This window comes from Candidatus Thermokryptus mobilis, assembly GCF_900070205.1.
Classification (GTDB): Bacteria; Bacteroidota; Ignavibacteria; order Kryptoniales; family Kryptoniaceae; genus Kryptonium; species Kryptonium mobile.
This window is the reverse complement of record NZ_FAOO01000014.1, coordinates 1-51065: the sequence shown is the minus strand read 5'-3', so window position 1 is coordinate 51065 and position 51065 is coordinate 1. Positions and strand designations below refer to the sequence as shown.

General features: G+C 37.7%; 40 protein-coding genes and 4 tRNA genes. 22 read left to right on the top strand and 22 right to left on the bottom strand.

The genetic code is table 11. The annotated features are described in order from the left end of the window. From FKZ43_RS09070 to FKZ43_RS09045, 7 genes are all read left to right on the top strand, one after another. A partial coding sequence (locus FKZ43_RS09070) for a T9SS type A sorting domain-containing protein (RefSeq protein WP_140945568.1) occupies positions 1-730 on the top strand: 730 nt, incomplete at its 5' end. A gap of 89 nt (positions 731-819) precedes the next feature. Beyond that, entirely contained in the window at positions 820-5067 is a 4248-nt protein-coding gene (locus FKZ43_RS09065; protein ID WP_140945567.1) for an alpha-amylase family glycosyl hydrolase, read from the top strand. A 14-nt stretch (positions 5068-5081) separates the two neighbouring features. Next, entirely contained in the window at positions 5082-7280 is a 2199-nt protein-coding gene (locus FKZ43_RS09060) for a hypothetical protein (protein WP_140945566.1), read from the top strand. Further along, positions 7277-8497 (top strand): extracellular solute-binding protein, encoded by a 1221-nt coding sequence (locus FKZ43_RS11615; protein WP_235894731.1) that lies wholly within the window; start codon positions 7277-7279, stop codon positions 8495-8497. The genes FKZ43_RS09060 and FKZ43_RS11615 overlap by 4 nt, the downstream gene beginning before the upstream one ends. Next, positions 8490-9377, top strand: coding sequence for a carbohydrate ABC transporter permease (locus FKZ43_RS11610; protein ID WP_235894730.1), 888 nt, complete (start codon positions 8490-8492; stop codon positions 9375-9377). Before FKZ43_RS11615 ends, FKZ43_RS11610 begins: the two co-directional genes overlap by 8 nt. After that, complete coding sequence (locus FKZ43_RS09050; RefSeq protein ID WP_140945565.1) at positions 9370-10209, top strand: sugar ABC transporter permease; 840 nt, start codon at positions 9370-9372, stop codon at positions 10207-10209. The genes FKZ43_RS11610 and FKZ43_RS09050 overlap by 8 nt, the downstream gene beginning before the upstream one ends. Positions 10210-10228: 19 nt before the next feature. Beyond that, positions 10229-11023, top strand: a complete 795-nt coding sequence (locus tag FKZ43_RS09045; protein WP_140945564.1) for an alpha/beta fold hydrolase — start codon at positions 10229-10231, stop codon at positions 11021-11023. Here FKZ43_RS09045 and metE read toward each other — a convergent pair. From metE to FKZ43_RS09020, 5 genes are all read right to left on the bottom strand, one after another. Further along, positions 11020-13314, bottom strand: coding sequence for a 5-methyltetrahydropteroyltriglutamate--homocysteine S-methyltransferase (gene metE, locus FKZ43_RS09040; protein ID WP_140945563.1), 2295 nt, complete (start codon positions 13312-13314; stop codon positions 11020-11022). The two genes, FKZ43_RS09045 and metE, sit on opposite strands and share 4 nt — an antisense overlap. Before the next feature lie 69 nt (positions 13315-13383). Next, entirely contained in the window at positions 13384-14307 is a 924-nt protein-coding gene (gene pyrB / locus FKZ43_RS09035; RefSeq protein ID WP_140945562.1) for an aspartate carbamoyltransferase, read from the bottom strand. 10 nt (positions 14308-14317) lie between these two features. Further along, the gene (arcC, locus tag FKZ43_RS09030) at positions 14318-15262 is read right to left on the bottom strand and encodes a carbamate kinase (RefSeq protein WP_140945561.1); all 945 of its coding nucleotides are present in this window, start codon (positions 15260-15262) and stop codon (positions 14318-14320) included. Between the two features lie 17 nt (positions 15263-15279). After that, positions 15280-16203 carry an ornithine carbamoyltransferase gene (argF, locus tag FKZ43_RS09025; RefSeq protein ID WP_140945560.1) on the bottom strand — a complete coding sequence of 308 codons (924 nt, stop codon included), beginning with the start codon at positions 16201-16203 and terminating at the stop codon, positions 15280-15282. Between the two features lie 14 nt (positions 16204-16217). Then, positions 16218-17549: a cyclic 2,3-diphosphoglycerate synthase gene (locus FKZ43_RS09020; protein ID WP_140945559.1), complete on the bottom strand. Its 1332-nt coding sequence runs from the start codon at positions 17547-17549 to the stop codon at positions 16218-16220. Between the two features lie 247 nt (positions 17550-17796). On the opposite strand from FKZ43_RS09020, the gene FKZ43_RS09015 reads away from it, so the two are divergent. The 4 genes from FKZ43_RS09015 to FKZ43_RS09000 all read left to right on the top strand — a co-directional run bounded on the left by FKZ43_RS09015 (position 17797) and on the right by FKZ43_RS09000 (position 22656). Then, complete coding sequence (locus FKZ43_RS09015) at positions 17797-19134, top strand: class II fructose-bisphosphate aldolase (protein ID WP_140945558.1); 1338 nt, start codon at positions 17797-17799, stop codon at positions 19132-19134. Continuing rightward, positions 19091-21925 (top strand): patatin-like phospholipase family protein, encoded by a 2835-nt coding sequence (locus FKZ43_RS09010; protein WP_140945557.1) that lies wholly within the window; start codon positions 19091-19093, stop codon positions 21923-21925. The genes FKZ43_RS09015 and FKZ43_RS09010 overlap by 44 nt, the downstream gene beginning before the upstream one ends. Before the next feature lie 137 nt (positions 21926-22062). Beyond that, entirely contained in the window at positions 22063-22293 is a 231-nt protein-coding gene (locus tag FKZ43_RS09005) for a hypothetical protein (RefSeq protein WP_140945556.1), read from the top strand. Between the two features lie 99 nt (positions 22294-22392). Beyond that, positions 22393-22656 (top strand): type ISP restriction/modification enzyme, encoded by a 264-nt coding sequence (locus tag FKZ43_RS09000; RefSeq protein ID WP_140945555.1) that lies wholly within the window; start codon positions 22393-22395, stop codon positions 22654-22656. 9 nt (positions 22657-22665) lie between these two features. Here FKZ43_RS09000 and FKZ43_RS08995 read toward each other — a convergent pair whose 3' ends face one another. The 6 genes from FKZ43_RS08995 to FKZ43_RS08970 all read right to left on the bottom strand — a co-directional run bounded on the left by FKZ43_RS08995 (position 22666) and on the right by FKZ43_RS08970 (position 26889). Next, positions 22666-23367: a Crp/Fnr family transcriptional regulator gene (locus FKZ43_RS08995; protein WP_140945554.1), complete on the bottom strand. Its 702-nt coding sequence runs from the start codon at positions 23365-23367 to the stop codon at positions 22666-22668. A 22-nt stretch (positions 23368-23389) separates the two neighbouring features. Continuing rightward, positions 23390-24784, bottom strand: coding sequence for a hypothetical protein (locus FKZ43_RS08990; protein ID WP_140945553.1), 1395 nt, complete (start codon positions 24782-24784; stop codon positions 23390-23392). A gap of 9 nt (positions 24785-24793) precedes the next feature. Beyond that, positions 24794-25879, bottom strand: coding sequence for a DUF8744 domain-containing protein (locus FKZ43_RS08985; protein WP_140945552.1), 1086 nt, complete (start codon positions 25877-25879; stop codon positions 24794-24796). Positions 25880-25882: 3 nt separating this feature from the next. Then, positions 25883-26641, bottom strand: a complete 759-nt coding sequence (locus tag FKZ43_RS11695) for a DUF2249 domain-containing protein (RefSeq protein ID WP_140945551.1) — start codon at positions 26639-26641, stop codon at positions 25883-25885. Between the two features lie 95 nt (positions 26642-26736). Continuing rightward, positions 26737-26809 (bottom strand) — tRNA-Glu (locus FKZ43_RS08975). A gap of 6 nt (positions 26810-26815) precedes the next feature. Next, positions 26816-26889: transfer RNA gene (locus FKZ43_RS08970), tRNA-His, on the bottom strand. Positions 26890-26913: 24 nt separating this feature from the next. Between FKZ43_RS08970 and rnhC the strand changes: the two genes are divergently transcribed. From rnhC to FKZ43_RS08940, 6 genes are all read left to right on the top strand, one after another. Beyond that, on the top strand, positions 26914-27612 hold the full coding sequence (gene rnhC, locus FKZ43_RS08965) for a ribonuclease HIII (protein WP_268904470.1): 699 nt from the start codon (positions 26914-26916) through the stop codon (positions 27610-27612). 80 nt (positions 27613-27692) lie between these two features. Further along, positions 27693-29507 carry a translation elongation factor 4 gene (gene lepA, locus FKZ43_RS08960; RefSeq protein ID WP_235894729.1) on the top strand — a complete coding sequence of 605 codons (1815 nt, stop codon included), beginning with the start codon at positions 27693-27695 and terminating at the stop codon, positions 29505-29507. Between the two features lie 18 nt (positions 29508-29525). Continuing rightward, complete coding sequence (gene lepB, locus FKZ43_RS08955) at positions 29526-30431, top strand: signal peptidase I (RefSeq protein WP_140945549.1); 906 nt, start codon at positions 29526-29528, stop codon at positions 30429-30431. 12 nt (positions 30432-30443) lie between these two features. Beyond that, positions 30444-31334 carry a signal peptidase I gene (lepB, locus tag FKZ43_RS08950; RefSeq protein ID WP_140945548.1) on the top strand — a complete coding sequence of 297 codons (891 nt, stop codon included), beginning with the start codon at positions 30444-30446 and terminating at the stop codon, positions 31332-31334. Beyond that, positions 31331-32497 (top strand): radical SAM family heme chaperone HemW, encoded by a 1167-nt coding sequence (hemW, locus tag FKZ43_RS08945; protein WP_140945547.1) that lies wholly within the window; start codon positions 31331-31333, stop codon positions 32495-32497. The genes lepB (FKZ43_RS08950) and hemW overlap by 4 nt, the downstream gene beginning before the upstream one ends. Continuing rightward, positions 32485-35181 (top strand): protein O-mannosyl-transferase family, encoded by a 2697-nt coding sequence (locus tag FKZ43_RS08940; RefSeq protein ID WP_140945546.1) that lies wholly within the window; start codon positions 32485-32487, stop codon positions 35179-35181. Before hemW ends, FKZ43_RS08940 begins: the two co-directional genes overlap by 13 nt. 3 nt (positions 35182-35184) lie before the next feature. On the opposite strand, the gene FKZ43_RS08935 is transcribed toward FKZ43_RS08940, so the two are convergent. Then, positions 35185-35257 (bottom strand) — tRNA-Arg (locus tag FKZ43_RS08935). Here FKZ43_RS08935 and FKZ43_RS08930 point away from each other — a divergent pair. After that, on the top strand, positions 35243-36484 hold the full coding sequence (locus FKZ43_RS08930; protein WP_219916518.1) for a trehalose-6-phosphate synthase: 1242 nt from the start codon (positions 35243-35245) through the stop codon (positions 36482-36484). The genes FKZ43_RS08935 and FKZ43_RS08930 overlap by 15 nt on opposite strands. 97 nt (positions 36485-36581) lie before the next feature. Here FKZ43_RS08930 and FKZ43_RS08925 read toward each other — a convergent pair. Then, positions 36582-36653, bottom strand: a tRNA-Thr gene (locus tag FKZ43_RS08925). Between the two features lie 145 nt (positions 36654-36798). On the opposite strand from FKZ43_RS08925, the gene FKZ43_RS08920 reads away from it, so the two are divergent. Continuing rightward, positions 36799-38205, top strand: coding sequence for a trans-sulfuration enzyme family protein (locus FKZ43_RS08920; RefSeq protein ID WP_235894728.1), 1407 nt, complete (start codon positions 36799-36801; stop codon positions 38203-38205). Positions 38206-38225: 20 nt separating this feature from the next. After that, positions 38226-38939, top strand: a complete 714-nt coding sequence (pgeF, locus tag FKZ43_RS08915; protein ID WP_140945544.1) for a peptidoglycan editing factor PgeF — start codon at positions 38226-38228, stop codon at positions 38937-38939. Here the strand turns inward: pgeF and FKZ43_RS08910 are convergent. The 9 genes from FKZ43_RS08910 to FKZ43_RS08870 form a co-directional block, all read right to left on the bottom strand. Further along, positions 38929-39177, bottom strand: a complete 249-nt coding sequence (locus tag FKZ43_RS08910) for a NifU family protein (protein WP_140945543.1) — start codon at positions 39175-39177, stop codon at positions 38929-38931. The two genes, pgeF and FKZ43_RS08910, sit on opposite strands and share 11 nt — an antisense overlap. Then, the gene (apbC, locus tag FKZ43_RS08905) at positions 39174-40274 is read right to left on the bottom strand and encodes an iron-sulfur cluster carrier protein ApbC (protein ID WP_268904469.1); all 1101 of its coding nucleotides are present in this window, start codon (positions 40272-40274) and stop codon (positions 39174-39176) included. The genes FKZ43_RS08910 and apbC overlap by 4 nt, the downstream gene beginning before the upstream one ends. A 42-nt stretch (positions 40275-40316) precedes the next feature. After that, positions 40317-41984, bottom strand: a complete 1668-nt coding sequence (locus FKZ43_RS08900; protein WP_181180318.1) for an ArnT family glycosyltransferase — start codon at positions 41982-41984, stop codon at positions 40317-40319. A gap of 10 nt (positions 41985-41994) precedes the next feature. Then, positions 41995-42942: a signal recognition particle-docking protein FtsY gene (ftsY, locus tag FKZ43_RS08895; protein WP_140945540.1), complete on the bottom strand. Its 948-nt coding sequence runs from the start codon at positions 42940-42942 to the stop codon at positions 41995-41997. Positions 42943-42947: 5 nt separating this feature from the next. Further along, positions 42948-43529, bottom strand: a complete 582-nt coding sequence (locus tag FKZ43_RS08890) for a CDP-alcohol phosphatidyltransferase family protein (RefSeq protein ID WP_140945539.1) — start codon at positions 43527-43529, stop codon at positions 42948-42950. A gap of 2 nt (positions 43530-43531) precedes the next feature. Beyond that, positions 43532-45013, bottom strand: a complete 1482-nt coding sequence (gene purF, locus FKZ43_RS08885) for an amidophosphoribosyltransferase (RefSeq protein WP_140945538.1) — start codon at positions 45011-45013, stop codon at positions 43532-43534. Position 45014: 1 nt separating this feature from the next. Next, complete coding sequence (locus FKZ43_RS08880) at positions 45015-46082, bottom strand: PHP domain-containing protein (protein ID WP_140945537.1); 1068 nt, start codon at positions 46080-46082, stop codon at positions 45015-45017. Further along, on the bottom strand, positions 46082-46747 hold the full coding sequence (locus FKZ43_RS08875) for a cysteine hydrolase family protein (protein WP_140945536.1): 666 nt from the start codon (positions 46745-46747) through the stop codon (positions 46082-46084). Before FKZ43_RS08875 ends, FKZ43_RS08880 begins: the two co-directional genes overlap by 1 nt. A 67-nt stretch (positions 46748-46814) precedes the next feature. Continuing rightward, positions 46815-48536, bottom strand: coding sequence for a Rossmann-fold NAD(P)-binding domain-containing protein (locus FKZ43_RS08870; RefSeq protein WP_140945535.1), 1722 nt, complete (start codon positions 48534-48536; stop codon positions 46815-46817). A 174-nt stretch (positions 48537-48710) separates the two neighbouring features. On the opposite strand from FKZ43_RS08870, the gene FKZ43_RS08865 reads away from it, so the two are divergent. Next, a complete protein-coding gene (locus tag FKZ43_RS08865) occupies positions 48711-49418 on the top strand; it encodes a hypothetical protein (RefSeq protein ID WP_140945534.1) in 708 nt (235 codons plus the stop codon). A 166-nt stretch (positions 49419-49584) separates the two neighbouring features. Further along, the coding region (locus FKZ43_RS08860) for a PEGA domain-containing protein (RefSeq protein WP_140945533.1) at positions 49585-51065 on the top strand (1481 nt) is incomplete at its 3' end.

The window sequence follows — 51065 nt, the reverse complement described above, 5'->3', positions numbered from 1 at the left end:
CGGTGGATATCAATATGGTATTACACCTAATGATGCTCAGACAGATGGAACCGGTAACAAGACGTATACACATTATTGGGGATTTGTTGTTACAGCCGGTGTTTCACCAAATAGTAGTGGAAATAAAGACCAATCACTTCCTGTTCAATTTGTTTCTTTAGTTGCCTTAACGGGGAATTCAAAGGTGACGCTTGTTTGGGAGACGGGAAGCGAGTTTAATAACGCTGGATTTGAGATTTTCAGGAAGGCAGAAGGTGAAGTTGAGTTCAAATACATCGCTGGTTATCAAACAAATCCAGAACTTAGAGGTCTTGGCACAAGCCCGCACGGCAAGAGATACTCTTACACGGATACCGATGTGAAGAGTGGAATGACATATGAATACAAAATTTATTCTGTTGATTTCAACGGGAATCGTCAAGAGTTTGGTTCAATAACTGCCAGAGTTGTTGCTGAAATTCCAGATAGATATGTTCTTTATCAAAATTATCCTAATCCGTTTAACCCTGGGACTGAGATAAAATTTGACCTTCCGAAGTCAGGCAATGTTAAGATAGAGATTTTCAATTCGCTTGGTGAGCGTGTCGCTGTGCTTTATGATGGTTATATGGAAGCTGGTTATGGGAGAACTGTCAGGTGGAACGCTGTTGGATATCCAAGCGGTGTCTATTTCTATAGGTTACAGGCGGGTGAGTTTATGGATGTGAAGAAGATGGTGCTTATGAAGTGAAAAAACTTCTCTCTTGTTGGGAGAGGGTTAACCCTCTCCCGCAAGGTTGAAATAATTTAAGGTAATTTTAAAAATAATCAGGCATTGCGATGATTAAAAGATTATCCCTGCTTATGTTTTCGCTTTTTCAATTTTTACTCTCTCAAACTGTCCCGGTTACATTTTATTATAAACCTCAAACCCCGGTCAACGCTGTGTTTCTTGCTGGGAGCTTCAACAATTGGGGGAACAATGTCAATGGCATCGTTTCCGATGTGAGATTTAAAATGAGCTATGACCCTAATTCAGGGGTTTGGTATAAAGTTGAAAATCTCGGAATTGGAACTTTTGAATATAAATTCGTAGAGGACAGAAACAATGACGGTAATGGCGAAACATGGATAACCGATCCGAACAATCCGAGGATCAACTATTCAAATTATAACAATTCAATCATCATCGTCACCGATCCGATGGTTTTCCATCTCCTCCCAAAGCATGGCTCAATTACAAACAGAGACCAACCTGAAATTTCAGCATATATATTTTATTCTTCTGGCACAACGATATCAGAGATAAATCTTTACATAGATGGTCAGCTTGTCCCGAATGGATTAAGTTATTTTAACCCCGGAAGTCAGAAGTTCAGTTATGTTCCACCACAGCCACTTTCAAACGGTCAGCATTTTATAAAGCTTGAAGTTAAAACTACCACTGGCAAAGTCGGTCAAGATACTTCAAGATTTACAGTTGATGTCACATACAGGATTTATCAGGCTGAATATGAGTTTATTTTTGATCCGAGAAGTTCAAGGAATCCGTATAAAAACATCACATCTGTGGCGCTTCGTGGTGAATTCAACGGTTGGGGGGAAGACCCGATGCAGTTTGATTCAACACGGGGTGTTTGGGTTAAGACTTTGAAGTTAACGGAGGGGGAATATGAGTACAAGTTTTACCTTAACAACTCAATTTGGACTGCTGACCCGGATAATCCAATTACAAGGGGGCAATATGGAAATTCAGTTGCTTATGTGAGAAGACAGCTTAAACCGTATTTTAAAGTGATGAGCCCATATAATGGTTCAATTTTTGGAGATACGATACAATCAATCAACATCTTGGCGAAGGTATTTGATAGTTCAAGAGAGAAGGGGATAGACCCAAGTTCGGTTAAAGTTTATCTTGATGGGAATTTGATCCAGTCAAATTATGATACAGCGACAAAGATTGTAACTGCACAGGTCTCGGGTTTAACTGTTGGAAGACACGAGTTAAGGTTTGAGGCAAGTGATAAAGAGGGAAATTCTGGGGTAACTTATTCATCGTTTGGAATTTTCCCGCAGGGCTCGGGCTTTCATTATGTTGATAATACATCGGATGATGTAGGGGATGGGGATTATGTTTATCCAAATGGATTTCAGCCGGGTTCGTGTGATATTTTAAGTTTTGATATGTATTTGAACTCAAGTAAGGACACAATCTTTTTTGAAGTTGGACTTCGCGATGTCACGATAAATACCGCGCTGGTTGTTTCAATTAATACCTCTATTGACAATTTCGTTGTTGATCCTTTCGGTGCTGGTGTGGAGATTTCGGATTTCAGTGACCGTGGCTTTTATATGATTTTTGCTCCGGGATTAAGCGACCCGAGATTTAACGCTATTTATACCAAGGTTTCACCTTTGACGAAGTGGCGAAATGTTCAGATTAATCCTTCAGCGATAGATTTAAACAAGATAAAGTTTTCACTTTCGGTTGATGATATCTCTAGCTATCTTGGGACGGTTACTCAAAAGCTCTATGTTACGGTTTATTCTTTCCTTATTGATGGAGATGGAAATGCTGTTAAAATTACTTCTTCAAATGGCGGTAGTGATGAAAATGGGAGTCCGAATGTATTTGACATTGCTTTTTCTGACGATGCGGTTCAGAGAAAAATGTTAAGTTATTATGTCACAGGTTCGAGCCCGATTTACTCAAGAATTGATAATGAATGGCGAGGTTACGCTGGAGTAAGACCCGAACAGCTTGGATTTGATGTTGAAGGTATCCCGATAGTTAAAATTCTGACCCAACCGAGGAGGACTAGAAAATCAAGCATAACTATAAACGGTGAAATAAGACGTCCTGATGGGACGCTTGCAAGTGAAGTCACATATATTGAACTTTTCGTAAATGGAAACAAGGGGACATACGGTGCATCTGGAGGTAAGTTTTCCGCAAATGTCTCACTGGTTGAAGGGGATAACATAATGCAGGCAAAGGCGACTTTAAATAACAAGTCGGGATATTCAAACAAAGTTAACATTTATAGAATAGTTGATCATCGTCCGGATGCGAAAATAAAATTTTCAATTTCTGGCAACACGATATATCTTGATGCGAGTGAAAGCACCGATCCAGATGGTGATGTGTTAAGTTTCGTTTGGTTTGCTGATTCAACAAATCCTGAGATAATATCTGGTGTTAATGGTTCAACTTCAAATGTTATTGCAATTTCAAAACCCCAAACACCAGGGGATTATTTCTTCATGCTCATTGCAAGTGATCCATCTGGGAATGCTGACACCACAAGGAATTATTTCACTATAAATTCAGATGGTTCTGTTTATTTTCCAGGTTATGCTGATAATCCTGCTTGGGTAAAAAATGCACGCATGTATTTGATCTTCCTTCACTCTTTTACCGATGAAGGAACTATTAGAGCAGCAACCGCACGGCTTGACTATGTAAAATCAATGGGCTACAATGTCATTTGGCTTATGCCGATTATGTTAAATCAATATAGAATTGATGCGGTTGGGGGTGGTTATGGAATTGTTGACTTTTACAAAATTGCACCGGAATATGGGACAATGGATGATTTTAAAGAGTTTTTAAGAAAAGCGCATTCATTGGGGATCAAAGTTATACTTGATATGACAGTAAATCATGTTGCTGATGGTCATCCTTGGGTTCAAAGTGCAAGACAATATAGGGAAAACTCGCCTTATTGGAGTTTTATCCAACACACAATTTTCCCGCACGGTGAGGAACTACCTCAATCGTATTCGCCAGATTCCGTTTATGTAAGATATGCTGATTGGTCGCTTGCAAATCTTGATTGGTCGGATATTGATTTAAGAAGTTATATGATTGATATGCTGAAATGGTGGGTAAAAGATGTTGGGGTTGACGGTTTTAGATTTGATGTCTATTGGGGACCACAGAAGAGATATGGGGAGCAAAATTTTGGAGTTCCGATAAGAAAGGCGCTTAAAAAAGTTAAGCCAGATATATTGCTTCTTGCTGAAGCTGCTGGCACTGGATTAGGAACAGAGATAATCTATGCCGACAAAGGAGGTGGGGTTGATGCAGCATATGACAGAAATATGTGGAACGCATTTAAAAATGCTTACACAATGAGTTTAAATGAGTTAAATAATATCGCCACAAATTACGGCTATTATCCTGGACCGAACTCTCAATATCTCAGATATATGGAAAACCAAGATGAAACGCGGATTGCGCTCGTTTATCAGAGTGATTTAAGAAAAACAAAACCACTTGCTACGCTTTTATTTACTATCCCAGGGATTCCCCTCGTTTATGCTGGACAGGAAGTTGGTTTCGGCAACGGAATGGGAGAGTTTGAAGGTAGAAGATTTAAAATAAATTGGAATGACCCAGATAAAGAACTTTTGCAAGCACATTATCAACGGCTTGCACTGATAAGAGAAAAATTCCCAGCTTTTAGAAGTAGAGAACATATCATGGTAAATGCTAACGATTCAAGGGTCTATGCTTATGTGAAAAGGTTTGAGAATCAAAATGGGCTGGTTGTGTTGAATTTTTCAGATCAAACGAAGACAGTATCGCTTAACATAAGAGATTTCGTGAGTTTTACTGGTGGTGTAAATGACAACGCAAATTATTACTTGAATGACCTGTTTAGAAATATCAATCAACAAATTAGCGGATCTGGACTTTCAACTGTTCAAGTTACGCTTGAACCATATGGTTCAGCGGTTTATACAGTGTCTTTGACAAGGGATACTCTTCAAGTTCCACCAATAGTTTCAGTGCCATCCGATGAAGTTGGTCAAATACCTTTGGAGTTTAAACTTTATCAAAATTACCCAAATCCATTTAACCCGGAGACATTGATTGAGTTTGAAGTTCCGATTAAAGGTGATGTAAAAATTAGCGTTTATGATGTGCTGGGCAGGGAAGTTGCTACAGTTTTTCAAGGTGAGTTGAACCCGGGAAGATTCAGGGTTAAATTTCACGCTGATGGATTGCCAAGCGGGATTTATTTTTATGAGTTAAGAGCAGGGAATTTCAGAGATGTTAAAAAAATGATTTTGTTAAAATAATCTCGGTTTAAGGGATGAAAAAATTCCTCTTTTTTCTGCTGACGACTGCTCTTTTATCACAACCGAAGCTTGAAGACGGCTATGTCGTCTTTAAAATTTACGCACCTGAAGCTAAAAAGGTTGCAATAGCTGGTGACTTCAACGGTTGGAATAGAAATGATTTCTTGACAAGGGATGAAAATGGATTTTGGACAGGGAAATTTAAAATTAAACCCGGGCTTTATCAGTATAAGTTTATCGTTGATGATAAATGGATAACCGACCCTGGCAACCCAGTTAGGGTTGAAAACTTTAACAGAACCGACTATAACTCTGTTTTCGTTTTATCTTATGATTGGAAAATTTTGCTTCAATCTGAGCCTGATGCGAGGGCAAATCTTGAAGATATTTACCCGAAAACAAACAAAATTTATCTTAACATAATTTGGCATCAACATCAGCCCTCTTATATTGATCCCGAAAGAGATGAACTTCGCGGTCCTTGGGTTAGAACGCACGGCACAAAAGATTATTACGATATGGCGAGCATACTTGAAAAATATCCTGATGTCCATGTGACTATAAATTTGACCTCATCTTTGTTATTGCAAATTGAAGAATTTTATGTAAAAAGGTTAAAGCCCTATGTTAACCTGGAACGAAATAGAGTTGATGCAAAAAGATACTTCAAAGATGGCGTCAGGATAGATCCTTGGATTGATTTGATGTTGAAGAACTCGGAGGAATTTACAGAAGTTGACTTCGGATATCTTTACAAGAATTCGTGGAATTGTTTCAGCGTAAGTGAAGTTGTTTTGGATAGATTTCCAGAATACAAAGCTCTAAAGGAAAAGAATCCGAATGAATACAGCATTTCAGATATCAGGAAGATAAAATTTTTCTTTTATCTTGCGAACTTTGACCCCGACTTTTTAAATGGGAAGGTTAAACTTCCAAACGGATTAATAGTTGATTTAACCGACTTGATTGAGCGAAGGGAGGGGAAGTATTATCTCAAAAAGGAAATCACAGAAGATGACTGTAACAGAATCGTTGCTGAGACATTTAAGGTGATGTCGTCAATTATCCCTGTGCACAAGAAGCTGATGTATGATTTCAAAACGAGAAAAGGTCAGATAGAAATCATCACTACACCATTTTATCATCCGATTTTGCCTTTAATTTATGATACTGATGTAGCGCGAATTTGTCAGCCGTTTGACAAGCTTCCCCAAAGATTTAGTTATCCTGATGATGCATATATGCAAGTAAAAAAAGCGGTGGATTATTATCATAAAATTTTTGGAAGAAAACCGCTTGGAATGTGGCCAGCTGAAGGTGCAGTATCTGAACAGGTTGTATCAATCTTTGTCAAGAATGGGATTAGGTGGATTGCTACTGATGAAAAAGTACTTTCAAATTCTGATCCCAAGGGTTTACCTTTCTACTTCCCATATCGCGTTGATGAGGATACAATTAAGGGGAATAATAATGAAAACGGTTCGCTTTTAATTGTTTTTAGAGATACCCATTTGTCTGATGCGATTGGTTTTGTTTATCAAAATTATGACCCTGAGGTCGCTGCAGATGATTTTATACGCTATGTTTTGAGCTTTGCGCCCGAGGATTCAAGCGAAGAAAGATTGATATCAGTGATACTTGATGGTGAAAATGCTTGGGAGTGGTATAGAAAGGACGAAGATGGGAAGGGGTTTTTAAACGCGCTTTACAGGAAATTGAGTAAATTATACAAAGAAGGTCAAATTGTTACTGTGACGATGTCCGAGTGGATATATGGAAATCCAGACCGAGGGATTAAATCGCATCCGATAATTGAGCACACTGAAATTGAACCACTTTGGGCTGGGAGCTGGATTAACGCTAACTTTGATACTTGGATCGGTGAAGAAGAGGAGAATTTAGCGTGGGAATATTTGCTTTATGTAAGACAAGATATGGAGAAGTTAAATGTTAAGAGCCCAAAAAATTTTGAATCGCCAAAACCGGGAACAAAAAGATATTATGAGCTCAAAGCATGGGAGTCAATTTACTCCGCCGAAGGAAGCGATTGGTTCTGGTGGTATGGCGAAGACCAGACAGGTCTTGGTGGAGATGAGCCGTTTGATGAAGGATTTAGAACGCATTTGATAAATGTTTACAAATTCCTTCAAAAAGCTGGCTATAAAGTTGAAACCCCAGAATTTCTTAACAATTCAATCCTGCGCTTGAGATGAGACCTTTTTGTTTCCTTTTCCTTTTGTTATTTTTTACCTCTTGCTCAGAAAATAGTGATGAGATCAGGATTGTCATATGGCATCAAAAACCGCCTGGTGAAAGGGAAGTGCTTGAAACCGCCGTAAAAAAATATATGGCGGAGCATCCAAATGTTAAGGTGATCGTTTTGTATAAAGAGACGGAGGAATTAAGATCAGCTTATATAATTTCGGCGGTTGCTGGAAAAGGACCTGATATCGTTTATGGACCGAGCGATCAAATAGGGGTTTTTGAAGTTCTTGAAATAATAAAACCGCTTGAGGAAATTTTTGATACTGGTTTCATAAATCAATTTGACCCGAGAGGATTGCTTTGGTATAAAGGGCATTTGTATCAAATAGGAGATCAAATTGGAAATCATCTTTTTCTGCTTTACAACAAAAAACTTGTCAAAAAACCACCTGAAAAGATGAGTGAGTTGATTAGAATTGGGAAGGAATTGACAAAGGACATTGATGGTGATGGTAAGATAGATCAATACGGGCTTGTGTGGAATTACACTGAGCCATTTTTCTTTATCCCTTTTTTAACTGGCTTTGGTGGATGGGTGATGGATTCAACTGGAAATCCAACTTTAAACACTGAAGCAACTGTTAGAGCACTTCAATTTGTTCGTGATTTGAAAGATAAATATAAGATTGTCCCGCGAGAGTGTGATTACAATACCGCTGATGCTCTTTTTAAAGAGGGAAGGGCAGGAATGTTAATCAACGGTCCTTGGTCAGTTGGTGGTTATAAAAAAGCTGGGGTTGATTTTGGAATAGCTAAAATTCCGAGGGTTGATGAAACAGGACTTTGGCCAGCTCCTATGGTTGCAATAAAGGGCTATTCAATCAATGTCAATGTTAGTGAAAGGAAACTACCTTATGTGATTGACCTCTTCAAGTATCTTGTCAGCCCGGAGGTTCAGCTTGAACATACCAAAGCCCTTGGAACTATCCCGACTCATAAAAAAGCACTTGAAAGTGAGATTGTGAAAGCTGATCCATTAATTCAAGCATCAATTTCTCAAATGGAAGTTGGGAAGCCAATGCCAGTTGTGCCTGAACTTCGTGCGATATGGGATGCCATGAGACCATATTATCAGGCGGTGCTCGGTGGCACAATTTCACCTGAAGAAGCAGCAGAAAAGATGCAACAGCTCGCCATAAAAAAAATTGAAGAGATGAATGAGTAAAAGGCAAAACATCTTTATAATTGCTTTTCTATTGCCAGCGGTTATCGTAATGTTTGGAGTCATCGTTTATCCATTTGTTTATAACATCGTCATCTCGCTTTCAAATATGAGCTTGAGGCACTTTCGCGATTGGAGGATAATTGGGTTGAAGCAGTATGTCAAGGTTTTCTCTGAGGGGATTTTTTATTCGGTTTTCTTTAAGACATTGATTTGGACATTTGTGAATGTTTCATTTCATGTTCTCATTGGTGTTTTTCTTGCTTTAGTTTTGAATAGGAAATCACTTAAATTTAAGCCAATTTTTAGAACGCTTCTAATTTTACCTTGGGCAATTCCTCAGGTGATAACTGCACTTACTTGGAGGAGTATGTTTAACTATGAATATGGTGCAATTAATATCTTCATCGCAAAATACTTGAACCTTTCACCAGTTGAGTGGCTTTTGAGACCATTTGAAGCTTTTACTGCTTGTATAATAACAAATGTTTGGCTTGGTTTTCCTTTTATGATGGTTGTTGCTTTAGGTGGACTGCAAAGCATTCCTCAAGAATTATATGAAGCAGCTGAAATTGACGGAGCATCAGCGTGGCAGAAATTCAAAAATATAACCCTGCCATTTTTAAGACCTGTTATGGCCCCAGCTATAACCCTTGGCATTATATGGACATTCAATAACCTTAACATAGTTTGGCTTGTTTCAAATGGAGGGGAACCGGCAGATCAAACACATATACTCGTCTCATATGTTTATAAAGCAGCGTTTAACCTCTACAGGTATGGTTATGCTTCAGCTTTATCGGTCGTGATATTTTTCATACTGCTTGCCATAGGGCTGTATTTCTTAAAGAAAACAAGAGCGGTTGAGTCTGTATATGAATGAAAAAGTGAAAAAAATTTTGATTGACTTCTCTGCCTATCTTTTCCTTGTGATTTTCACGTCTTTAACTATTTATCCTGTTTTAAATGTTGTGAGCATATCTTTAAGACCCGCTGACAAGCTTCTCTCAACTTCACTTAGCATAATCCCCGAGGGGGCAACTTTAAGTTCTTATATCTCTTTATTTACAGAGACGCCGTTTTTGAGATGGCTTCTTAACTCAACGCTTATTTCTCTTGCAGTTATGATAACCGGGGTTACACTTGCTTCAACCGCTGGTTATGCTCTGTCAAGGTTTAAGTTCTTCGGAAAAAAGGCGGTTATGATTGGAATTTTGATAACGCAGATGTTTCCCGCAACAATGCTTTTGCTTCCCCTTTACATAATGCTTATAAAACTTAAACTGCTTAACAGTTATCTTGGCGTGATCATTGTTTATACATCAACTGCTTTACCTTTTTGTGTTTGGCAGATGAAGGGATATTATGATACGATTCCGGTAAGTTTGGAAGAAGCTGCACGGATAGATGGATGCAATCAATTTCAAGCATTTTATAAAGTTGTCTTCCCATTGGCTCTTCCTGCTCTTGTCATAACAGCGCTTTTTTCTTTTATGTCGTCTTGGGCTGAGTATGTCGTTGCTGCACAGATTCTACAAGAGCCGGAACTTTACACACTTGCAATCGGACTTAAACAATTTGAGTCAAGCATGGCAACTCAATGGGGGCTTTATGCAGCAGGCTCTCTTTTTGTAAGTATACCAGCTGTTTTGCTATTTTTAATTTTGAGTAGATATCTTATCTCTGGGCTTACGCTTGGAAGCGTTAAAGGTTAAAAAAAATTTTGGCGCAATTATGGAAATAAAAGTAAATGGCTTTGTAATTAATTATAACCTCCATCAGCTTGAATCAAGCCCTGTTGTTGTTTTCGTTCACGCCTTCCCGCTGAATCAAAAAATGTGGGAAGGACAGGTTAAAGCTTTGCGGGATAAATTTTCTATACTTACATATGACCTTAGAGGTTTCGGTAAAAGTGAGGTCGGTGATGGACAATATATGTTTGAAAATCATGTGGATGATTTCATTGAGTTGCTTCTGAGCTTAAAAATTGAAAAAGTTATCGCCTGTGGTTTGTCAATGGGTGGATATGTGCTTTTAAGAGCATATGAAAAAAATCCGTCGTTTTTCCATGCTTTGATATTATGCGATACAAGGGCTGAATCCGACGGGAACGAAGCAAAATTAAGAAGAAATCAAATGCTTCACATATTGAAATTTCACGGGAAGGAAAAATTTATTGATGAGTTTGTAAAAACAGCTCTTTCACAGAAGACATTTGAAAGAAACTATGAAGTCGTTGAGTTTGTAAAGAAATTGATATATGAAAATGATGAGAAGGGAATCGCAGGAAATTTGATATCCCTTTCAACGAGAACGGACACAACCTCCGTGCTCGAGAAGATAGATGTTCCCACATTGATAATTGTAGGCGAAGATGATGCCTTAACACCACCTGCGTTAGCTCGGGAAATCAACTTGAAAATTAAGGAAAGCGAACTCGTCGTCATTCCAAACGCCGGGCATTTAAGCAACCTTGAAAATGCTGAAGAATTTAATCGGGCGATTTTAAATTTCTTGCAGAAAATTTAGTCACCATATCTTTCTCGCATAATTTTTGCCACGGTGACCATATTTTTTAACGATGGAATAACCTCTTCCCAATTTCTCGTTTTAAGACCGCAATCAGGATTAATCCATATCAAATTTTTGTCAATTAACTTTATTGACCTCTCGGCTATCTCAAGCATCTCTTCAACTGTTGGAATGCGTGGGGAGTGGATATCATAGACACCGGGACCGATTGCGTGGTCATATTTGAACCTTTCAAATGCATCAAGTATTTCACCCTTGCTTCGTGATGCCTCTATCAAGATGACATCAGAGTCCATAGCATAGATGTATTCAATGATCTCATTGAACTCAGAATAGCACATATGCGTTTGAATTTGTGTCTCCGGTTTGACTTGTTCATTGGTCAATTTAAAAGCGTTAACAGCCCATTCAAGATATTCCCTCTGCTTTGACTTTTTAAGCGGAAGCCCTTCTCTAAAAGCCGGTTCATCAATTTGAATTACCTTTATCCCAGCTCTTTCAAGGTCGCTAACCTCATCTCTTAATGCAAGTGCAATTTGATAAGCGATTTCTTTTTTTGGTATGTCCTTTCTATAAAACGACCAACTTAAAATCGTAACAGGTCCAGTGAGCATTCCTTTAACTGGTTTTGAAGTGAGCGACTGAGCATAAGAGATTTCCTTAACAGTCATCGGTTCAGGTCTTGAAACATCTCCGTGGATAATTGGCGGTCTTACGCATCTTGTCCCGTATGATTGAACCCAACCGTTCTTCGTAAATGCGAAGCCCTTCATCTTTTGTCCGAAAAATTCAACCATATCCGATCTTTCAAATTCGCCATGGACGAGAACATCAAGTTCAAGTTCCTCTTGAATTTTTATGACATTTTTTATTTGCTCTTTTATGAAGTTTTCATATTCATCTTGTGAGATTTTACCAGCAACGAAGTCAGCTCTTGTTTTCCTGACTTCTTTTGTTTGCGGGAAGCTGCCTATTGTGGTTGTTGGGAATTTCGGCAATCCAAGTAGTGAAATTTGCTTCTGGTATCTTTCTTTGAAGTTATCTTTCCTGCCAATTTTATTCTCATCAATTTCTGCAACTCTTCTTCGCACCCGCTCATCTTTGAATTCATCCATTATCGCTTGTAAATTTTGTGAAGGTACAGGAAAGCCCTCGTTAATTATTTTTTTCAGTGTTTTCAATTCATCAAGCCGTTCATTCGCAAATGATAAAAGGTTAATCAACCTCTCATCAAGATGTCCCTTTTCATACTCTATTGAAACCGGGAGGTGGAAAAGCGGAGATGAGTTTGAAATTATAAGTTTATCTTCGCTGACGAAATTTAAAATTTGATTTATTAAGTCAACGGTTTTCGCAAAGTCAATTTTCCATGGGTCTCTGCCCGAGACAATCCCCGTGATTAATTTTTTGTCCTTTGGAAATCCAAACTTTTTCAAATTCTCAAGATTTTCATCGTTGACTGTGAAATCAAGTCCAATTCCACTCACAGGCAAATTATTAACAATCTCTTCATACCTTGACAAACTTTCGTAATATGTATGGACGAAAACTTCAATATCTTTAAGTCCTTGCGTTAAAGTCCTGTAGGACTCAATTAAAATTGCAACATCATCTTCTTCAAGGTCAAGGACAAGCGCTGGCTCGTCAAGTTGAACGGCTTTAACTCCGTTTGCCTCAAGTTCTTTTAAAATTTGGTTGTAAATTTTTGAGGCATTTATAACAAGTTCTTTGAAGCGTTCACTCTCTCTCGCTTTGACCATATGAACTAAAAGTGTTCCCTCTTGTTTCTTGGGGACTTTGCCAAGCCAAACATAAGTAAATGGACCAACGAGGACAGGTTTTGTTTCTACGCCGACCTTTTCAAGCGCAAATTTATACGAGTCAAGTGGTCTATTTTTTAAAAGTTTGAATTCATTTTCAAACTCTGGCACGATATAGTGATAATTTGTGTCAAACCATTTCGTCATCTCACAAGCGACAGCTGTTTTACTCCCACGAGCCATTGCAAAGTATGTGTCAATGTCGTAATTATCGCCAAATCTTTTCGGTATTACACCAAGCATTGTTGAAATGTCAAGTATGAAATCATAAAGCGAAAAATCGTTTGATGGAATGTAGTCAAGTTCAGCTTCTTTCAGTGTCTTTAAACGCTGAATTTGAATCTCTTCTGTCTGTTTGTAAAGTTCCTCTTTCGTTATTTGACCAGCCCAGTAGCTTTCAACTACTTTTTTTAATTCTCTATTTGGACCGATTTTGGGGTAACCGAAAGCGGTCGTTTTTATTGCCATCCTCAGTTGAATTTAGTTTTTATTTATTTAGTAGCAATTATACAAAAATTTTGAAATAGTTGCAAATGCTCATAAAACCATTGTCAGAAGCGCCATTCTTACAAGTAGTCCGTTGCGAGTTTGTTTGAAGTAAACAGCCCGTGGATCGTCATCAACCTCAATTGATATCTCGTTTAACCTTGGCAAAGGGTGCATTATTATTGCCCTTTGTTTCAACTTTTGAAGCATATCTTTATCAATGAAATAGTTTTTAACCGTTTTCTCATAAAGTTCAATTTTATCGCCGAATCTCTCCTTTTCAATCCTTGTCACATAAACCACATCAACTTCAGATATGACTTTGTTTAAGTCATTTTCAAGCGTGAACCAAACGTTGTGTCTCGTTAAATAATCTTGTATATCCTCTTTTATCTGGAGGAAATCGGGCGCAATGAAGTAAAGCATGACCCTTTCAAATTTCCCAAGAAGGTAAGCAAGCGATCTTACGGTTCTGCCTTGTTCAAGGTCTCCGACAAATGCAACTTTAAGTCCATCAATGTAGCCAAGCTCTTTATAAATTGTGTAAAGATCTAAAAGAGCTTGTGTTGGATGTTGTCCGCCTTTCCCATCGCCGGCATTTATTATGGGAACTTTTGAGACAAGAGATGCTCTTTTTGCAGCTCCAATTTCAGTATGTCGCAAGACGATGACATCTGCAAAGTTTGATACAACCCTTATTGTATCCTCAAGCGTTTCACCGCCAATGACAGATGAAAACATATGGGCTTGCTCTGTTGTTATGACTTTTCCGCCAAGGCGATACATCGCCGACTCAAAAGAGAACCTTGTCCTTGTTGAAGGAGCATAAAATAAAGAAGCCATGATTTTGTTTTGATAGTCAAGGGTTCCGCCCCTATCAAGTATTTTTTCCATTTGATCCGCAACTTGAAAAACCTCGTGAATAAGAGGAAGCGTAAATTGTTGCGATTCAATCACATGATTTAACCTTGGCATTTTTCAAAATTTATTTTGATTTGACAATCCTTGTTCCTGCCTTTCCAAGAACTGCTTGAACTAAATTTTCCGGTGAAGTTATAATTGCACAATTGCCCCCATTACCGATGAAATCAACTACGGCTTCAATTTTTGGTCCCATACTTCCAGCAGGGAAATGTCCCTCTTCATAAAACTTTTTTGCCTCTTCAATACTTATCACATCAAGCGCCCTTTGGTTCGGTTTCTTATAGTTCAAATAAACTTTATCTGTGTCGGTTGATATGATAAAATAATCAACCTCAAGATATTTCGCCAAAACAGCCGAAGCCCTGTCCTTGTCAATTACAGCTTCAACCCCTGCAAAGTGTTCATCTTTTTTAACGACTGGGATGCCTCCACCTCCTACTGCTATTACGACCATACCATCTTCAACGCATTGTTTGATCGCTTCCTTTTCAATTATGTCTATTGGTTTCGGGGAAGGGACGACCCTGCGATAACCTCTTCCAGCATCTTCAATTATTTCCCATCCTAATGTCTTTTTCCTTTCAGCTTCTTCTTTCGTGTAGAATGGACCCACTGGCTTACTTGGTTTAGTAAACCCAGGGTCGTCTTTATCTACTAAAACTTGTGTTATTATCGTGATGACTGGTTTTTTAATCCCTCTTTTCCAGAGCGACTTTTGAATTGAGTTTTGAAGTATATAACCTATCTCGCCCTGCGTTGAAGCCACACATACATCAAGAGGCATAGAATAAACTTGTCCAGCTCCTGCTTCAACCCTTATAAGTTGAGCGCCAACCTGAGGTCCGTTCCCATGAGTTATCACAAGATCAAAATCCATTTCAATTAGCTCGGCTATATATTCAGCTGTCCTTTGAGCATTTTCAAATTGTTCTTCTATTGTTCCCCGTTGTCCTGCTCTTATAAGGGAGTTCCCACCAATGGCTAAAAGAGCTTTTTTTGATGCCATATTTTGAAATTTTTTGTTTATCTATCTTTCATCAACTCATACATTATCGCCTTTTGAACATGCAGACGATTTTCCGCCTCTTCAAATACAACGCTATTTGGTGAATCAATTACATCATCTGTAACTTCCTCACCGCGATGCGCTGGAAGACAGTGCATAAAAATTGCATCTGGTTTAGCCAGTGAGAAAAGTTCCTGATTTACTTGATATGGTTGGAAAATTTTTTTCCTTATCTCTGCTTCAGCTTCTTGCCCCATGCTTGCCCAGACATCGGTGTAAACAACATCAGCGTCTTTTATACCTTCTGTTGGATCATTTATGATGTTTATTTTAGCACCTGTAAGCTTAGCATCTTCAATAGCAAGTTGATAGATTTCACGCTTTGGCTCATAACCTTTTGGTGTTACAGCCCAGAAATTTACACCGAGTTTCGCAGCTCCAAACATCAGTGAATGGCAAACATTATTTCCATCACCGATGAAGACAACCTTTAATTTTTTTAAGTCCCCCTTCTTTTCAATCATTGTGAAATAGTCAGCCATAGCTTGACACGGATGGAGGAGATCCGTAAGACCATTTATGACCGGGATTTTAACTGCCCTTGCAAGTTCAAGGACTATTTTATGTGCAAATGTTCTGATCATGATTGCATCAACCATTCTCTCAAGTGTTTTACCTACATCATAAACCGATTCCCTTTTGCCCATTTGAATATCTGAGGGAGCAAGATAAATCGCATCGCCACCAAGCTGACGGATTCCAACTTCAAAACTTACCCGCGTTCTCAGCGATGGCTTTTCAAAAATCAGAGCAAGGATTTTACCCTCAAGTGAGTTTGAAAATTTTTTAGGATTTGATTTCATCTCCTTAGTTAACTCAAAAATCCGATTGATTTCTTCAATCGTTAAATCATGAATTGAGATAAAATCTTTGTTTCGCATTTAATTTCCCAAGTTTATTTTTTGATGTTCTTTTTAACGAATTCCTCAAGTATGTCTTGTAGGTCTGGCTTACCTATTTCTTGAAGTTCATATCTAACTCGGACACTTGGCTTGTTCATCTTCAAAATCCTTCTCAGGTCAATTGGAGTTCCAATTATAACTATGTCCGCTGGTGTTCTGTTGATTGTTTTTTCAAGCTCTTTTATTTGTTCTTTCCCATAACCAACCGCTGGAAGTAAATCTTTTATTTGTGGGTATTTTTTGAATGTCTCTTTTATTGAACCAACAGCATAATCACGAGGGTCAACGAGTTCCTTTGCCCCGAATTTCCTCGCAGCTAAGACCGCTGCACCATAACTCATCTCTCCGTGAGTAAGTGTTGGACCATCTTCAACCGCAAGAGCTCTTTTGCCTCGTATCAACGCACCATCTTCAACAAAAATCGGTGATGCTGACTCAACTATTATTGCTTTTGGATTGACCTCCCTTATATTTTTCCGCACAGTTTCAACATCCTCGGGTCTTGCAGAGTCAACCTTATTTATAACAACCACATCAGCAATTCTTAAATTTGAACTACCAGGGTAGTAAGTTAATTCATGCCCGGGTCTATGTGGATCGGTTACCACAATGGTTAAATCTGGTCTGAAAAATGGCATATCGTTATTTCCTCCATCCCAAACTATAACATCAGCTTCACTTTCCGCTTGACGGAGGATTTTTTCGTAATCAACGCCCGCATAAACTACTCCACCATTTACAATATGTGGTTCATACTCTTCCATTTCTTCAATTGTGCAGTTTTGTCGTATCATATCTTCAATTGAAGCGAATCTTTGAACAACTTGTTTTCTCAAATCGCCATACGGCATTGGATGTCTTACAACGACAACTTTCAATCCCATTCCTCTTAACAATTTTGCAACCTTTCTTGATGTTTGACTCTTTCCACAACCCGTTCTTACAGCTACAACAGCCACAACTGGAACTTTACTTTCAAGCATTGTTTGATTTAACCCAAGCAATCTGAAACTTGCACCAGAGGAAATCACCCTTGATGCTCTCTCCATAACATATTGATGCGAAACATCAGAATACGAAAACACAACTTCATCAACTTTGAATTTCTTGATCAATTCTTCAAGCTTTTCCTCGGGATAAATTGGAATTCCTTCTGGGTAAAGTTTGCCAGCAAGTTCAGGCGGGTATTTTCTATTTTCAATGTTTGGAATTTGTGTTGCGGTAAAGGCGATCACTTCGTAATTTTGATTATCCCTGTAAAACATGTTGAAATTATGGAAGTCACGACCAGCAGCTCCCATGATAATGACTTTTGTCCTTGGCATAAAACCTCCTTAAAAGTTTTTGATTTTGGAGTTATAAAAGAAATTGAATTTGTAGCGGGGGGAAAAGAGGTGAAAGGGAAGTGCCTAAGTTTTGTGGTCTTTCGCAATTATTTGTCTTTGTTTCGCGGACATAATTGAATTGTCGCTTGAAAAGATTGTAATTCTTTCGTAAATTACACCAAAATATAACCAAAAAATTTGAAAAAACAAACTTGCAAAAACTTAAACACAAAGGGAGGTGCGGTATATGTTCAAAGATTCAATTGAATTGAAAAATTATCTTACTGGTATCGTTGAGTTCAATGGCGATGTCAATATCCTTGACCCCGTAAAATTACGAGAGAAAGCAATTGATGAGCTTGTTTATAACGCTGTTTTCAATCCTGATGAAAATTTGAAGATGGAAATTCGCAATTTGATAAGGAAAATCGCTCGTAAACTTGGGATAGTACCGTCGTCAATACAGCCATTTTATGAGGCGATGGGAAGAGGTGAAGTTGGTGGATTTACTGTTCCTGCGGTAAATATAAGAGGATTAACATACGATGTGGCTCGGGCTTATGTAAGGGCGGTAAAGAAACATAATGTCGGGGCTTTCATCTTTGAAATAGCCAAGTCCGAAATCGGTTACACTTTCCAAAGACCGAGCGAATATACCGCTTGTGTTTTGTCCGCATGTATAAAAGAAGGTTATCAAGGACCCGTTTTCATTCAAGGAGACCATGTTCAAGTAAGCGCAAAAAAATATAAAGAGGACCCAGAAAAAGAGATCAACTCATTGAAAGAGCTTGTCAAAGAGGAAATTGAATCTGATTTTTATAACATTGACATTGATAGTTCAACGCTTGTTGATTTAAGTAAGCCGACGCTTGATGAACAGCAACGCCCAAATTACGAAGTTGCAGTTGAAATGACCGAATACATAAGAAAACTTCAACCTCAAGGGATTGAAATTTCCGTCGGTGGAGAAATAGGTGAGGTGGGCGGTAAAAATAGCACACCCGAAGAGTTAAGGGCTTATATGCAAGGTTATCTTAAGCTTTTAGCCGAGAGGGGAAATTACAAAGGTATAAGTAAGATAAGCGTTCAAACAGGGACAACACACGGTGGAATACCTCTACCTGATGGAACGATAGCACAGGTTAAAATTGATTTTGAGACATTGAGAGTTCTCTCGGAAGTGGCAAGGAAAGAATATGGATTATCCGGGGCAGTTCAACACGGGGCTTCAACTTTGCCTGAGGAATTATTTGATAAATTCCCCCAGGTTGGAACTGCCGAAATTCACCTTGCGACTGAGTTTCAAAATATGATTTACTCAATGTTACCAGATGATTTTAAGCGTGAGGTGTATGAGTTCTTAAAGAAGGAATTCAAAGATGAATGGAAAACAGGAGATACCGAGGAGCAATTTATTTACAAGACAAGAAAGAAAGGTTTTGGACCTTTCAAAAAGGAATTTTGGGATTTGCCACAATCATTAAAGGAAGAGATTGGAGTTGCGCTTGAGAAAAAGTTTAGTTTGCTTGTTCAGAAGCTCAATGTCGTCAACACCTATGACCTTGTCTGCAAGTATGTTAAGTGAATCAATTGGGAGGGTTATATCCCTCCCTCTTTCAAAAATTTTTAATGGGAGCTTCATACGTATTTTTTGCCTTGCTTTTCTATTTGTCTTAGTTTGTAAATCATCCGCCTCAGAAAATAAAATCTTGATAAAATTTTACGACGGGGATAAAGAAAAAATTCTAACTTATGAGCTGAAACGACCAACGGTTGCTCTTGTTTTAAGTGGGGGTGGGGCAAGGGGCTTGAGCCATATCGGGGTCTTAAAAGTCCTTGAAAAATATAACATCCCAATTGATTATGTTGTTGGAACAAGTATGGGAAGTATTGTTGGAGGGTTATACTGCGCTGGGCTTAAATCAGAAGAGATTGAAAAAATCGCCTTGTCTACGGATTGGAGAGAGGTGTTAAGTTTAGGCGAGGGCGAAGATAGGGCAAATCTCTTTCTTGAAAGAAAGTATTTAGTTGAAAAGAGCTTCCTTTATTTCAGATTCAAAGGTTTAAAACCATTGCTTCCATCTTATGTCGTGTCGGGTCAACGAATAACTGAATCGCTTTTCAAAATTTTTTTCAAAACGCCGTTTCATTATATCACAAATTACGACAGTTTGAAACCAAAATTTCTCTCTGTCGCAACCGATCTCGTCAGTGGGAAAAGGGTTGTTTTTTCAAGTGGGAATCTTGTTTATGTCGTCAGGGCAAGTTCTACGATTCCACTCGTCTTTCAACCAGTTGTAATTGACACGCTCGTCCTTGTTGACGGAGGTTTAATTTCAAATATACCGGCTGATGTGGCAAGAAACCTCGGCTGTGACATCGTTTTGACAGTTGACGCCACAAGCCCTTTGCGTACACCAGAGGAAATTCAACTACCTTGGAATACGGCTGATCAAATTGTCGGGATAATGATGCAACTGTCAAATAAATTTCAACTTGAAAATTCGGATATAGTTATAAAACCAAAACTTGATGAAATTTCCGCATCGGACTTTGACAAGGCAAAATATATAATTGAAAAGGGGAAAGAAGCAGGCGAAGAAAAAATTTTTGAAATTATCACGGCGTTAAAAAATAAATTTTTACTTGTCGGTGATGACGAACCCGTAAAGATTTCAAATTATCGTTTGGTAATTCAAGGCGACGGATTACCTGCAAATGTCGTTGATGAGATTTTCAAAGCAGATGGATTCTCAACCGAAGAAATGGCAAAAGCGCTTATTGATCTTAAATTAAAAGGGGGATACAAACGAATTGATGTTAAGGTAAAGAAGAAACAATCGTCATTTGATGTTGAAATCTGGACCAAACTTAATCCAGAGATAAAAGTTGCTGCTGTTTTCCCGCAATCCGTTGAAAACTTTCAAATAAGTTCTGATGATTTCATAGACAACGGCTTCATCTCATTTGAAGCGAACGATTCAAGCTTTATTTTTTATCCGAAGGACAAACTTTTTTATTCAGATGAAAATGCGAATGAAATAAAAAGACGGGTTCTAAAGGTTTTTAGGAGTGCAGGTTATCCATTCGTTAAGATAAAAGGTTTTGAATTTGATAGTTTAAATGGAGTTCTCAAAATTTATATCACCGACGGCTATGTATCTGGTGTTGAAATTTCGGGGAATAAGAAAACGAAGGGTTATGTGATTTTAAGAGATGTTTTATTTAAGCCAGGTGAAATTTTGACCGAGAGGGGAATAATTCAAACGCTAAAAAACTTATGGGCGACTAATCTTTTCTCACAGATCAAACTTGATTACAAAGTTAATGATAGTGTTAAAGTTTTCATTGATTTTATAGAATCGGCATCTCAATTTTTACGGCTTGGTATAAGGGTTGATAACGAGCGTGGCGCTCAAATTTTTTCTGATTTCAGAGATGAAAATTCATTCGGTTTGAACGATGAGTTTGGATTGACTTTTCAAGGCGGGATGAGGAATTCAAGTTTAAAAATTGAATACAAAGTTGATCGTCTTTTAAAAACTATATTGACATATCGTTTTGGATTTTTCCATAACGAGCGGAATGTTTACATTTATAAAACTTCGTTTGGGGAGCGCTCTTTTTCGCTTTCAAATCTCGGTGAGGTAAAATTTATTTGGGCGGGGTTTGAGATTTCCACAGGTGGACAATTTGAAAGGATAGGGAACACACTTTTGAAATATCAGCTTGAAAAAGCAATTGTCAAAAACATATCCATCGCCGATTTCAAGAATGAGGAAAACCTGATCGGCAAGCTGCGGTTAAACATAGAAATTGATTCAAGAGATAAAGCATATTTCCCAAATCGCGGTGTTTATTTAAATGCTTTTTATGAAACAGCGCAGAAATTTCTCGGATCAGATATACCTTACTCAAAAATTTTTTTCTATTACGAAAATTACAACACTTATTTTAAATACGGCTCATTGAAATTTAAATTTTTGTTCGGCTTGTGTGATGAATCAACCCCCATGTCACAGCAATTTTTCCTTGGCTCTATAACTGGTATAAATTCGTTTTCCGGGATGAGAGAGGATGAAAATTACGGAAGACAGATAATTTCTCTTGGCGTTGAAGCGAGATTTAAAACTCCAATGAAAGTTATATTTGACAATTTCATCGCACTGCGTTATGATATTGGTTCAGTTTGGGGAAAGTTTGAAGCCATTAGATGGAAAGATTTAAGACAGGGAATTGGAATTGAATTGGGGTTTGATACGCCGATCGGTGCAATGAGATTTAAAGTTGGAAAAAGTTTTATTTTCAAAAGATTGAAACAAGATGTATTGCTTTGGGGTCCAAGCATCCTTCAATTTTCAGTCGGTTTTGAGTAGGTTTAATATGTATGAGGATAAATTTAGAACAAATGTCTTGATGTGGGTATGGAGAAAATTTTTAAGAGTATCTCAATAAAATTTCTGAAATTACCCGTCGTGGCGATGCCCGTTTTGAAGGATTTTTTTCATTTGTATTGCCTTCAGCATTAACAGCGGAATCGCTTTCAAGAGAGCTTGCCAGGAGGACACGTTTTTTACGAGATGAGGTTATTCGTCCAGAACTACAGCAAAAGCAAAGGGATGTCTACGGGTTTTACGAGGCGTTTAAAAAGTTTTTAATTTCTGGCTTGAGTGAAGATGAATTCGCTTATCTTTACGCACAAAATTATCTACACGAAAATACTGGAGTCGTGCTTAGTATCTAACCACACCAGCGAGATCGGTTACGCTTTTCCCCTCTACCTTTACCCCTCCACTGACTCCCCAAACATATTACGGCAAGAAAAGCGACCTAATCTGGCGGAGTGGCTTTTGATTCATCTCAACATCGGGTGTATATCAATTCAGAAAAGTATTTTGAGGGAATCACACCTGAAATGTGGGATTACCAAATCGGTGGATATAAAGTTTTAAGTAAGTATCTAAAAGATCGCAAAGGTAGATATATGGATGACCCAAAGCGTTATATTCTTATTGCGACCGCAATTGCCCTAACGATTGAAATTCAGAAGGAAATTGATGAACTATATCCGGATGTTGAGAGCAATGTCATTCAATTTCAAAAATGATTCTATTTGTTAATGCCTAAATAACGACTTTAGCTTTTCTACTTTTATCAATTTAACTTTTTTCCCTTCTACCTCTATCAAACCTTCTTCGTGAAATTTTCTCAATGTCCTTGAAATCGTCTCTGGGATAGTGCCAAGATAAGTCGCAAGGATTGTCCTTTTAACGATGATTTCTTTGACACCGTATTTTTCATACTCTCTGTAAAGATATTCAGCAAGGCGTGAACTTACATCCATAAGCGTCAAGTTTTCTATCTGTTGATTTAAACTTATCAATCGTTTTGCAAAACCATGCAACATTTTAAGACATATCCCAGTGTTATTCTTCAAAATCTTTAAGAAGCCATCCTTTGGGATGAAAATTAAAGTTGAGTTTTCAAGTGCTTGAGCGCTTGCTGGATAAGTTAAGCTTTCTTCAAGAAAAAGCGGGACCTCGGCAAATGAACCAAACGGCTCAATTATGTGAAGTGTTATCTCACGCCCATCCGGATTTGATTTGTAAACTCTAACAACCCCTTTTATGACTATGAAGAAGCCAAGATATGGATCACCCTCAAGAAAAATCGTTTCCCTCTTTTTGAAGTTCATCAGCTTTGAAAAACGCATAAATTCCCTTAGCTCGTCTGGTGAGAGTTCAGAGAAAAAAGGGATGTTCCATATAGATTCGCTTTCAGGGAGCATTGCGTTTCTTTTTTCTTTTAAGTTATTCAAAAAATGTCAAAGAGGGCAAATTTTATCCCTTGAAGGTTGAGCGCAGGTTTAAAAATAAGAAGATGAGGGAAATTATGCTGATAAATCCGGAAAGACCGAAAAGTATTAGAAGAAATTTTGTAACGATATAACCAAACCCCGACAAATAGTGTGGTATCAAAGTTGGCAGGACTCTTGAAATTACAGAGATATTTCCGAATAAAAAAGTCAAAAAGACGAATTTTTTGTGTGCTATTTTATTTTTATGCATAAATCCCGGCAACATCCTTTGTGCCATTCCTAAAATTAAAAGCGTGATGAAACCAAGCAAGAACGAATGACGAATCGGGTCATCGCCATAATGAATTGATAATCCAAATAAAGTAAAACAGCGAGCTAACAAGTCAAGGAAAAGCGAAATCAGCAGCCATATATAAGCCGAATAAATTAAAAGTTCAAATTTGCCGAACTCTCCGTAATCTGAATAACCCTTTCTCGGTTTCTTTTCAATATTTGTTATCACTTCGTTTATTCCATCTCTTCGCCAAAATGGCGATTTCGCAAGGTATAAATCTGGTAAGAAAACGCGCCCTATAATCCCAGACACAAAGAGAAGCGATAAAATTAAAACATCGCTCAAAATTGCAAATAGGTTTGAATCAAAAATTTGCAGTGCTTCGTAATATATAGGCGCACTTGAAATTTCGTAAATGAGTGTGATTAAGATATAGACATAGCCGAGATGTTTTAAAATTTTTCGTGGAGGCGCAAGATGTATGTAAAGTGGGAAGTTTAAAATTGAAAAGGCAAAGGAAATGGAGAAAAGGGATAATCTCATAAAAACATCTATGCTCCACTTATTCCACGCAAGCCAGTCATAACGGTCAAGGAAAATTTCAAAGAGTTGAACGAGCCAGTAAATTAGCCACCCGATGATGAAAGAGATAAAATAAGGTTTTACTAAATTGAATCCCTTTCTTTTGAATTCGGTTGCTTTTAAAAATGATTTTAACAGAAGTGCAAGGTAAAGAAGTGTTCCAAGGAATTCAATCACATTCCCAATTTTTGATGACAAAGTAAAGAATTTCAAGATTTTTTCATTTTCAACATAAGGTGCCCAGAATTCCGAATTCGCCCTGATTAAAATCCCTGAAACGGTAAGGAAGAGAATTATTTTTAAAGTGCTTCGTTTTTCAATTGGTACACTTGTCATTCTTGGAATAAAGTGCAAACTTACACCGATTATAAACAAACCAACCCATCCGGCAAGTTGTAAATGTCCATGGGTTTGAATCCATACATCAAGTGCCCTTGGAAGCGAGAGGTTAAATCCAATTTGCATTGCAATATGTGCACCGAGCATAAAACCACCAAAAATTCCAATACCAATCGCCCACCAGATAAAACCAACCTGAAATTCTTGATGATTTTGTTTCACGAGTTATCTTTACTTTAGGTTTCTCAAGACATTGAAAATGTAAAGGATGAAAATCACGAAGTGAAATGTCCCTGTTATCCAACCAGACCATTTCCAAAGTTCCAGAGAAACAGGAGCGATAAAGTCACCTATTAATCTTGCGATTGTCATTGCTTGAAATAGATAAAAAAGGAAACGAGATGGCGGTTTCTTCGGCATTTTTTTGAGAGTTGAGCCGAGAACAATTGGAGCATGGGACAAAATCATTGTGAAAATGAAACCAAGTCCAATTGAATGAAAAATTACATCTTTTGCAAGCGGTATTGAATTCCAAATCGTCAGAAATACACCGGCAAGAAAAAGCCAGATATATGCAATTGTCAGCGTTTCCCTTGAAAATTTTTGGAGACCTGAGATTGGCGTTTTAAATTTATTTTCTCCAAATTTCGCCATCATACTTGCGTCGTTGAAGAACATCCCAATCGTTGTAATTATCAAAGCGACCCCAATTATTTGAATTGCCATTTCATAAACAAGCAAATTAAAAATCAAAAAGACGGAGTATAAAATTAAAAGTGCATAAACCAACTTTGCTGTAAATTTTTTAAAGCCAAGCATCAGCTCAATCCTTTCAACTCCAATGACACATATAGCAAATGATAGACCAGCGATAGCTGAAATCGGGCTTTCCGCAAGCCCGTTTGTTTTCATAAGGGCTAAACTTAAAAGAATGTATGCTATAAATTCAATAAGGGGGTTCCATAAATGTTTAAATGTACTGTATGCTATCCAGCGGTGAATTCCCCATCCAATAAGTGAGATTAAATTAATTGCTTTAAAGACGATAGGTTCAAGGTGGACTGTCAAGCTTGATAAAGCCCAGAGAAATGGAACCCAAAGCAACCATTTAACAGGGAGAGCAAGCATCCTTTCAAAAATTATCAATGTACCAAGAAATGCACCAACCATTATATTCCCGTGCGGTGGTAAAAACTCCGGTATAGACGGAAGCAAAAACCCACGCGTTAAAGCGATCCTCCAAACGCCGATCACAATAGCAAGGACAAAAGACAAAGCGCCAATCAACATTGAAAACTTTAAAATTCGCCTTTCCATAATTCATGCTTGTTTAGTTATTTTCACACACCAAATGATCGGTCCAGTCAATACATATTCCCACTTAAATTTTCCTTCTCTTTCGGCTTGAAATTGATAAAAAAGCGGTTTTGGGTCATGGTCGTTGATAAGGATAAAACTTTCACCTCCTTTTAGTTTATCAAATTCACCAAAAATTATCCCATGTCTTTGAACTGGTTCCACATCTCTCACATCAAGAATTTTTGACTTGCCGAAAACTTTCTCCTTGATTTCTTCTATCAATTTATGGTATTCCTTATGTTTTCCCGCACCAATTTCTTTTATTTCAAATTCTTCAAATTTATCAAAGATTTCATGCTGAGTTTTTTCGCTAAGGTGAATATTCGCCATTACAAAAAGCACATTATTCTCTTTTTGAATGTGTTCTTCAAGAAGTTTCACATAGTTTGATATGGTTTGAGATATTCTCTCGTTATATATTTCGTCTTGCTTTATTTTCAAGATCTGGATATACTCTTTAATTTGTCTAAGAAGACCTCTACCTATTTCGTGTTCATAGAGCATTACTTGTATTGGACCATTCTCTTTTGGGATTCCTGCTTCTTCAAGCGCTGGGAAAAGTATTCCTTCTTCTTTTCCATGATGGCATTTATCTGTGAAATTAGTGAAGAAATCAAGGAGTTTTTCGGTGTCTTCAACATTGTTCTTTGTTGCTTCAAGCAGAACGGTTGCAAGGCGGATAAGATTGTGTTCCTTTTTGAGTTGTTCTGTTGCTTTCATGGTAAAAATTCCTTTTTTCTATAAAATTAATTTCCGCGTGCTTAAAAAACATTGACTTAGGTCAGTTTTTGGAGGGATTTTTGGGGGTGAGGTAGCGCCCCCAGCGGGATTCGAACCCGCGTTCCAGGCTTGAAAAGCCTGTGTCCTAGGCCTCTAGACGATGGGGGCATCGTGGGTGAGTAGCGGGGCTCGAACCCGCAACCTCCAGGGCCACAACCTGGCGCTCTGACCAGTTGAGCTATACTCACCGTAGGACAATCAAAATATAGAAAATTTTTTTCTGTTTTGCAAATTTTTTTAATTTTTCAAAAAGTCAATTGGCTGGAGAAATGAATTTTTACATCGGTGTTGATGAATCAGGAAAAGGTGATTTCTTTGGACCGCTTGTGATCGCTGGAATTATCTCAAATGATGAGGTCAATCAAAAGTTAATTATGCTTGGCGTCAGGGATTCAAAAAAGCTTTCAAATAAGAAAATCGCTGAACTTGCGCAGGAGATCAAAAAAATTTGCATTTACGAAATCGTTGTGATTAATCCGAAAAGATATAACGAGCTTACCCAGAAATTAAACCTTAATCGTATACTTGCTTGGGGTCATGCGCGAGTGATAGAAAATCTTTTGGAAAAAGCCGAATTGGGGAAAATTGTTTGCACTATGGCTATATCGGATAAATTTGGCGATGAGCATTACCTTATTGAATCCTTAATGACGAAAGGTAGGAGAATTGAACTCGTTCAAAGACATAAAGCTGAAACAGACCCAGCTGTTGCATCTGCTTCAATTTTGGCGAGAAATGAATTTTTATCCCGATTGAAGCTTTTATCAGAAAAGTACAAAATGGAATTTCCGCGTGGGGCTTCTTCAAAAGTTGTTGAGGTTGCTGGTGATTTTGTCAAGAGATATGGAAGGGAAGAATTGATTAGTGTCGCAAAGATACACTTTAGGACAAGTAAATTGATCGGGGTTTAAATTTTGAATTTTTACGGTGCTGTTTTTATATTTTTCAATAAATTTATGTAAAGAGTTCCAAACAAAACTCCAAGTCATTGATGAAGATGGATGTCACGAGGATAAGAAATTTTTGCATTATAGCGCATATTGATCACGGGAAGTCAACTCTTGCGGATCGCCTTCTTGAGAAAACGGGGACGATCCCGCCAAGGCAAATGGTTGAGCAAGTTCTTGACAATATGGACCTTGAGAGGGAGCGCGGTATAACGATTAAATCACATCCCGTTCAAATGAAATACATCGCAAAAGATGGCAATGAGTATACATTTAATTTAATTGACACACCAGGACATGTTGATTTCACTTATGAAGTTTCGCGCGCTCTTGCTGCAAGTGAAGGCGCGATTCTCGTCGTTGATGCAACTCAAGGTGTTGAAGCTCAAACTATAAGTAACCTTTATCTTGCTGTTGAATCGGGGCTTGAGATAATACCGGTGATAAATAAAATTGATTTACCGGCTGCTCAAACGATGATTGAGACAGTGAAGGGTCAGATTATTGATTTAATCGGATGCAAGGAAGATGAGATTTTACTTGTCAGCGCAAAGACAGGTTTCGGGGTTGACGAACTTCTTGAGGCGATCGTTCAAAGGATTCCACCTCCAAAAGGAGACCCACAAGCACCTTTGCGCGCCTTAATTTTTGATTCAAAATATGATTCTTATCGTGGCGTCGTTGTGTATCTTAGGGTTTTTGATGGCGAATTAAAAGAAGGTGATAAAATTATGTTTTTTGCTAACGGAAAGGTCTTTGAAGCTGAGGAAGTTGGGATTTTAAAACTTGATAGAGTAAGGACAGGTAAACTCACGACTGGAATGGTTGGATATTTAATCGCTGGCGTTAAAGATGTACACGATACGAGAGTTGGGGACACGGTGACTATCGCAAATAATCCAGCAAAGGAACCGCTTCCGGGTTATCGTGAAGTAAAACCGATGGTTTATGCAGGGTTTTATCCCGCTGACTCGGAAAATTATCAAGAGTTAAGGGATGCCCTTGAAAAATTGAGGTTAAACGATGCAGCGATCGTCTTTGAGCCGGAAAGTTCAACCGCATTGGGTCACGGATTTAGATGTGGCTTTCTCGGTCTTCTTCACATGGAAATAGTTCAAGAGCGTCTTGAAAGGGAATTCGGGCTTAATATTGTAACGACTGTTCCAAATGTCGTCTATAAAGTTGTGAAGCGAAATGGAGATGTAACTTACATCAACAATCCAACTCAAATGCCAAATCCTGGTGAAATTGACCATATTGAAGAACCGTATGTTAGGGCGCAAATTATAACACCATCTGAATTTATCGGGGCTTTGATGAAACTCTGCACCGATAGAAGGGGAATTTACAAAACAACACATTATGTCTCCGCTGATAGAGCTATACTTGAATATGAATTGCCACTTTCTGAGATAATTTTTGATTTTTATGACAAGCTGAAATCGGTTTCAAAAGGATATGCTTCTTTTGATTATGAGTTCATTGAATATAGAGAGTCAGACCTTGTTAAGTTAGATATACTTTTAAATGGTGAGCCAGTTGATGCACTTTCATTTGTCGTGCATAGAAGCAAAGCTTATGACTACGGTAGGAAATTATGTTCAAAACTAAGGGAGCTTATACCGAGACAACTTTTTGAGGTTGTGATTCAAGCAGCGATTGGAAGTAAAGTTATTGCAAGGGATGTGATTAAACCATTGCGGAAAAATGTCCTTGCAAAGTGTTACGGCGGTGATGTCACGAGGAAGAGAAAACTTCTTGAAAAGCAAAAGGAGGGGAAGAAAAGAATGAAGCAAATAGGAAGGGTTGAGGTCCCGCAAGAAGCTTTCCTCGCAGTTTTAACAATAGATAACGATTAAAACAAAATAAAAATTCAAATGCCCGCAAAAAGTAAACCCTCTTCAAAATCAAAGAAAAAACCAGAAACATTAAAAGAAAAAATATATCATTTCATAAAGGAATTCGTTGTTGTGTTCGGGATTTTCATTGTTCTTAACAGTTTCGTCATTGCATCGTTTGAGGTTCCAACTTCATCAATGGAAGATACAGTTATGGCTGGTGATTTTTTGTTTGTGAATAAATTTATTTATAATCTCGCCACACCGCGAAACATACCGCTTACTTCTATACGGCTTCCCTATGTCGTTATTCCAAGTTTGTGGAAAGTTGAGCGTGGAGATGTCGTCGTATTTGAGTTCCCAGGATATAGAGATGAGGTAAGGCATCCAGCGATGATTTATTACTTAAAAAGATGTATTGGTGTTCCCGGGGATACAATTCAAATAATTGATAAAGTGGTTTATGTAAATGGGGAAATTTTCCCAAATCCGAAATATGTTAAATTTGAAAGACCGTATGTATTCCCCAAGGACCAACCCGACCCAAGAATTTTCCCCAAAGGAGCGCCATTTAATGAAGATAATTACGGTCCGATCATCGTTCCTAAAAAGGGTGATACTATTAGGTTAAGCATTTCAAATTATGATATGTGGGAGACATTCGTGAAAAGGGAGGGACATAACATTGAGTTAAGAGATGGCAAAATTTTTATTGATGACGTTGAAAAATATGAGTATGTGGTTAAACATAATTATTACTTTATGATGGGAGATAACAGGGACAATAGTTTGGATAGTAGATTTTGGGGGTTCGTCCCGGATAAATACATCGTTGGCACACCCATTATAGTTTATTGGTCTTGGAATCCGGAAATTCCAATCTACAATATCTTCGCTAAAATTTCTTCAATCAAGTTCAGTAGAATAGGTATGATAATAAAATAATTCTTCCTAAAAATGGAGGAAAGCAAGCCAGAAATTTTTGCCGAGGAAAATGTCAATTCAAGGGATTGGCTAAAACCGATTTTAATTGCGGTTATTGTCGCTTTTTTCGTGAAAACATTTGCCTTTGAAGCTTTTAGAATTCCCTCCGGTTCAATGGAAGATACATTGTTACCCGGGGACTTTATTATAGTTTGTAAATTTGGATTTGAAGTGAAAACACCAAAAAGGATTCCTTTTACAAATATTGAAATTCCACAAGTGACGATAATTCCTCGTTTTTCACCAATTAAAAGGGGAGATGTAATAGTTTTTCATTTTCCAGGTGAGAAAAACGAAGTTAAACCCAGGGAAAAAGTGAATTATATAAAAAGGTTAATCGGTTTGCCCGGGGATATCGTTCAGATAAAAGATAAAGTTATCTTCGTAAATGGCGAAAGATTTAAAGAGCCCTCCACCGTTAAGGTCAATTATGAATATGTTGTGCCAAAGGGCTTGGAAAATCCGTATATCTTCCCAGAGGGTTCAAACTTTAATGAGGATAATTACGGACCAATTATCGTCCCTTATAAAGGTATGAGCGTTAAACTTGACCAGGGTAATTTAAAACGATGGAGAATTTTAATTGAAAGAGAAGGGCATAAGATTGATGTCGCTGATGGAAAAATTTATATAGATGGCGTTCAAACTGATGAGTATGTGATTGAAAAGGATTATGTCTTCGTGATGGGCGATAATAGAAACAATAGTTTGGATAGCAGATTTTGGGGATTCGTCCCTACCGAAAATATCATTGGGCGTGCGTGCTTAATCTATTGGTCTTGGGATTCAAATATATCATTGATAAATTTAACTGAAAAAATAAAATCAATTAGATGGGAAAGGATAGGCAAGGGAATTAAATGAGTGGAATTTATATTCACATACCTTTTTGTGAAAGGAAGTGCATTTATTGCGATTTTTATTCGGTTGAAAATTTAAATTTGATTGATAGATTCACTGAATCACTTTTGAAAGAAATTGAAATTTTTTCAATTGAGACGGATTTTTTCAATGATTCAATTTTTGATACTATCTATTTCGGTGGGGGTACTCCTTCACTACTTGAACCCGCACAAATTGCAAAAATCCTGAACGAATTATCGCAAAGGTTCAAAATTTCATCCAACGCTGAAATTACACTTGAAACGAATCCCGGGACAGTTGACAAGAGAAAACTTCTTGAGTTTAAGAATTTGGGCGTGAATAGGATAAGTTTTGGCGTTCAATCTTTCTTTGACGATGATTTGAAATTTCTCGGGCGGATTCACACAAGTGAAGATGCTTTTAAATGCATAAATGATAGCTTTGATGTTGGCTTTGAAAATGTGAGCATTGATTTGATTTTTGGTTTGCCTGGGCAGACGGTTGAAAAATGGTTGGAAAATTTGAAGTTTGCTGTCTCTTTAAATGTATCTCATATTTCGGCGTATAATTTAATAGTTGAAAGGGGCACACCACTTCATGAGCTCGTTTCACTTGGTAAAGTTGAGATTCCAGAGGATGAAATACAAGCTCAACTTTATGAAAAGACAATAGATTTTCTTGAAAATGCCGGATATGTTCACTATGAGGTGTCAAATTATGCTTTTGATGGGTTTGAGTGTAGGCATAATTTAAAATATTGGCAATATGAAAATTACATTGGCTTTGGTCCATCGGCTCATTCGTTTTGGATCAATAAAAGGTGGTGGAATTACGCTAACTTGAACAAGTATATAAATGCGATTGATTTGGGGAAAATACCCGTGGCGAATTTTGAAATTTTAGACGAGGAAAAGATGATTGAAGAATTTATTTATCTTGGTTTGAGAAGTAAAGGAATTAATGTTGCGAGGTTCAAAGAAAAATTTGGTTTTGAGTTTGTGGATGGCGATATTAAGGACGAGATTAAAGAATTTGAGAGAGCTGGTTATATATCCATTAATGGTGATTTTATTAAGCTTACACCAAAAGGTTTTCTTCTTTGTGATGAAATTGTGTTAAGGTTAATTTCAAAAATAAAATTTGTTATGAAATGGGAAAGTTAAAGTTAAATCACGTTGTCGCTTTTGTTTTGTTTTTGATTTCGTTAGTAGTTTTTGCTTTAACTGTTCAACCGAGCGTTCCTTTTTGGGATTGTGGTGAATTCATCGCTGTAAGTTATACGCTTGGGGTTCCACATCCACCTGGGGCGCCATTTTTTATAATTCTTGGCAGAATTGCAACTTTATTGCCTATAGCTGAAGACATCGCTAAAAGGGTTAATTTGGTAAGCGCTTTTGTAAGTGCTTTAACGGTTATGTTCCTTTATCTTATCACGGTTAGATTGATATTAAGATGGAAGGCAAATCCACAAGATTTCGTTGATAAGCTTATCGTTTATGGCGCACCTGTGGTTGGAGCTTTGGCGCTTTCTTTCAGTGATACTTTTTGGTTCAACGCGGTTGAAGCGGAAGTTTATGCAACGAGCTTGTTTTTGATGAGCTTTGCAATATGGCTTGGTATGGTCTGGTTTGAAAAGGCAGATAAAATTGAAAGCGACAGGTTGATTCTTTTGATAGCTTATGTTATCGGTTTGTCAATCGGTGTTCATCTTTTGAGCATACTTACGATTTTCACGCTGGCGATGCTTGTATATTTTAGGTTTAGGGAAAAGGTTGATATTAAAAGTTTTACAGTGATGGGGATAATCGCTGTCGGTATATTCTTTCTGATCTATAAGGTTATAATTTTTTGGATACCTTCAATGCTTGATGATATGCCAGCTGTTCCTGCGGTTATTGCACTTGTCGTTTCATACGGGATTTATTATTCGTATAGGAATAAGCAAAGAATTTTATTCAACTTTTTGATGGGTATTTTTTTAGTTTTTCTCGGGTATACGACTTATGCGTTGATAATAATAAGGGCAAATGATAAGCCTGCTATAAATGAGAACGCTCCTGATAATCTTGTTAAATTTGTCAAATATCTTGAAAGGGAGCAATATGGTGAACAACCTTCACCATTTAAAAGGCGTTGGAGTCAGGAACCAACGCATCAGGAAAATTATCAGAAATATCAAAGTGATTGGGATTTCTTTTTGAGATATCAGTTAAATCATATGTTTTTTAGATATTTCTTCTGGAACTTCGTTGGTCGTGCTGGTGATGTTCAAGATGCGCCTGCTGTCTTCTTGAAGTCCGAAAGCGGTTGGGGAAAACCGAGCGAATTCCCAAACAGATATTTCGCACTGCCACTTTTATTGGGGATTTTTGGATTATATTATCATTACAGAAAAGATTGGAAGATGTTTTTATCATATCTTGCTTTGTTTCTTGTGACAGGTATTGGTCTTGCGGTTTATCTTAATATGCCTGAACCACAACCAAGGGAAAGGGATTATGTTTTTGCTGGTTCTTTTTTCGCTTTTTCAATTTGGATCGGCATCGGCACAGCTGGTTTGATTGAGTTAATAAGCGATTTAATTCAATCGGAGAAGATGAAGAAAATTTATTCTGTTGGAGTTCTTGCGGTTGCAATTTTTGTTGTTCCCGTGAATATGGCAATTCAAAACTGGGATGACCACGATAGAAGTGGAAATTATGTCCCCTGGGATTATTCTTATAATTTGCTTCAGAGTTGCGAGAAAGACGCGATTCTGTTCACTAACGGAGATAATGATACCTTCCCGCTTTGGTATCTACAAGAGGTTGAGGGCATCAGGACAGATATAAGGGTTGTAAATTTAAGCTTGCTGAACACTGATTGGTATATACTTCAGTTAAAGCATGAAGAACCACACGGGGCAAAGAAAGTTCCAATTAGTTTGAGCGATAACATAATCAGGCGACTGGGTCTTGTCCAGTGGGAACCGCGTGATGTTTCAATACCTGTGCCGAGGGAAGTTTATGAAAAATTCGGGATAAAAGATACTTCAATTATAAATCAGGGTAAAATTACATTCCGAATGCCCAATACTATTCAGTTTGGGGAGATAAAAGCAATAAGAGTTCAGGATATTATGGTTCGTGATATAATTGAGACAAATAAGTGGGAAAGACCGATATATTTTGCTGTCACAGTTTCGCCTGACAATTTCATTGGGCTTGATGAGTATCTGCGTATGGAAGGACTTGCTTATAGAGTTGTTCCGTTTAAAAACCCAAAGGGCTCACCGACATTTGTGGAGGAAGAAGTTATGAAAGAATGTTTATTTAATGAACCGGAAGGTTTCTATCGTGAACCAAGATATGGCTTTAAATTTAGGAATTTAAACAATCCAAATGTTCATTTCTTTGAGACAGATAGGAATTTGATGCAGAATTATAGGAATGCTTTTCTGAAACTCGCAATTTATTATTACGAAAACGGGCGCGATACCGCAAAAGTTATTGAAGTGCTTGATAGAATGGAAAGCAAAATTCCAAATGATGTTTTACCAATGGATTATAGACTTAGATATGATGTTGCTCGTTTGTATGATATCGTTGGGGCAAAGGAGAAATTTATGAAGATAGCCAAGGAGATAGAGCCGATAGCTTTGGAACAGATAAATCGTGAGCCGATGAACATTTATGGAGAGTATAATCCGTATGTAATTCTTGTGAATTTATATGAGATGATGGGAGAATATAAAAAGGCGATAGATATTTTAAACAGGGTTCTTGTTTATTATCCTCAGCAATATCAACATTTAGTAAAGGAGAGAATATCACGACTTGAAGAGAAGATGAAGGAGAATAAAAAATAAGAGCGCGCCCGGCAGGATTCGAACCTGCAACCCACGGCTTAGAAGGCCGTTGCTCTATCCTTTGAGCTACGGGCGCGCAAGCAATAAAAATATAAAATTTTTAAAAGAAATTTGCAAGTTTAAATTGCTTATAATAGTTTCCAACAGACTTCCCATAAGCATTAAAAGTATTGACCCTATAGAGTTTCAGAAAAGCCCCGGTGGCTTGGTATCGGCCATAGAGACATTTATTAAAAAAGCAAGTTTATCCTCCTGGCTATGGATAGGTTGGCCTGGTACTAGCCTACCAAAAAGAGAAATGCAGAGGATAAATGCTCATCTTTTCCAAGAGCACAACTATGTGCCGGTTTATGTACCAGAAAAGCTTATGGAAAAGTTCTACAATGGCTTTTGCAACAGAACTTTGTGGCCACTCTTTCACAGCATGCCTGCGCTCACAACTTATGAGAAGACCGCATGGGAAAGCTATTTAGAAGTAAACAAGATATTCTTAGAAGCTATTCTGGAAAACACTCAAACCGATAAAGAAATTTACATATGGATACATGACTACCATCTTATGCTACTGCCAGGTATGATAAGGAATGTTCTTCCTGAGGCAAAGGTGGGTTTTTTCCTGCATATACCCTTTCCGCCACCTGAGGTTTTCGCTCAGCTACCTTGGAGAAGGGAACTTCTGGAAGGTCTTTTAGGAGCTGATTTGATAGGTTTTCACACCTATGAATATACTATAAACTTTTTAAGGAGTTTATCAAGGGTACTCGGTATAGACCACACCCTTGGAGAATTTGAGCATGTAGGTGTGTATCAGGCTTACAAGCTGGTAAAGAACAAATACCCGTGTCAGCTTGTGCTGGTGGGCTCTTATGCCAGCGATGACCCAGAGGGGGAGGAGGTTTACAGGGAAGTCCTAAACATCACTTCAGATGATAAAGATGTTTTTGTGTTGAATCTCCCCCCTAACAGTCACATTGAGGTAAATGCCTTTCAACGCTCTGCATATGTAGTATTTCAGAAGTCTATAAGGGAAGGTTTTGGTTTAGTTGTTTCGGAAGCGATGTGGAAAGGAAAACCTGTGATAGGTAGCAATGTTGGGGGCATAAAGAGACAGATATTGGATGGTATAAATGGATTTTTGGTTGATTCGTCGGAGGGCGCGGCTCATAGGGCAAGGCAGCTACTTGCTAACAAGGAGCTAAGAGATAGGATGGGATTTTATGCCAAGGAAACAGTAAAGCACCGCTTTTTAATAATAAGACATTTAAAGGATTACATAGCGTTGATGCATCGGATGATAAATTAGTATTATACCATTCCCCTTCCGTAGAAAAGCAAACGATTGGCATTATACATTTCCTCCGTCTTCTCAGTATACAGGGAATAAAACAGATAAGCATTAGAGCTGGCGGTGGGATTTGAACCCACGCCCTGCTGATTACGAATCAGCTGCTCTACCGCTGAGCTACGCCAGCTTTTTACAAATTTAACATTTTAAATCTTCAAAAACAAGTTTTATCTAAATCAACCTATGCAAAGGTAAAAAATCGCTTTGTAAAATTTTACTTGATTTCTTAAATTAAGGATGCAAACAAACCTACTTAAAGGGAGGTAAAATTTATGTCTAAAAAACCAAATGGAACAGCGAGTTCGGTTCGGGAAAAGTCCCCGAAGAAAATGGAAAATGGTTCAATTGGTTCGGCTCGGGAAAAGTCCCCGAGGAAAAAGTTAATCAATGAATCAAAGTATTCAATGGAGACCCACCTCATTTATGGTCGTTCATTCACACCGAAATGGGAGTATTCGCATCATGTTGTTCCACCTATTTCAGCTTCTGCGACATTTCGCCTTGAATCTGCTCAAAGGGGAGCGCTTGGATTTTTGCGCTTCGCTCACACAATTAACGATGAAGAAGTTGAACTGAAAGCTCCGATTTATATTTATGATCGTCTCGGTGAACCGAACAAAGAAATGCTTGAGGAATATCTCGCTTATGCTGAGCAAGGTGAATCAGCCGTTACTTTTGCATCTGGAATGGGTGCTGTGTCAGCTGTTCTTGGAATTTTGACAAAGGCAGGCGATGAAATCATCGCTCATAAACTTTTATATGGTTGCACATATGAACTTTTAACATACTGGTATCCGAGATATCAAATTACGACAAAATTCGTTGACCTTCGTAATACTTTAAATCTTAAAAAAGCGATAACGCCGAAGACAAGGATTGTTTATTTTGAAACACCTGTGAATCCAACACTTGAATTGATTGATATTGCTGGTGTATCTGAGATCGTTAGGGAGGAAAATAAGAAGCGTAAACCGAATGAAAGGATTTATATCGTTGTTGATAATACATTTGCCACTCCTTTCTGTCAGCGACCTTTAATGCTCGGAGCTGACTTTGTGGTTCATTCGCTGACGAAAAACATCGGCGGTTTCGGCACAGATATGGGTGGAGCCGTCATCGGTCCAAAATGGAGCAGGGATCAACTTTTGCTTTATCGCAAGGACTTCGGTGGGGTTTTAGGAACTAAAAGTGCCTGGGCAATCCTTGTATATGGTTTGCCAACACTTGCTCTTAGAGTTCGCCAGCAGGAAAAAACAGCACTTGAAGTTGCGAGATATCTTTGTTCGCATCCGAAAATTCAGTATGTAAGCTATCCCGGATTACACACTTTCCCACAATATGAACTTGCAAAAAAACAGATGGTTGATTATGAGGGAAACTTTGCTCCAGGGACTTTGATTTATTTCATAGTTAAAGATGAATCCCCAGAGGGAAGAAGACGGAAGGCAGAAAAACTGATAAATTATCTAGCTAAAAACGCTTACACTATAACTCTGGCTGTGAGCTTGGGGAATATAAGGACATTGATTGAGCATCCCGGGTCAATGACTCACGCTACAATCCCAGCAGAGGAACAATTGAAAAAGGGAATTGATCCAGGTGGTATAAGGTTATCAATTGGACTGGAGAAAGTTGATGATATAATACTTGATTTGAGCGAAGGGCTTGCTCGTATTTAAAATGAAATTGGGTGAAAAAATTGCCTCTCTTGCTGAAGCCGGAAGTTTTCTCAAATTTTGATGCTATTCTTGCAGTTATGTCAACAAAAGATTTGAATTTAAACTTTACTGACAACGCAAATCCCGAGCTTGTAAAAGAAAACAGGAAAATTTTTCTCGCCCAGATTGGCGTTTCCGAGGAACAACTTGCTATCCCAAAACAAATACATAGTGCGAATTTTTGTGTTGTAAATTCCCCGGGAATTTATGAAAGTTGTGATGCTTTAATGACAAATAAAACGGGTATTTATCTTGTTGTAAGCGTTGCGGATTGTGCTCCTGTTTTTGTCTTTGACCCGGTTAAAAAAGCGATCGCTTTAATTCATTGTGGTTGGAGAGGTGCAAAGGAGAAAATAGTTGAAAAAACTATTTATGGTATGTGGGACTCATTTGGTTCAAATCCTTCCGATATGATTGCTTACATTGGTGCTTGTGCATCTGTTTGTTGCTATGAGGTTGATTTTGAATTTGAAAAATTTTTCAACCCAAGATTTTTAAGATTTAAGCGGGATAGGAAATATCATTTTGATTTGAAAGGTGAAATTTACGCTCAGCTTGTTAATTCGGGCGTTAAATTTTGGAATATAAGTGTTAGTAAGCATTGCACGATTTGTGAGGATAAATTGTTTCACTCTTACCGAAGGGATGGAGATAAATCAGGAAGGATGTGGGCAGTGTTCGGGCTTAATAGCTGAACACTGCCTCTACTCTTCTAATTTCCGGGGCTTCTCTTATGATTATCCTTTCAATCCCTGCTCTTAAAGTCATCATTGATAGTGGGCACGAGCCACAAGCACCAATCAATTTTACTTTCACTATATTGTCATCAGTAATTTCAACGAGTTCAACATCTCCACCGTCAGCCTTTAAATAAGGTCTTGCGATTTCAAGTGCTTTTAAAACCCTTTCTTTCAAATTTTCTTTATAAGTCATAATTTGATTTGAATTTTTGGGATCGCTTGTTGTTTGAAGCTTTGTATGCTAACCTGTGCAGCGAGTTTCTTGGCTATCTCTCTAATTATCTTCGCCTCCTCGCTTTCGGGATAGGCAATTGGAACGGGTTTTCCTAAATCACCGCTTAATCTAATTCTTGTGTTTATTGGTATCTCTCCGAGAAAAGGAACATTGAATTTTTCGCTTGCTTTTTTACCTCCGCCGTGGTCAAATATATCGTCCCTTTTTCCGCAATGCGGGCAGATGAAGTAACTCATATTTTCAACTATTCCAAGTATTGGGACATTTACGCGTTGAAACATCTTTATTGCCTTTCTAACATCAGCAAGAGCTACATCTTGTGGCGTTGTCACTATAACCGCACCTGTGAGTGGTAAAGTTTGAACAAGTGTCAATTGAATATCACCTGTCCCGGGTGGCAAATCAAAAATTAAATAATCTAAGTCACCCCATTCAACATCTGTCATAAATTGTTTCACCGCTCCGCTTGCGATCGGTCCTCGCCAGATTAATGCGGTATCAGGGTCGTCAAGAAGTAATCCAATTGAAATAATTTTTATGTTGTACTTTTGGACGGGCAAGATTTTCTTCCCATCAGGAGCTAGTCCTGGCTTTTGATCTATACCAAGCATAATTGGGACATTTGGACCGTAGACATCTGCGTCAATTAATCCAACTTTTGCCCCTTCAAGTGCGAGGGAAACCGCAAGATTGACAGCAACGGTTGATTTACCAACCCCACCTTTACCGCTTGCAACAGCAATGGTATTTTTGACATTTGGAAGAAGCGCATCTTTTTGTGGATTTAAATGTTTGGGAACTTGCGCGGTCATCTCAACCTGCACATTGTCAAAACCGAGTTTCTTTATCCTCTCAATCGCTTCATCCTTTAATCTATCGCGAACTGGACAAGCTGGCGTTGTTAGTTCAATTCTGACATAAACTTTGTTTGAATCAACTTGAACATCTTTTACAAAACCAAGTGAAACAATATCGCGGTGAAGGTCGGGGTCTTGAATTTGTTTTAATGCCTCAATGATTTCATCTGTCTTGCTCATCGGTGAATTTGGATTTATTTTAAAGTTAGCATTCCAAACTTAATAACAAATGTTTAAAAATCAAAGTTTTCTAACGAAAAGTGAGTATCGTTTCGTAATCAAAATTTCAGCAAAGTTAAATTGGCTCAAAATTTTCTTAACATTTTCAAACTCTTCTTTTCTCTCACTTTTATCTTTAGATGTTTTTTCAATTAAAACGAGAGCATCTTTTACATTACGCAGTTGATCGGCAATTTCATTAAAATCGCTTCGCTTTATCTCAATCCATTTTATTGAATGGGAAAGTTTTTTAAATGAGTAAAAAGTAAGTTGCGGGTTCATCCCTTCGGTTGAATGTGGAGTGTAAAGATAAAAAATAGTTTGATAATTTGAATTGTCAATGAAATTAGCCACTTTTTCGGCGCCGTCGTTAAATCGTTCATAATCGGTGAAAATTATCGTCTTAAATACGACGAAAGTTGAAAGCGATAAAGTGACGAAAAAAATAAAATCATTTAGTGATTTTACCTTTGACTTGACAATTGAAACTAAAAATGGTGAAATCACAAGCGAAATTAAAAATAAAGTCGTCTGTGTTATTGAGAAATTGCTGATGTGAAACTTCAAAAATTCTTTGACGCCATTTCTTAAATTCTGACTTGAAGACCAAATAATTGAAATTAAAACAGTTGAAAGTGCAAGCGAGTTTTGTTTTTTCTCGGTGAGCTCAACTATATAAACCGAGGAAATTATAACTGCCGGTATAAAAGAAGGCAGGGTGTAGGTTGGTATCTTCGTTTTTGAAATTGATGTGATCAAAAAAGTAGTCCAAAACCAGGATTGTAAAAGTAATTTTTTGCTGTCCGTTGTTTTAAGTTTTTTCAAGTTCTCAAATAAATCAAAGAAAACCAGAACTACAGGAGGAAATTGTACAACCAATTGATTCAAGATATAAAAATAGCCAAGCTCCGGAATATTACCTTCAACGCCTTCGGATAACCTTTCAATGATGTGAAACTTAAAGAAAGTATTAATAAAGTTTCCGCCGTGGATTTTTAACATAAATATATGCCAAGGTGAGGCGAGAATTAAACCTGTAAGAGTTAGTGTTGCAATCTGTGATAAAATTTCTTTGAATTTGACATTCTTTCTTATCAACTCAATGAATAGGAAAATGGAGATGGTTATAATAGCAAAGAAGCCGACGATTATTTTTGTCATCAAAGCGAAGCCGAATGAAATTCCTGAAATTAAAATATATCTTTTCCTTCCGCTACTTAAAAATTCAAGATAAAAGTAAATTGACAGGGTGATGAAAAAGATATATGCGATGTCAAGTTGTCCCTGTCTTGAATAAAAAATAAAAAGATAAATTGAACCGAGAAAGGGGATGGAGATTAGCGCAGATTTTCTGTTGAAAAATTTTTTTATAAGTAGATATGTCAAAACTAAACATAGAGATGAAAAGAGGGCGGAAAAGAAACGGCTTGTGAATTCGTTTATCGTGAAAAATTTATAAAGCAATGCAGTAAGCCAAATGTAAAGGGGTGGATGTGAAGATGAATACAAGCCACCATCCGCATAATCGGTTTGATCTAACCAGCAGTTGAAATAGTAAATTGCTTTAGCCCTTACCGCATATAAGGCTTCGTCCCACATTTGAATTTCTTTGAAGCCAAGATTATAAAACCTGACAATTATAAAGAAGGATAAGAGAAGAAAGGGTAAAAATTTTTTGAGTTTTCCCATATTTTCTCTTTTATTTTTCAAAGAGTGCATTTATAAATGACTCTGGGTCAAAAGGTTGTAGGTCGTCTATATTTTCACCGACGCCGATAAATTTAACGGGTATTTTAAGTTCATTTGCAATTGCAAAGACAACGCCACCCTTTGCTGTCCCGTCAAGTTTCGTTATTATAAGCCCAGTTATGCCCAAAGCTTGATGGAATTGTCTTGCTTGCTGGATTGAGTTTTGTCCTATCGTTGCATCAAGGACAAGCCAAATCTCATCAGGAGCTCTTGGTATTAGTTTTTGAATAACTCTTTTGACTTTTTTTAGTTCCTCCATCAAATTTGTCTTTGTATGTAGTCGTCCAGCGGTATCAATTAAGACGATATCAATGTCCCTTGCTAATGCAGATTTAACGGTATCAAATGCTACGGCTCCTGGGTCTGAACCTTTTTGTTGTTGGATTATATCAACGCCTGCTCTTTTGGCCCATATTTCAAGTTGCTCGTTCGCTGCTGCTCTGAAAGTATCGCCAGCTCCGATTAAGACCTTTTTCCCCCTTGACTTGAAATTATAGGCAAGTTTACCAACGGTTGTTGTCTTTCCAACGCCGTTGACACCGACGATCATTATAACAAATGGCTTCCTATCCTCGGGGATTGAGAATGGATCAAAATTTTGTGAATCAAACGGCGATTTCAAAATTTTTTCAAGTTCATCTTTCAAAGCGAATTTTAATTCTTCTGGCTGAGTTAACTTCTCAATTTTTACCCTCTCCTTTAATTTTGAGATCAGTTCAGATGTCATCCAGACTCCAACATCAGCCCCGATCAAAATTTCTTCAAGGTCAGTGAAAAATCTTTCGTCAATTGTCCTTGAAGTGTTTAGAAGGTTTGAAATTTTATCAATTAGGTTGTTCCTTGTTTTTGTTAAGCCGTCTTTTATTTTTTGAAAGCCAATTTTGTCAAGTATCCCCATAAAAGTTAAATCTGTTTTATTTTCAAGTGCTCAAAAAATCTTCTACCATATACATAGAGTGAAGCAAAAATCATAACGACGCTTATAAAGATAAATAAGTTAAGCAATAAACCTTTTGCTTTCAGCATAGCAAGAGCTATCACTAATGCAATTGATGTGACAGTGTATTTACCGAGTTTATTTGATGGCAGAACAAATTTTATTTTTGAGCTTAAATATGCGCCTGCTGCTAAAATTATTAAATCCCTTCCTATCACAATCCCAACATACCAAATTGGTAGATCACCCTGTTGAACCAAGCTTAAAACGATCAATCCAATGCATACTTTGTCAGCCAGTGGGTCAATAATTTTGCCAAATTCTGTTATTTGATTGAATTTCCTAGCAAGATAACCATCCGCCAAATCGCTTAAATACAAACTTAACATAAAAAGTATTGAAATTGCTCTGTTCAAAGTCAATTTTAAGCCATATTGCTCAAATACAATTTCGCCAGAGTCGTTTGTCAGGAAATAAATTGTTGGGATTAAAATTATGAAACGACTGAAACTAAGAAAGTTTGAGATGTTGAAAATTTTTTCCCGCATACTTAATCAAATCTTTCAGTTGCGTCCTTTATGTGCATTTCGTGTTCATATTTTTCTGGTTTCTCGTCAATGGGTGTTGGATAATTCCCTGTGAAACAAGCTGTGCAGAAACTTAAATTTTTCGGGGCGGATTCAAGGAGTTTCTCAACCGAGAGATAACCAAGCGATTCAACTCCAAGTTCTTGTCTTATGGCTTCAACATCACCATTTAATCTTGAGGCTATCAATTCTTCTTGCTTTGGGAAGTCCATCCCGTAGTAGCAGGGGAATTTTATCGGTGGCGAGGCAACCCTGAAATGAACTTCTCGTGCTCCAGATTCTTTTATCAACTTGACGAGCGCCTTTGATGTCGTCCCACGAACGATTGAATCATCAACTATGACAACCCTTTTGTTTTCAAGGACACCTTTGACGGTGTTGAATTTAACTTTAACTTTTAATTCCCTCATATTTTGCTGAGGTTGAATAAATGTCCTTCCAACATAATGACTTCTTATCAAGCCGATTTCAATTTTAACATTATTTCCAAGCTTATTGCTTTCGGTGACAAATCCAAGAGTTGCGGTGTTGCTTGAGTCAGGGACATTTATAACTATGACTTTGTCGTTTTCCGTTGATTGTGGGGCAGGATGTTCGTGAGCCAAAAGTTTGCCAAGTTTTCGCCTTACTTTATCAACATTTTCCCCAAAGATTTTGCTGTCTGGTCGTGAAAAGTAAATAAACTCAAAAATACAAAAAGCTTGTCTCTCAACTTTTTTATCAATCCAATACGATTTCAACTTACCAGTTGCGATGGTCTCATCATCAATTACAAGTATTTCGCCGGGGAGAACATCACGGATATACTTGGCATTTATCAGATCAAAGGCGCATGTTTCAGATGCAATTACATAAGCCCCATCTGGCATTATCCCAAGTGCAAGCGGTCTAAATCCATATGGGTCACGCACAGCTATGAGTTTATCATCCGTTAGTATGACAAGCGAATACGCCCCCTCAACTTGACTTAAAGCATCTTTTATTTGTTCAATTTGATCCTCTTTTTGACTTTTTGCTATAAGATGCAAAATTATCTCTGTGTCCGTTGATGATTGGAAAATCGTTCCTTCTGATTGAAGCTTATTTCGTAGAGTTCTCGTGTTTGTTAAGTTACCGTTGTGAGCTATTGCAAGGTTTCCATTTTTGTAATGTACTACGAAAGGTTGAATGTTTGACTTGTTTAACGCACCCGTAGTTGAATACCGATTGTGACCGATTGCGGAATCCCCCTTTAAATGCTCGTTGATAATTTTTTCATCTTTGAAAACATCTGCGACAAGACCGATACCTTTGTGATAATTAAATCTCGTCCTCCCAGTTAAATCATCCCTTTCACAGGATACTATTCCTGTTGATTCTTGTCCCCTGTGTTGAAGTGCATAAAGTCCGTAATATGTTATAAGCGATGCTTGGGGGTGTCCGTAAATTCCAAATATACCGCACACTTTAAATTATCCCTTTCTTTCCGACTCTTATATGGTTTGAAAAAATCCATGGCTTGCCGTTGAAATATGACTCAACTCTATAAACACCTGTCTCACCAACTTCATAAATTAATTCGTTATTAAATGTTTTCGTTATCACTTCTCCATTTCTTAAAAGAAAAGTCACCGTATCGTTAGATATTTGTGGCAATTTAATTTTCAATTTAATTGGGTTCTCATCAAGTTCAATGTAATCACCCATTTGATAAATATTGCCGTTTTTTTCAGCTACAAATCTAAAACCTCTTGGGTCAGCGAAGTAGGAGTAAGTCGTGAAGCATCTTCCGTTTTCAATTGCGGAGAAAATTTTACGCTTATATATTTCAAAATTTTCCTTTTTGCTTTTATCAATTGGTTCATCAAGTAGGACATGCGTTCTTATGCCTCTGAACATGACTTTGTAGGGAAAAACTTCTACTTCAAATAGTTGCCAAATTTTATATTTATGTCCGTGGGCGTCTACCCCACCTATACCGACGACTCTTCTCTTTCGGGATAGTTCATCCCAGCGTTTTAGTGTTTCTGGGTAAGGTCCGTTTAACGATTTTAGTGGGTGAATAAATCTGCGAAATTTATTTTCCTGTGTTAATCCCTCAACCCATTCAGACATATGGTTCCATATCTCAATCCCTGTAAATCCGTCAACATCCCATGCGTTCCAAGGATAAGGAGGATATTCGGGGAAACTATTTCTTCTTTCATCTGGATGTGCTATTATGCCGATTCCGTTTAAATTTTTTATTTTCTCAACATATTCCCTTGCTGATTTATTCGGATAAAAAACCTCATCAACGCCAAAAACAAGATAATGGTTTTTATCATCTGGGTCGTTCAATTCGTAGCCAATTATTATCATCGTATCGCCATACCAACCTTCATATCCATCATATTTCGGTTTCAAAGTATTGTGATCAGTCATCATCACGAAGTCAAGACCAAGTTCGCTTGCAGATTTTGCTATTTCAGGTATCGTTCCAGTCCCATCTGAATAAATTGAATGGACATGGATGACGCCGATGTATTCAAACATTATTTTTGGCTGATGTATTTTTCAAGCAAGATGTTTTTCTCAACGATGTCATCTGTCTTAACAATTTTAACGCCTTCAGAACTCCATTTTTCAATGAGTTGTTTTCCTCTGTCTTCATAAATTGGTTTTGCTGCGTCTTCAACAAGATAGATTTGATATTTTCCTCTTTTTAAAAATCCTTCAATTGCATACGCATCGCATACATCAAGGGCAACGCCGAAGACGACTATTTCCCTTGGGTTTATGATTTCAAGCACAGGGTCAACATTTGGGTTTGAAAAGACATCAAACTTTTGCTTGCGGAAAATTATCTCTCCAGTATGATTTTTAATCATCCCTTCAAGTTCTTTCTCGGTATATTTTTTGCTGTCAATCCATAGCGGATTCAGTGGTTTTGTGGCATCAATCCGTTCCCAGCCGGGCGTTCCCTGTAAGCAGTGCGGTGGAAATGTATTTAAATAATCGGGATTGTCGGAGATTTCCTCATCGTTTAGGGTATGATAATCAGCCGAGCCCATGATTTGAATCTCATTCTTTCTCGCATAGTCATAGAGTTTTTTCAAGTTCGGTATAATCTCTTCGGCGTTTGGCACATAAAGCTTGCCGTCTTTCATCATAAAATCATATTGTGTATCAACATCCCAGAAAATTATTTCTCTAATCATGGCGCACCTCCATATTATTTTTCATTTTTCAAAAATTAAAACAAGTCAAAACACTCTATTGTTTCCTTTATGATTTCATTCTCATTCCGTGTTCCTCTCGGTCAAGTATCCAGCCAGCGATTTTTCCTTCATTTATCGTTTTGAAATCCTCCCAGTACTCCCTTGTCCTGACATATCTTGAGCTTGTGTCAGTAGCGGGAATTAAGTTGACCTCTTCCATTATCTTTTGGAATCTCTTCTTCCAAATTTCCATATTTTCTGGTCTTAAATCAACCCAGCCATCATAAGCCCATTGATTGATTTTTTCCGGTGTAATTTCTACTTTATTTTCGCCTCTATAAGGTGGGATTTTGATTTCGTTTCCACGTATTAGAGTTTCACCGTCAGGCATAAGGATTGGAATTCCGATTGAGATTATTTGCGATCTTAATTTTTTGTTTGTTTTAATTATTTCTTCGCATTTTTGGCTCATATCTTTTGGATTTTGTTTCGCTGCGTTCTCAATGCTTCCGTATGCGAGTTTTAGAAGGTGTGCCTCGTATAAAAGTTTTGTCAATCTTGGTGGTCCAAGAAGTTCAAATGCAACACTTTCAACGCCGTATTTTTGTTCAAGCTCTCTCATTCGTTTCAATGCTGTTTCCGTAAGGAAGCCTGCTCTATATGTTGGTTCAAGCGTGGCATGGTCAAGGGCGTTGATTATATCGTGACCGGTGTTTCCACCTTTGATTTCAAAGACAACGACCTCGGCTATTTCTTCAGGGGTGACATATTCCATTTGACCTGGTGTTGATAGCGTTTCAAATTCAGCTCTTGAGAAGAGCCCGTTCTCACCTGTATCAATGAAGACGGAATGAAGTGTCTCGTTCAACTTTTCAAAATTATCCTCCGTAATTTTTAACTCAATTATTCCATTTAATTTGAATGCTTTTTCAGGTGGGCAATCAATTAATTCAATTGGTCTGCCTTGTCGTTTAATTTCACCAAAACCAATTTTTTTCCACGCAATCGCAGCTGTTGGCTTTATCTCTTTTGTAATCGGAGCGTCTGGCGTCCTCCCCATCAAGAAAAGAAGAAGTGTATGAGCTCCAGCAACGGCTGACTTGCTAAGTAAAACTTTTGAAGGTCTTTCCTCGCTATGTGTATAAGGTATATTCAGTCCCATTCCACCTGTTCCGCTCGTCCCAATTTTAACATATATTTTCGTCCCAACCTCTTGCATAGAGCGATAAAGTATTTGAACATGTCTTATCAACTGTGGAACATAAAGCGTCGCAAGAAGTCGTTCCGTTACCTCAATTAAAGCTTCTTTATCTTTCGTATTATCACTCGCTTTAAACCTATCAATTGCTTGCATAACTTCAATGCTCGTTGTGAAGATATCTTGATAAGCAATAGCAGTTGCGGTGTTGATGCAATCAATTATTATCTCTGGGGAAAACCTGTTTAAAAGTTTGTATAAGGCGGATTGTTTCAAGGTGTCCTCAGTTAATTCTCCGAGGATATCATTGATTAAAACTCTGCGATATTCAGGATTTGAGAGTATTTCCTCACGGCTCATGTCTTTGAATTCATCGCGGACGAAGATGTTGCCCCACCATGGGATGAAAAAATTTCTGTCATATTCCGGGAATTCCTTTCTCAAAGCTTCAACTGCTTCTTCAGCTTCCCACTGTTTGAGGGAAGCAATGATTACATTTCTTGGTTTTTCTTGAACTATTCTCCTTGTGACGGCTGAGCCCACAAGCCCCCAAGCTCCAAGGATTAGAACTGATTTTCCTTTGATATCCATAGGAATGGCGTGGTTTAGTTTTTGTTGCAAAATAATTTATGTATGAAAGTTTAAATTTCCAAAGTTTCCCTGTATGAAATTTTTGATAAGGGCGTGGGCTTGCTCTATGAACTTTTGACAAAAAAATTTGAATTTTTTAAATTAACGACAGGAAGAAAAGATATGGGTTGAGATATGAAAATTAAGTTTATTACCCTTGCGTTTCTCTTTTTCATCTTCTCATCCTGCAAGAAGGAGTTTTCAAATCCATTTGACCCTGAATCGCCAAATTATGAATATCCATCTGCCAGATTAATTTCAGCGCCAGGTGAGGATGAAACGATTACATCCGGGAGTGTTACTTTTTCTTGGGAGGGGAATTCGGACATAAACTTGTTCAGATATAAACTTGTTGGTTATAGGGGTAATGATTCAATTGTTTATCAGGACTGGACGAATTGGTCAAAGGCGAAACAAGTTACATTTGATTATCTTGATGACATAAGGTATGTTTTTAGGCTTCAAACTAAGTATGAGGACAGAGATGAGGTTTTTGAGTTGAGCCGTTCTTTTAGTGTTGATTGGATAAAGGGTCCGACTTTGAAATTTTTCAGATTGAGAAATGATGTTTCAAGTGGGGATGAGTTTAGTGTTGAGGTTTGGCTTGAGGATGTTCAAAGTTTTAAAAGTGGTAGCTTCAAGGTCGGGTTTAACCGCAACTTTTTGAGGTTTGTTGGGGTTCAAAGGGGTAGATTTGCTCAGGAAAATCGGCTTGAGCAGGTGATAGTTCCTGATTTTGGTGTTCAAAAAGTGATAGATGAAGCAAACACTAAAGGTGAGGTGGAGATAACAACTGGGGTTATGCTTTCTTCGCTTCTTATCCGACTGATTTACCTTATTTAAGTGGAAGTGGTGATATAGTTGTTTTAAGGTTTAGGGGAACTGCCTTAGGTCAGAGTTTTCTTAATTTTTCGGATGTTAACATTTTTGATTACTCTGGGAATAAGATATCCATACAGGAGGCAACAAGGGGAGTTGTAAATGTAAAATAAAGAGGGAGGTTATAGCCATGAGGTTTTTAAAGATATTTTCTTTTGTTTTAGTTTTGTTTTCTTTTTCATTTTCACAGCAAAGGGGGATTGGGTTAAGAGAGAGTGGAAGGGTTGAGCTTAAATCATTTTACAGGGAGTCGTGGGCTGTTTTGATTGGTATAAACAATTACATCAAAGCTCCGAAGTTAAGGTATGCTGTTAGGGATGTTGAAGAATTTATGGAAGTTTTGGTCAACTATTATGGTTTCAAGCGAGAGAATATCATAAAGTTAATTGATAGGGAAGCTACGAGGGAAAATATAATGAGGGCTTTTGAAAGGATTCGCTCTGTAGCGGATAAAGATGACAGAGTTTTGATATTTTTTGCTGGTCATGGGATAACTGTCACACTTCCAGATGGTAGGGAGAAGGGATATATCCTTCCTGTTGATGGTTCGCAAGATGAGTTGATAACGAGTGCGATTTCAACGGATCAGTTAAATGAGATAAGCCAGTTAATAAGGGCAAAGCATTTGCTTTTTATAATGGATGCTTGTTATGGTGGTTTGATATTTGCGCGTGCGCAGCCAATTTCACCAACTGCGCTTGATTATCTTGAGATTATATCAACAAGGAGGGCAAGAAAGGCGCTCACAGCTGGAGGTAGAGACCAAACAGTTTTTGATACCGGTCCTGGTGGTCATAGTGTTTTCACATATTATCTTATTGATGGACTGAAGAATGGTAGTGCTGATTTAAATCGTGATGGCATGATAACAAGCGGTGAATTAAATGAATATGTTGCTCCCCGTGTTACAGCTGAATCAAACAGGGCTCAAACGCCTGAATATGGGATACTTGCTGGTGATATGGGGGGTGATTTTGTTTTCATACCTGTTGGTGCGATTGTTAAAATGTTTGATGTCTCAATTGAATCTGAACCATCAGGTGCAGATGTTAAGATAAATGGACAAGCCTATGGGAAAACACCTCTTAATTTGAGATTGGAACCCGGGAGATACAATATTGAGATATCAAAGCAAGATTATGAGACATTTATAGATGTTTTTGAAGTCGGTGAGTCATTTGATAATTCTTTCCACTATCGGCTTGAACCTGCTTTGGTTTCAATTTACATAAAGAGCGAACCTGGTTTTGCTGATGTTTATATTGATGGGACTAAAGCAGGGACAACCCCATCTTATTTTAAAGTTCGTAAAGGTGAACATGATGTAATTGTTATGAAACAAGGATATAGCGAACTAAGGAGGAAAATTTTTGTATACTCTGATACAACGATAAGTGTTAATCTTGAGAAACTTTTAGCTACGGTATTTATTAAATCAAGTGTTCCAGATGCTGATGTTGTGATAAAGGATAAGGAATACGGAACTTCAAAGGCTTTTAAGATGGAAGGGGATGAGCTTAAAATTGAGCTTCCTTTTGGAGCTTATACTATAAATGTTTCAAAGGAGAAGTATGTAAGTGTTGAAAAGAGTTTAGATATAAATTCCGCTTC

What these genes read in the sequence shown, in the direction of transcription:
- FKZ43_RS09065 (WP_140945567.1), top strand. Translation starts at nt 820, where the DNA reads ATGATTAAAAGATTATCCCTGCTTATGTTTTCGCTTTTTCAATTTTTA.
- FKZ43_RS09060 (WP_140945566.1), top strand. Translation starts at nt 5,082, where the DNA reads ATGAAAAAATTCCTCTTTTTTCTGCTGACGACTGCTCTTTTATCACAA.
- FKZ43_RS11615 (WP_235894731.1), top strand. Translation starts at nt 7,277, where the DNA reads ATGAGACCTTTTTGTTTCCTTTTCCTTTTGTTATTTTTTACCTCTTGC.
- FKZ43_RS11610 (WP_235894730.1), top strand. Translation starts at nt 8,490, where the DNA reads ATGAGTAAAAGGCAAAACATCTTTATAATTGCTTTTCTATTGCCAGCG.
- FKZ43_RS09050 (WP_140945565.1), top strand. Translation starts at nt 9,370, where the DNA reads ATGAATGAAAAAGTGAAAAAAATTTTGATTGACTTCTCTGCCTATCTT.
- FKZ43_RS09045 (WP_140945564.1), top strand. Translation starts at nt 10,229, where the DNA reads ATGGAAATAAAAGTAAATGGCTTTGTAATTAATTATAACCTCCATCAG.
- metE (WP_140945563.1), bottom strand. Translation starts at nt 13,314, where the DNA reads ATGGCAATAAAAACGACCGCTTTCGGTTACCCCAAAATCGGTCCAAAT.
- pyrB (WP_140945562.1), bottom strand. Translation starts at nt 14,307, where the DNA reads ATGCCAAGGTTAAATCATGTGATTGAATCGCAACAATTTACGCTTCCT.
- arcC (WP_140945561.1), bottom strand. Translation starts at nt 15,262, where the DNA reads ATGGCATCAAAAAAAGCTCTTTTAGCCATTGGTGGGAACTCCCTTATA.
- argF (WP_140945560.1), bottom strand. Translation starts at nt 16,203, where the DNA reads ATGCGAAACAAAGATTTTATCTCAATTCATGATTTAACGATTGAAGAA.
- FKZ43_RS09020 (WP_140945559.1), bottom strand. Translation starts at nt 17,549, where the DNA reads ATGCCAAGGACAAAAGTCATTATCATGGGAGCTGCTGGTCGTGACTTC.
- FKZ43_RS09015 (WP_140945558.1), top strand. Translation starts at nt 17,797, where the DNA reads ATGTTCAAAGATTCAATTGAATTGAAAAATTATCTTACTGGTATCGTT.
- FKZ43_RS09010 (WP_140945557.1), top strand. Translation starts at nt 19,091, where the DNA reads ATGTCGTCAACACCTATGACCTTGTCTGCAAGTATGTTAAGTGAATCA.
- FKZ43_RS08985 (WP_140945552.1), bottom strand. Translation starts at nt 25,879, where the DNA reads ATGGAAAGGCGAATTTTAAAGTTTTCAATGTTGATTGGCGCTTTGTCT.
- FKZ43_RS11695 (WP_140945551.1), bottom strand. Translation starts at nt 26,641, where the DNA reads ATGAAAGCAACAGAACAACTCAAAAAGGAACACAATCTTATCCGCCTT.
- lepA (WP_235894729.1), top strand. Translation starts at nt 27,693, where the DNA reads ATGAAGATGGATGTCACGAGGATAAGAAATTTTTGCATTATAGCGCAT.
- lepB (WP_140945549.1), top strand. Translation starts at nt 29,526, where the DNA reads ATGCCCGCAAAAAGTAAACCCTCTTCAAAATCAAAGAAAAAACCAGAA.
- lepB (WP_140945548.1), top strand. Translation starts at nt 30,444, where the DNA reads ATGGAGGAAAGCAAGCCAGAAATTTTTGCCGAGGAAAATGTCAATTCA.
- hemW (WP_140945547.1), top strand. Translation starts at nt 31,331, where the DNA reads ATGAGTGGAATTTATATTCACATACCTTTTTGTGAAAGGAAGTGCATT.
- FKZ43_RS08940 (WP_140945546.1), top strand. Translation starts at nt 32,485, where the DNA reads ATGGGAAAGTTAAAGTTAAATCACGTTGTCGCTTTTGTTTTGTTTTTG.
- FKZ43_RS08920 (WP_235894728.1), top strand. Translation starts at nt 36,799, where the DNA reads ATGTCTAAAAAACCAAATGGAACAGCGAGTTCGGTTCGGGAAAAGTCC.
- FKZ43_RS08910 (WP_140945543.1), bottom strand. Translation starts at nt 39,177, where the DNA reads ATGACTTATAAAGAAAATTTGAAAGAAAGGGTTTTAAAAGCACTTGAA.
- FKZ43_RS08900 (WP_181180318.1), bottom strand. Translation starts at nt 41,984, where the DNA reads ATGGGAAAACTCAAAAAATTTTTACCCTTTCTTCTCTTATCCTTCTTT.
- ftsY (WP_140945540.1), bottom strand. Translation starts at nt 42,942, where the DNA reads ATGGGGATACTTGACAAAATTGGCTTTCAAAAAATAAAAGACGGCTTA.
- FKZ43_RS08890 (WP_140945539.1), bottom strand. Translation starts at nt 43,529, where the DNA reads ATGCGGGAAAAAATTTTCAACATCTCAAACTTTCTTAGTTTCAGTCGT.
- FKZ43_RS08880 (WP_140945537.1), bottom strand. Translation starts at nt 46,082, where the DNA reads ATGTTTGAATACATCGGCGTCATCCATGTCCATTCAATTTATTCAGAT.
- FKZ43_RS08875 (WP_140945536.1), bottom strand. Translation starts at nt 46,747, where the DNA reads ATGATTAGAGAAATAATTTTCTGGGATGTTGATACACAATATGATTTT.
- FKZ43_RS08870 (WP_140945535.1), bottom strand. Translation starts at nt 48,536, where the DNA reads ATGGATATCAAAGGAAAATCAGTTCTAATCCTTGGAGCTTGGGGGCTT.
- FKZ43_RS08865 (WP_140945534.1), top strand. Translation starts at nt 48,711, where the DNA reads ATGAAAATTAAGTTTATTACCCTTGCGTTTCTCTTTTTCATCTTCTCA.